53 protein-coding genes, 2 tRNA genes and 1 riboswitch (2 of these 56 cut by a window edge) are annotated in these 57,396 nt (G+C 67.0%); of the genes, 23 read left to right on the forward strand and 32 right to left on the reverse strand.

The window, feature by feature from the left end; genetic code table 11:
- On the reverse strand, positions 1-2,107 hold the 5' portion of the coding sequence (locus tag C5E41_RS11440; RefSeq protein ID WP_104375771.1) for a pyruvate carboxylase. It extends 1,298 nt beyond the left edge of the window; the window shows 2,107 of its 3,405 coding nt (coding positions 1-2,107); it begins with the start codon at positions 2,105-2,107; its stop codon lies off the left edge, out of view.
- 212 nt (positions 2,108-2,319) lie between these two features.
- Positions 2,320-2,536: riboswitch (cobalamin riboswitch) on the forward strand.
- A gap of 133 nt (positions 2,537-2,669) precedes the next feature.
- Between C5E41_RS11440 and metE the strand changes: the two genes are divergently transcribed.
- Both metE and C5E41_RS11450 read left to right on the forward strand, forming a co-directional pair.
- Complete coding sequence (metE, locus tag C5E41_RS11445) at positions 2,670-4,940, forward strand: 5-methyltetrahydropteroyltriglutamate--homocysteine S-methyltransferase (RefSeq protein WP_104375867.1); 2,271 nt, start codon at positions 2,670-2,672, stop codon at positions 4,938-4,940.
- A gap of 358 nt (positions 4,941-5,298) precedes the next feature.
- Positions 5,299-6,720 (forward strand): short-chain fatty acyl-CoA regulator family protein, encoded by a 1,422-nt coding sequence (locus C5E41_RS11450; protein WP_181063203.1) that lies wholly within the window; start codon positions 5,299-5,301, stop codon positions 6,718-6,720.
- Here the strand turns inward: C5E41_RS11450 and recG are convergent, their stop codons facing one another.
- Together recG and C5E41_RS11460 are read right to left on the reverse strand one after the other, a co-directional pair.
- A complete protein-coding gene (recG, locus tag C5E41_RS11455; RefSeq protein ID WP_104375772.1) occupies positions 6,721-9,012 on the reverse strand; it encodes an ATP-dependent DNA helicase RecG in 2,292 nt (763 codons plus the stop codon).
- Positions 9,013-11,013, reverse strand: a complete 2,001-nt coding sequence (locus C5E41_RS11460) for a DAK2 domain-containing protein (RefSeq protein WP_258080903.1) — start codon at positions 11,011-11,013, stop codon at positions 9,013-9,015.
- 261 nt (positions 11,014-11,274) lie between these two features.
- Here C5E41_RS11460 and rpmB point away from each other — a divergent pair, with 261 nt between their 5' ends.
- Together rpmB and C5E41_RS11470 are read left to right on the forward strand one after the other, a co-directional pair.
- Positions 11,275-11,466: a 50S ribosomal protein L28 gene (gene rpmB / locus C5E41_RS11465; protein WP_011210730.1), complete on the forward strand. Its 192-nt coding sequence runs from the start codon at positions 11,275-11,277 to the stop codon at positions 11,464-11,466.
- Between the two features lie 97 nt (positions 11,467-11,563).
- Complete coding sequence (locus C5E41_RS11470; protein ID WP_104375870.1) at positions 11,564-12,121, forward strand: GNAT family N-acetyltransferase; 558 nt, start codon at positions 11,564-11,566, stop codon at positions 12,119-12,121.
- Here C5E41_RS11470 and C5E41_RS11475 read toward each other — a convergent pair.
- The 3 genes from C5E41_RS11475 to C5E41_RS11485 all read right to left on the reverse strand — a co-directional run bounded on the left by C5E41_RS11475 (position 12,105) and on the right by C5E41_RS11485 (position 14,163).
- Positions 12,105-12,383 carry a hypothetical protein gene (locus tag C5E41_RS11475; RefSeq protein ID WP_104375773.1) on the reverse strand — a complete coding sequence of 93 codons (279 nt, stop codon included), beginning with the start codon at positions 12,381-12,383 and terminating at the stop codon, positions 12,105-12,107. The two genes, C5E41_RS11470 and C5E41_RS11475, sit on opposite strands and share 17 nt — an antisense overlap.
- Before the next feature lie 38 nt (positions 12,384-12,421).
- A complete protein-coding gene (locus tag C5E41_RS11480) occupies positions 12,422-13,099 on the reverse strand; it encodes a uracil-DNA glycosylase (RefSeq protein ID WP_104375774.1) in 678 nt (225 codons plus the stop codon).
- Positions 13,100-13,173: 74 nt separating this feature from the next.
- On the reverse strand, positions 13,174-14,163 hold the full coding sequence (locus tag C5E41_RS11485; RefSeq protein WP_258080904.1) for a thiamine-phosphate kinase: 990 nt from the start codon (positions 14,161-14,163) through the stop codon (positions 13,174-13,176).
- Positions 14,164-14,587: 424 nt separating this feature from the next.
- On the opposite strand from C5E41_RS11485, the gene C5E41_RS11490 reads away from it, so the two are divergent.
- On the forward strand, positions 14,588-15,166 hold the full coding sequence (locus C5E41_RS11490) for a DUF3515 domain-containing protein (protein WP_439956537.1): 579 nt from the start codon (positions 14,588-14,590) through the stop codon (positions 15,164-15,166).
- Positions 15,167-15,401: 235 nt separating this feature from the next.
- Here the strand turns inward: C5E41_RS11490 and C5E41_RS11495 are convergent, their stop codons facing one another.
- A complete protein-coding gene (locus C5E41_RS11495) occupies positions 15,402-16,520 on the reverse strand; it encodes a D-alanine--D-alanine ligase family protein (RefSeq protein WP_104375776.1) in 1,119 nt (372 codons plus the stop codon).
- Between the two features lie 34 nt (positions 16,521-16,554).
- Positions 16,555-17,550 carry an NAD(P)H-dependent glycerol-3-phosphate dehydrogenase gene (locus C5E41_RS11500; RefSeq protein WP_104375777.1) on the reverse strand — a complete coding sequence of 332 codons (996 nt, stop codon included), beginning with the start codon at positions 17,548-17,550 and terminating at the stop codon, positions 16,555-16,557.
- Positions 17,551-17,661: 111 nt separating this feature from the next.
- Between C5E41_RS11500 and cofC the strand changes: the two genes are divergently transcribed.
- The 3 genes from cofC (at position 17,662) to C5E41_RS11515 (ending at position 21,793) form a co-directional block, all read left to right on the forward strand.
- Positions 17,662-18,459: a 2-phospho-L-lactate guanylyltransferase gene (cofC, locus tag C5E41_RS11505; protein WP_104375778.1), complete on the forward strand. Its 798-nt coding sequence runs from the start codon at positions 17,662-17,664 to the stop codon at positions 18,457-18,459.
- Positions 18,460-18,530: 71 nt separating this feature from the next.
- Positions 18,531-20,747, forward strand: coding sequence for an RNA degradosome polyphosphate kinase (locus C5E41_RS11510; protein WP_104375779.1), 2,217 nt, complete (start codon positions 18,531-18,533; stop codon positions 20,745-20,747).
- 146 nt (positions 20,748-20,893) lie between these two features.
- A complete protein-coding gene (locus tag C5E41_RS11515; RefSeq protein ID WP_104375872.1) occupies positions 20,894-21,793 on the forward strand; it encodes an NUDIX hydrolase in 900 nt (299 codons plus the stop codon).
- A 114-nt stretch (positions 21,794-21,907) separates the two neighbouring features.
- On the opposite strand, the gene C5E41_RS11520 is transcribed toward C5E41_RS11515, so the two are convergent.
- From C5E41_RS11520 to leuC, 3 genes are all read right to left on the reverse strand, one after another.
- Positions 21,908-22,561, reverse strand: a complete 654-nt coding sequence (locus tag C5E41_RS11520) for an HU family DNA-binding protein (RefSeq protein WP_104375780.1) — start codon at positions 22,559-22,561, stop codon at positions 21,908-21,910.
- Positions 22,562-22,717: 156 nt separating this feature from the next.
- Positions 22,718-23,326 carry a 3-isopropylmalate dehydratase small subunit gene (gene leuD, locus C5E41_RS11525; RefSeq protein ID WP_104375781.1) on the reverse strand — a complete coding sequence of 203 codons (609 nt, stop codon included), beginning with the start codon at positions 23,324-23,326 and terminating at the stop codon, positions 22,718-22,720.
- A 36-nt stretch (positions 23,327-23,362) separates the two neighbouring features.
- The gene (gene leuC / locus C5E41_RS11530; protein ID WP_104375782.1) at positions 23,363-24,787 is read right to left on the reverse strand and encodes a 3-isopropylmalate dehydratase large subunit; all 1,425 of its coding nucleotides are present in this window, start codon (positions 24,785-24,787) and stop codon (positions 23,363-23,365) included.
- 234 nt (positions 24,788-25,021) lie between these two features.
- Between leuC and C5E41_RS11535 the strand changes: the two genes are divergently transcribed.
- Both C5E41_RS11535 and C5E41_RS11540 read left to right on the forward strand, forming a co-directional pair.
- Positions 25,022-25,723, forward strand: coding sequence for an IclR family transcriptional regulator (locus C5E41_RS11535; RefSeq protein ID WP_104375783.1), 702 nt, complete (start codon positions 25,022-25,024; stop codon positions 25,721-25,723).
- A 51-nt stretch (positions 25,724-25,774) separates the two neighbouring features.
- On the forward strand, positions 25,775-26,275 hold the full coding sequence (locus C5E41_RS11540; protein WP_104375784.1) for a pyridoxamine 5'-phosphate oxidase family protein: 501 nt from the start codon (positions 25,775-25,777) through the stop codon (positions 26,273-26,275).
- A 55-nt stretch (positions 26,276-26,330) separates the two neighbouring features.
- Here the strand turns inward: C5E41_RS11540 and C5E41_RS11545 are convergent.
- The 4 genes from C5E41_RS11545 to C5E41_RS11560 form a co-directional block, all read right to left on the reverse strand.
- A tRNA-Glu gene (locus C5E41_RS11545) sits at positions 26,331-26,403 on the reverse strand.
- A gap of 138 nt (positions 26,404-26,541) precedes the next feature.
- A tRNA-Gln gene (locus C5E41_RS11550) sits at positions 26,542-26,613 on the reverse strand.
- 170 nt (positions 26,614-26,783) lie between these two features.
- Entirely contained in the window at positions 26,784-28,241 is a 1,458-nt protein-coding gene (gltX, locus tag C5E41_RS11555) for a glutamate--tRNA ligase (protein ID WP_104375785.1), read from the reverse strand.
- Positions 28,242-28,255: 14 nt separating this feature from the next.
- A complete protein-coding gene (locus C5E41_RS11560; protein WP_104375786.1) occupies positions 28,256-29,029 on the reverse strand; it encodes a fumarylacetoacetate hydrolase family protein in 774 nt (257 codons plus the stop codon).
- A gap of 165 nt (positions 29,030-29,194) precedes the next feature.
- Here C5E41_RS11560 and C5E41_RS11565 point away from each other — a divergent pair, with 165 nt between their 5' ends.
- Complete coding sequence (locus C5E41_RS11565; RefSeq protein ID WP_104375787.1) at positions 29,195-30,370, forward strand: MFS transporter; 1,176 nt, start codon at positions 29,195-29,197, stop codon at positions 30,368-30,370.
- A 228-nt stretch (positions 30,371-30,598) separates the two neighbouring features.
- Here the strand turns inward: C5E41_RS11565 and C5E41_RS11575 are convergent, their stop codons facing one another.
- The 8 genes from C5E41_RS11575 to C5E41_RS11610 form a co-directional block, all read right to left on the reverse strand.
- Positions 30,599-31,201, reverse strand: coding sequence for a Uma2 family endonuclease (locus C5E41_RS11575; RefSeq protein ID WP_104375789.1), 603 nt, complete (start codon positions 31,199-31,201; stop codon positions 30,599-30,601).
- Positions 31,202-31,439: 238 nt separating this feature from the next.
- Positions 31,440-32,447, reverse strand: coding sequence for a 3-isopropylmalate dehydrogenase (locus tag C5E41_RS11580; protein WP_104375790.1), 1,008 nt, complete (start codon positions 32,445-32,447; stop codon positions 31,440-31,442).
- 286 nt (positions 32,448-32,733) lie between these two features.
- Positions 32,734-34,332, reverse strand: coding sequence for a phosphoglycerate dehydrogenase (gene serA, locus C5E41_RS11585; protein ID WP_104375791.1), 1,599 nt, complete (start codon positions 34,330-34,332; stop codon positions 32,734-32,736).
- A 235-nt stretch (positions 34,333-34,567) separates the two neighbouring features.
- On the reverse strand, positions 34,568-34,771 hold the full coding sequence (locus tag C5E41_RS11590) for a cold-shock protein (RefSeq protein WP_063031338.1): 204 nt from the start codon (positions 34,769-34,771) through the stop codon (positions 34,568-34,570).
- Positions 34,772-35,316: 545 nt separating this feature from the next.
- Positions 35,317-35,553: a cold shock domain-containing protein gene (locus C5E41_RS11595; RefSeq protein ID WP_104375792.1), complete on the reverse strand. Its 237-nt coding sequence runs from the start codon at positions 35,551-35,553 to the stop codon at positions 35,317-35,319.
- 88 nt (positions 35,554-35,641) lie between these two features.
- Positions 35,642-36,457 (reverse strand): ATP-binding cassette domain-containing protein, encoded by an 816-nt coding sequence (locus C5E41_RS11600; protein ID WP_104375793.1) that lies wholly within the window; start codon positions 36,455-36,457, stop codon positions 35,642-35,644.
- Complete coding sequence (locus C5E41_RS11605; RefSeq protein ID WP_104375794.1) at positions 36,454-37,503, reverse strand: ABC transporter permease; 1,050 nt, start codon at positions 37,501-37,503, stop codon at positions 36,454-36,456. The genes C5E41_RS11600 and C5E41_RS11605 overlap by 4 nt, the downstream gene beginning before the upstream one ends.
- Before the next feature lie 13 nt (positions 37,504-37,516).
- Positions 37,517-38,542: a sugar ABC transporter substrate-binding protein gene (locus tag C5E41_RS11610; protein WP_104375795.1), complete on the reverse strand. Its 1,026-nt coding sequence runs from the start codon at positions 38,540-38,542 to the stop codon at positions 37,517-37,519.
- A gap of 151 nt (positions 38,543-38,693) precedes the next feature.
- On the opposite strand from C5E41_RS11610, the gene C5E41_RS11615 reads away from it, so the two are divergent.
- From C5E41_RS11615 to C5E41_RS11635, 5 genes are all read left to right on the forward strand, one after another.
- A complete protein-coding gene (locus C5E41_RS11615; protein WP_104375873.1) occupies positions 38,694-39,185 on the forward strand; it encodes a MarR family winged helix-turn-helix transcriptional regulator in 492 nt (163 codons plus the stop codon).
- Positions 39,186-39,280: 95 nt separating this feature from the next.
- Positions 39,281-39,841, forward strand: a complete 561-nt coding sequence (locus C5E41_RS11620) for a carboxymuconolactone decarboxylase family protein (RefSeq protein ID WP_104375796.1) — start codon at positions 39,281-39,283, stop codon at positions 39,839-39,841.
- 82 nt (positions 39,842-39,923) lie between these two features.
- The gene (locus C5E41_RS11625) at positions 39,924-40,340 is read left to right on the forward strand and encodes a PPOX class F420-dependent oxidoreductase (RefSeq protein WP_104375797.1); all 417 of its coding nucleotides are present in this window, start codon (positions 39,924-39,926) and stop codon (positions 40,338-40,340) included.
- A 90-nt stretch (positions 40,341-40,430) separates the two neighbouring features.
- Positions 40,431-40,706 carry a hypothetical protein gene (locus C5E41_RS11630; protein WP_146097519.1) on the forward strand — a complete coding sequence of 92 codons (276 nt, stop codon included), beginning with the start codon at positions 40,431-40,433 and terminating at the stop codon, positions 40,704-40,706.
- 138 nt (positions 40,707-40,844) lie between these two features.
- Entirely contained in the window at positions 40,845-41,162 is a 318-nt protein-coding gene (locus C5E41_RS11635; RefSeq protein WP_146097520.1) for a hypothetical protein, read from the forward strand.
- A 51-nt stretch (positions 41,163-41,213) separates the two neighbouring features.
- Here C5E41_RS11635 and C5E41_RS11640 read toward each other — a convergent pair whose 3' ends face one another.
- Positions 41,214-41,963 carry a TetR/AcrR family transcriptional regulator gene (locus tag C5E41_RS11640; RefSeq protein WP_181063204.1) on the reverse strand — a complete coding sequence of 250 codons (750 nt, stop codon included), beginning with the start codon at positions 41,961-41,963 and terminating at the stop codon, positions 41,214-41,216.
- 103 nt (positions 41,964-42,066) lie between these two features.
- Here C5E41_RS11640 and C5E41_RS11645 point away from each other — a divergent pair, with 103 nt between their 5' ends.
- Positions 42,067-42,753, forward strand: a complete 687-nt coding sequence (locus C5E41_RS11645) for a hypothetical protein (RefSeq protein ID WP_219823138.1) — start codon at positions 42,067-42,069, stop codon at positions 42,751-42,753.
- Between the two features lie 62 nt (positions 42,754-42,815).
- Here the strand turns inward: C5E41_RS11645 and C5E41_RS11650 are convergent, their stop codons facing one another.
- A complete protein-coding gene (locus C5E41_RS11650; protein WP_258080905.1) occupies positions 42,816-43,445 on the reverse strand; it encodes an ArgP/LysG family DNA-binding transcriptional regulator in 630 nt (209 codons plus the stop codon).
- Between the two features lie 49 nt (positions 43,446-43,494).
- Here C5E41_RS11650 and C5E41_RS35720 point away from each other — a divergent pair, with 49 nt between their 5' ends.
- Together C5E41_RS35720 and C5E41_RS11660 are read left to right on the forward strand one after the other, a co-directional pair.
- Entirely contained in the window at positions 43,495-44,550 is a 1,056-nt protein-coding gene (locus C5E41_RS35720) for a LysE/ArgO family amino acid transporter (protein ID WP_104375876.1), read from the forward strand.
- Between the two features lie 181 nt (positions 44,551-44,731).
- The gene (locus tag C5E41_RS11660) at positions 44,732-46,249 is read left to right on the forward strand and encodes an HNH endonuclease signature motif containing protein (protein ID WP_104375800.1); all 1,518 of its coding nucleotides are present in this window, start codon (positions 44,732-44,734) and stop codon (positions 46,247-46,249) included.
- Positions 46,250-46,638: 389 nt separating this feature from the next.
- Here the strand turns inward: C5E41_RS11660 and C5E41_RS11670 are convergent, their stop codons facing one another.
- The gene (locus C5E41_RS11670) at positions 46,639-47,034 is read right to left on the reverse strand and encodes a hypothetical protein (protein ID WP_104375802.1); all 396 of its coding nucleotides are present in this window, start codon (positions 47,032-47,034) and stop codon (positions 46,639-46,641) included.
- Positions 47,035-47,270: 236 nt separating this feature from the next.
- Here C5E41_RS11670 and C5E41_RS11675 point away from each other — a divergent pair, with 236 nt between their 5' ends.
- The 3 genes from C5E41_RS11675 to C5E41_RS11685 all read left to right on the forward strand — a co-directional run bounded on the left by C5E41_RS11675 (position 47,271) and on the right by C5E41_RS11685 (position 50,213).
- A complete protein-coding gene (locus C5E41_RS11675; RefSeq protein ID WP_104375803.1) occupies positions 47,271-48,617 on the forward strand; it encodes a helix-turn-helix domain-containing protein in 1,347 nt (448 codons plus the stop codon).
- Positions 48,614-49,207, forward strand: a complete 594-nt coding sequence (locus tag C5E41_RS11680) for a GNAT family N-acetyltransferase (protein WP_104375804.1) — start codon at positions 48,614-48,616, stop codon at positions 49,205-49,207. The genes C5E41_RS11675 and C5E41_RS11680 overlap by 4 nt, the downstream gene beginning before the upstream one ends.
- Positions 49,208-49,328: 121 nt before the next feature.
- Positions 49,329-50,213, forward strand: coding sequence for an HNH endonuclease (locus C5E41_RS11685; RefSeq protein WP_104375805.1), 885 nt, complete (start codon positions 49,329-49,331; stop codon positions 50,211-50,213).
- Positions 50,214-50,626: 413 nt separating this feature from the next.
- On the opposite strand, the gene C5E41_RS35725 is transcribed toward C5E41_RS11685, so the two are convergent.
- The 6 genes from C5E41_RS35725 to C5E41_RS11725 form a co-directional block, all read right to left on the reverse strand.
- Positions 50,627-51,118: a hypothetical protein gene (locus C5E41_RS35725; RefSeq protein ID WP_308706048.1), complete on the reverse strand. Its 492-nt coding sequence runs from the start codon at positions 51,116-51,118 to the stop codon at positions 50,627-50,629.
- A gap of 38 nt (positions 51,119-51,156) precedes the next feature.
- Positions 51,157-51,960, reverse strand: a complete 804-nt coding sequence (locus C5E41_RS11700) for a DUF1460 domain-containing protein (protein WP_258080907.1) — start codon at positions 51,958-51,960, stop codon at positions 51,157-51,159.
- 109 nt (positions 51,961-52,069) lie between these two features.
- Entirely contained in the window at positions 52,070-53,125 is a 1,056-nt protein-coding gene (locus C5E41_RS11705; RefSeq protein WP_181063205.1) for a tetratricopeptide repeat protein, read from the reverse strand.
- 614 nt (positions 53,126-53,739) lie between these two features.
- Positions 53,740-55,101 carry a DUF2252 domain-containing protein gene (locus C5E41_RS11715; protein WP_104375810.1) on the reverse strand — a complete coding sequence of 454 codons (1,362 nt, stop codon included), beginning with the start codon at positions 55,099-55,101 and terminating at the stop codon, positions 53,740-53,742.
- Positions 55,102-55,230: 129 nt separating this feature from the next.
- Positions 55,231-56,034 (reverse strand): hypothetical protein, encoded by an 804-nt coding sequence (locus tag C5E41_RS11720; RefSeq protein ID WP_104375811.1) that lies wholly within the window; start codon positions 56,032-56,034, stop codon positions 55,231-55,233.
- 17 nt (positions 56,035-56,051) lie between these two features.
- Entirely contained in the window at positions 56,052-56,588 is a 537-nt protein-coding gene (locus C5E41_RS11725) for a lipoprotein LpqH (protein ID WP_104375812.1), read from the reverse strand.
- 155 nt (positions 56,589-56,743) lie between these two features.
- Between C5E41_RS11725 and C5E41_RS11730 the strand changes: the two genes are divergently transcribed.
- Positions 56,744-57,396 carry the start of a hypothetical protein gene (locus C5E41_RS11730; RefSeq protein ID WP_104375813.1) on the forward strand. It continues 751 nt past the right edge of the window, so only the first 653 of its 1,404 coding nucleotides appear in the window; the start codon lies at positions 56,744-56,746; its stop codon lies off the right edge, out of view.

A 57,396-nucleotide genomic window follows, 5' to 3' on the forward strand; every position in this document is an offset into this window, starting at 1 on the left:
TGATGCCGATCACGTGCGCGCCGGCCTCGACGATCTGCTCGGCGAGCTTCAGGTAGTAGTCGAGGGTGTAGAGGTTCTCGTCCGGATTCGACAGATCACCGGTGTAGGACATCGCGACCTCGGCCAGCGCGGTCCCGGTCTCACGTACCGCGTCGATCGCCGGCCGCATCTGATCCACATTGTTCAGCGCGTCGAAGATCCGGAAGATGTCGATACCCGTATCGGTGGCCTCGCGCACGAACGCCCGCGTCACCTGCTCCGGATACGGCGTGTAACCGACGGTGTTGCGCCCACGCAGCAACATCTGCAGACAGATGTTCGGAATCGCCTCCCGCAGCGCCGCCAGCCGCTCCCACGGGTCCTCGTACAGGAAGCGCAGCGCCACATCGTAGGTCGCGCCACCCCAGCATTCGACCGACAGCAGTTCCGGGGTCATCCGCGCCACGTGCCCAGCCACCGTCAGCAGACCGCGCGTGCGCACCCGCGTCGCGAGCAGCGACTGATGGGCATCACGGAACGTGGTGTCGGTGACGCCGACCGCGTCGCGCTCCCGCATCCACCGCGCGAACCCCTCGGGCCCCAGCTCCAGCAACCGCTGCCGGGTGCCGTCCGGCGGCGGCGCACTCAGATCGATCGCCGGCAGCTTGTCGTGCGGATATACCGCCGTCGGCCGCTCACCGTGCGGCTTGTTCACCGTCACATCCGCCAGATAGCGCAGAATGCGGGTTCCGCGGTCGGCCGAACCGCGCTGGGTCAGCAACTCCGGGCGCTCGTCGATGAACGAGGTGGTGATCCGTCCGGCCCGGAAATCCGGATCGTCGAGAACGGCCTGCAGGAACGGGATGTTGGTGGCCACGCCGCGGATGCGGAATTCCGCCACCGCGCGCCGGGCCCGCGCCACCGCCGCGCCGAAGTCGCGACCGCGACAGGTCAGCTTGACCAGCATGGAGTCGAAGTGGGCGCCGACCTCGGCGCCGAGATTCGCACCGCCGTCGAGCCGGATGCCACCGCCGCCGGGCGAGCGGTAGGCGGTGATGCGGCCGGTGTCGGGACGGAATCCGTTGGCCGGATCCTCGGTCGTGATCCGGCACTGCAGCGCGGCACCGTGAATCGACACGCTGTCCTGACTCAGCCCCAGATCCGCCAGCGACTCCCCGGACGCGATGCGCAACTGCGACTGCACCAGATCCACGTCGGTGATCTCCTCGGTCACCGTGTGCTCGACCTGGATCCGCGGGTTCATCTCGATGAACACGTGATGGCCGCGCTCGTCGAGCAGGAACTCCACGGTGCCCGCGCACGAGTACCCGATCTGGCGCGCGAACGCCACCGCGTCCGCGCACATACGTTCGCGCAGTGCGGGATCCAGATTCGGCGCGGGCGCCAGCTCGATCACCTTCTGATGCCGCCGCTGCAGCGAACAGTCGCGCTCGAACAGATGCATGACGTTGCCGTGCTGATCGGCCAGGATCTGTACCTCGATATGCCGCGGGTTGATCACGGCCTGCTCGAGGAAGACCGTCGCGTCCCCGAACGCCGATTCCGCCTCGCGCATCGCGGCCTCGATCGCCTCGCGCAGCTGCACCCGATCCGCCACCCGGCGCATACCGCGACCGCCACCGCCGGCGACCGCCTTCACGAACACCGGGAATTCCATCTCCTCCGATGCCCGCAGCAGCTCCTCGACATCGGCCGAGGGCGCGCTGGAGTTCAGCACCGGAAGCCCGGCCTCCTTCGCCGCCGCGATGGCCCGCGCCTTGTTACCGGTCAGTTCGAGCACCTCGGCCGAGGGGCCGATGAAGGTGATGCCCTCGGCCGCGCACGCCGCGGCGAGGTCCGGATTCTCCGACAGGAAGCCGTAGCCGGGGTAGACCGCATCGGCGCCGGCGGACTTGGCGGCGCTGATGATCTCGGGAATCGAGAGGTAGGCGCGCACCGGATGTCCGGGGACACCGATCTGGTACGACTCGTCGGCCTTGAGGCGATGCACCGAGTTGCGATCTTCGTAGGGGAAAACCGCCACGGTGCCGATGCCGAGTTCGTAAGCGGCACGGAAGGCACGGATGGCGATTTCCCCGCGGTTGGCGACCAGCACTTTGGAGAACATTCGATAAAGGTACCTGCCCGGCGAGCTGGGCCGAACAGTGAATACGGCTTCGCAGCCATCCTCACAAACCGGATCGGCGAGTCTGCGAAGTTGTGTTCTTCCAGCGAAAACATCTGCGGCTGGGCGGCCGGCGTTTCCTTGCCGATCGCGGTCGATTAGGCTCGGTAACGCAGCTGGTTCGCTGCCGTCGACGAGTTGGAGCCCCGAGCGTCGCGCGCAGCGTCGAAACCGGTCCTCGCGGGCCGGCGAGAGGGAACCCGGTGAGAATCCGGGACTGTCCCGCAGCGGTGAACAGGAACGACCGCCGTCATGAGCACTGGATCCCTTCCGGGAAGCGACGGCCAGTAGGCGACATCCGGGGCCCCTCCGGACCGGTCCGCACGACCGATGCCTGTGAGTCCGAAGACCTGCCGGTTGTGCCGGATACGCCGTATCCGGCGGTCACCGCCTCGTGGATCGGGCGGACGGACCCGTGGCACACCGGAAATCCGGTGCGGCAGTGTTTTTCGGGGCTTCGTCCGTCGTGCGGCGGTGATCTGTGGCTTCCAGTTTGGAGAACACCGTGACTGTCACAACGCATACTCGTTTCACCGCAACGGTTCTGGGCCTGCCGCGCATCGGGCCGCGGCGCGAACTCAAACGTGCCGTCGAAAGCTATTGGGCCGGACGGATCGACGCCGCCGAACTCGAACGCGTCGCCCGGCAGCTGCGCGCGCAGGGCTGGTCGGCAGCGCAGGCCGCCGGACTCGACGCGGTACCGGTGGGCACCTTCTCGTTCTACGACCAGATGCTCGATACCGCGGTCATGCTGGGCGCGCTGCCGCCGCGGGTGGCCGGCATCGGCGATCGGCTGGATCGCTATTTCGCGGCCGCGCGCGGCGCCGAGGGCAGCGAACCGCTGGAGATGACCAAATGGTTCGACACCAACTACCACTATCTGGTGCCGGAGATCGGCCCGGACACCCGATTCGCCCTCGACCCGTCGACCCTGTTGGGCGAGTTGCGCGAGGCGCGTGAGCTGGGCATTCCCGCGCGCCCGGTGGTGATCGGCCCGGTGACCTTCCTGGCCCTGTCCAAGGGTGTCGACGGCGTCGCGCCGATGGACCGGCTGGCCGAGCTGATCCCGCTCTACCGCGACCTGCTGGACCGACTTGCCGACGCGGGCGCCGTCTGGGTCCAGATCGACGAGCCGGCCCTGGTGTGCGACCTCTCCGAGGCCGAGCTCGACACCGTGCGCACCGCCTACGCCGAACTGAGCGCCGGGGACCGGCGGCCGAGCATCCTGGTGGCCACGTACTTCGGCTCCCCGGGCCCCGCACTGAGCGCCCTGGCCGCCACGCCGGTCGAGGGCGTGGCGCTGGATTTCCGTTCCGGCACTACCGTTTCCGAGGTCGCGGCGGTCCCCGCCCTGGCGGACAAGCTGGTGGTCGCCGGAGTGGTAGACGGCCGCAATATCTGGCGCACGGACCTGGAAGCGGCGCTGAGTGAGCTGGCGACCCTGCTGGGTTCGGTCGGCGCGCTGGCGGTCTCGACCTCGAGCTCGCTGCTACATGTGCCGTATTCGCTGGCCGCGGAGTCCGGCCTGGATCCGGTGCTGCGATCGTGGCTGGCGTTCGGCGCCGAGAAGATGGACGAGGTGCGGATATTGGCGCACGCGGTCGGTGCGGGCACCGTCGCGGTCGCCGCGGAGCTCGCCGCATCGCGCGCCGCGATCGAGAGCCGCCACCGCGATCCGCGCCTGCAGAACGCGGCTGTGCGGGCCCGGCTCGCCGGCCTCGGCGAGGATCGAGCGCGGCGGGCACCGGCGCGCCGCCGTCGCGAGCTGCAGAGCGCACAGCTGCGCCTGCCGCTGCTGCCCACAACCACGATCGGCTCCTTTCCGCAGACCACCGCGATCCGCACCGCCCGCGCCGAGCTGCGCGCCGGCGCGATCGACGACGCGCAGTATCGCGAGCGGATGCGCGCCGAGATCGCGGATGTGGTTGCGCTCCAGGAGAATCTGGGGCTCGACGTCCTCGTGCACGGTGAACCCGAGCGCAACGACATGGTCCAGTACTTCGCCGAACAACTCGATGGATTCGCCGCCACCGACAACGGCTGGGTGCAGTCCTACGGCACCCGCTGCGTGCGCCCGCCGATCCTCTACGGCGATGTCGTTCGCACCGGGCCGATGACCGTCGAGTGGATCACCTACGCCCAATCGCTGACCGGCAAGCCGGTCAAGGGCATGCTCACCGGCCCGGTCACGATACTGGCGTGGTCGTTCGTGCGCGACGATCAGCCGCTCGCCGAGACCGCGCGGCAGGTGGCGCTGGCCATTCGGGACGAGACGGTGGACTTGGAGGCCGCCGGAATCCGTATCGTCCAGGTCGACGAGCCCGCGCTGCGCGAGCTGCTGCCGCTGCGCCGCGGTGATCAGCAGCGGTACCTGGACTGGGCGGTGGGCGCGTTCCGCCTGGCCACCGCCGGGGTTCGCGACGACACCCAGATCCACACCCATCTGTGCTACTCGGAATTCGGCGAGATCATCGGCGCCATCGCGGCATTGGACGCCGATGTCACATCCGTGGAGGCGGCGCGCTCGCATATGGAGATCCTCGACGATCTCATCGCCGCCGGGTACGCGCTCGGTATCGGGCCCGGTGTCTACGACATCCACTCACCGCGGGTTCCGAGTGTGGCCGAGATCGAGAACTCACTGCGTGAAGCGATGAAAGCCGTTCCGGCGGAGCGGTTGTGGGTGAATCCGGACTGCGGCCTCAAGACCCGCGGCCGCGCCGAGGTGGAGGCGTCGCTGCGCAATATGGTCGAGGCGGCCGCGCTGGTGCGCTGATTCGGCCCGGTCGGCGACTCGCCGCATGCGGGTCGCCGACCGGCGGGACGGGCCGCGATCGCGACCGGTCGTCCGAATGCGAATCCCGTGCCGGGTCCGCGGGCGGCGCCGGCCGGTTGTCGCGGCGAATGCCGAAATCCCGCACTTGGCCCAGCAGCCTTTCCGGCAACCTTTTCCACTCGGTAGTTCACCACCCCCGAGCAGCGCTTCCGCTACCGTGCACCTACCGGATCCGGCCGCAACTTCGCACGCTACGCATCACCGAAGTTGATCAAAACTCCTTGCAACAGCAGATTTTTGTGCGTGCCGAGTAGCGAAATTGCAATGATTGCGAAGGCGGAAAGGTAGCATCTGCGGCGTGCGCAAGATGTATGCGGGTGCCCGGTTACGGCGGTTGCGCGAAGAACGACGGATGACCCAGGCCGCCCTGGCCAAGTCGTTGGAGCTTTCGCCCAGCTATCTCAATCAGCTGGAACGTGACCAGCGGCCTCTGACGATTCCCGTTCTCCTGAAACTCAATTCGACCTTCGATCTGGATGTGCAGTTCTTCGCCGCCGACTCCGACGCGCGGCTGGTCTCGGACCTGCACGAGGTGCTGGTGGAAGCGGCCGGCGGTACCGCCCCGCCGGCTGCGGAGGTCGAGGACCTCGCCACCCGCCTACCGGAGGTCGCCAAGACCATCGTCGCCATGCATCGCCGTCTGCGCGCCACCACCGATCAGCTCGATCTCTTGTCGTCGAAGGTCGCCACCCCCGCCGGTACGCCCGGCGTCCCGATGCCCTACGAGGATGTGCGCGACTTCTTCTACGACCACCACAACCACATTCCCCAGCTGGATCTGGCCGCTGAACGACTGTTCGACGAATGCGGTCTGACCATCGGATCCATCGATCGCCAACTGGCCCGCGTCGCCGAGGAGCGGGCCGGCGTCACTGTTCTGGTCCGCGGCGACGGCGCCGACCCGGCAATCCCGAAACGGCGCTACGACCCCGAGACCCGCACCCTGATCCTCGCGCGCCGGCTGCGCCCCGGTCAGCGGGCATTCCAGATCGCCACCACCCTCGCCTTCCTGCTGCACGGCGATCTGCTCGACGAGGTCCTCGACGCCACACCGTCGCTGGTCGGCGAATCGCGGGCCCTGGCCCGGGTCGGGCTGGCCAACTATTTCGCGGGTGCGGTGGTGCTGCCGTACGGCAAGTTCCTGCGCTCGGCCGAGGAACTGTCCTACGACATCGATCTGCTCTCGCTGCGATTCGAGGTCGGCTTCGAGACGGTCTGCCACCGGCTGAGCACCCTGCAGCGGCAGGGACAGCGCGGGGTGCCGTTCTTCTTCGTCCGCACCGACCGCGCGGGCAACATCTCGAAACGGCAGTCCGCCACCGCATTTCACTTCTCCAGGGTGGGCGGCAGCTGCCCGCTGTGGGTGGTGCACGAGGCGTTCTCACATCCCGGCCGGATCCTCACGCAGGTCGCGGCCATGCCGGACGGCCGGCGCTATCTGTGGATCGCGCGCACGACCTATCCCAGTCCGCATGGATTCGGCACCGCCACCAAGGAGTTCGCGGTCGGGCTGGGCTGCGATATCGAATACGCCGATCGGCTGGTGTACTCGCAAGGCCTGCAACTCGACGAACCCGCCGCCGCGGTGCCGATCGGCGCCGGATGCAAGGTGTGCGAGCGGCCCGCCTGTCCGCAGCGTGCGTTCCCACAGATCGGCCGCCCGCTGGCGGTCACCGAGAACTCCAGCGTCGATCTGCCGTATCCGCCCGCGATTCGGTGATCAGGACTTCGCCAGATATTCCAGCCGCTCGGAGTCGACGGCGGCATGCATCATATTTGCCAAGCCCGGATGGTCGGTCAGCCCCGGATCGGCGTCCACGACCTCCCGCGCCAGCACCTGGGCGGTGGTGATGACGTCGAGATCGTCGAGCAACGAGAGCAGTTTCAGGGAGCGCGCGGTACCCGACTGCGCGGAACCCAGCACATCGCCCTCCCGCCGCTGCCGCAGATCGAGCACCGACAGTTCGAAACCGTCGAGCGTGCCGGCCACCGCCTCCAGCCGCGCCATGGCCGTACCCATCGGCGAGGTTTCGGTGATGAGCAGGCACAGACCCGGATGCTTGCCACGGCCCACCCGGCCGCGCAGCTGATGCAGCTGGCTGACGCCGAACCGATCGGCGTCCACGATGACCATGACGGTCGCGTTGGGCACGTCGACGCCTACCTCGACGACCGTGGTGCAGACCAGCACGTCGATATCGCCGTCGTTGAACGAGCGCATCACGCGGTCTTTGTCGTCGGTCGGGAGCCGGCCGTGCAATAAGCCCAGACGCAGGTCGGCCAGCGGCCCGGTGCGCAGCGTGTCGAAGACGTCGATCGCGGCGTGGGTAGCCGGCGCCTCACCCGTGCCCTCGTCGGCTTGTTTCCGGCTCTTGCCTTTCGACTTGGCGCCCTTCTTCGGTGCGCCGTCGTCCTCCTCGTCGCCGATGCGGGAGCACACCACGTACGCCTGCCGGCCCGCCGCCACCTCCTCGCGGATCCGCTCCCAGGCGCGCTCGACCCACGCCGGTTTCATCCGGGCGGGCACCACCCGGGTGGTGATCGGTGAGCGCCCGCGCGGCAGCTCGGTCAGGGTGGAGGTTTCCAGATCACCGAGGGTGGTCATCGCGATGGTGCGTGGAATCGGCGTCGCGGTCATCACCAGCAGATGCGGGGTGATGCCGTCTTTCGCTTTGGCGCGCAAGGCATCTCGCTGCTCCACGCCGAATCGGTGCTGTTCGTCGACGATCACCATGCCCAGGTCGAAGAATTCGACCGCGTCCTGAATCAGCGCGTGCGTGCCGATCACGATGCCGGCCGTCCCGGTCACCACGTCCAGCAGTGCCGCCTTCTTCGCACTCGCCGACATCGAACCGGTCAGCAGCACCACCTTGGTGGCCCGGTCGGCGGCGCCCAGTTCGCCCGCCGCACCGAGATCGCCGAGCATGGACCGCAGCGACCGATAATGCTGGGCGGCAAGGACTTCCGTCGGCGCCAGTAGCGCACACTGCAGTCCGGCGTCGACCACCTGCAGCATCGCGTGCAGGGCGACGATGGTCTTACCGGAACCGACCTCACCCTGCAGCAGCCGATGCATGGGATGCGGGCGCGACAGGTCGCCGGAGATCTCGGCGATCACCTTGTTCTGGCCGGCCGTCAGCTCGAACGGCAGGCGCTGTTCGAATTCGGCGGCGATGCCGTCGGAGCGCGGCGGGCACGGCCGCGCGGTGCGCCCGGCCGCGTCGTGGCGGCGTTGGGCCAGTACCAGCTGCAGCGCCAGCGCCTCGTCGAAACGCAGCCGCTGCCGGGCCTGGTCGATATCGGATTTGTGTTCGGGCAGGTGGATCAGCCGCAGCGCATCCGAGACGGGCAGCAGTTCGTGGTCCTCGCGAAGATCCGCCGGCAACGGATCGTCGATCGGATCGAGTTGGTCGAGCACCTGCCGCACACACGCCAGGATGTCCCAGCTCTGCACCTTGGCGGTCGCCGGATATACCGGAATGTACTCCCGTTCGAAGAACGAGATATCCACTCCCCCGGCACCTTTCGCACTCTCCGCTAGTCCGCGCAGGGCGCCGCCGCCGCGGACGGAGGTGAGGCTGTCCACCGATTCGGCGGTCTCGGGCAGGATCAGATACGAGGGATGCGACAGATTCCAGCGATCCGGCCGCCACCAGTGCACGGTGCCCGACATCATGGCCCGGACACCCTGTTTGACAAGGTAACTCACCTTGTCACCGTTGAAGAAGGTGATCTCCACCGGTTTCGCGGAGCCGGTGTCCAGTTCCACCTTGAGCAGTTTGCCGCGGCGCTGCCGCATCGGCCGCAGTTCGGTCTTTCTCACCCGGCCCACCACCGTGATGTGGGCGCCCTCCTCGGGGGCCTCCTCGGTGAGCGGCTGCCCCTGGGTGGCGTAGCGCAGCGGATAGTGGCGCAGCAGATCCTCGACGATATGCATATCGAAGGCGTCGGCCAGCGGTTCGGCCGCCTTCACCCCCAGCACGTGATCGAGCCGGTCGCTCAGTGTCGCCATCTACTCCACCCCGATCTGGACCAGGTCCACAGCCTGTCCGCCGTCGTAGGTGACGACCTCGACGCCGGGAAATTCCGTGGTGATATGTGTGGTGAGCTCGTCGGCCAATCCGGCGGGCGCCTGCGCGCCCAGCAGCAGCGTCACCAGTTCCCCGCCTAGCCCGAGCATGCGATCGAGCAGGGTGCGGGCGGCCCGGCGCAGGTCCGGATCGATGACGACCACGTCGTGACCGACCAGGCCGAGACCGTCGCCCCGTTCGCACGTGCCGACCATGGTCAGCGCGCGTTCGGTGGCGACGCGCACCGCGCCCCACCGGGTACTGGCTGCCGATTGCGACATCGTCAGCGCATCGTCGACGGCCAGGCTGCCGCTGTCGTGCAGGGCGAGGGCCGCCAGCCCCTGCACCATGGAGCCGCTGGGCAACATCATCACCTCGCGCCACCCGTCCCGGGCGGCCATACCGATCGCCACCAGCTCCGGCGCGGGCAGCGCCCCGTTAGGCAGCACCAGCACCTCCCGCTGCGGCATCGCGCGAATGGTGGCCAGCAGCCGGTCGGCGGTCACCGCACCGGTGAGCACGACCGCCCCGGAGTCCTCGAACAACCGCACCGCCCCGGCGCCGGTGGCGATCGCGAGAATGCCTCGATCGGACTGTCCTTGCGCGGCAACGGACGTGCCGAACAACCCCTCGATCCGGATGTTGCCGAGGGCGCCGGCGGCGAGGCCCGCCTCCACCGCGGCACCGGCATCGGCGCAATGCACGTGCGCCGACCAGCTGCCCTCGCCGTCGCCTACGACGACCACCGAATCTCCGAGCGCGGCAAGGGCGCGACGCAGCCGGTCGATACGCGCCGGATCGGTCTCGCCGATCCGGTACATGACCTCGTACTGCGGCACGCTCGGCCGATTCCGCCGGCCGGACTCCTCACCGGCGCGCCGGACCGCCTCCGTGCCGGATTCACTCGGCGGCGAGATCACCGGCAGCACAGCATCTTTCGTTTGCGACCGGGTACTCGTGAGGTGCGCGCGATCGAAGCGCGCCGGTACCCCGCGACTCGCGACGGAACCGTCGCCGGCGAGCGCATCCGGCCGGGCGCCCTCGGGACGCTTCGGCGAATCCGCCTGCGCCGCGGTGTCGTTCGCCCGCCCGGTGGGTGAGTCGTCACGGGGAGCATCGCGTCGCATCGGCCCGGCGGCCCGCCGCGCAGGGGCGGAATCGGTCACCCGGTAGACCGGACGGGCGGGCGCGCTCCCGGTGCACACCTCCACCAGGGCGTCCAGCAGTACCAGCAGCCCGCGCGCCCCGGCATCGACCACACCGGCCGCACGCAACACGACCAGTTGCGACGGTGTCTCACCGAGCGCCTTCACCGCGCCGTCGGCGGCGGCGACGGCCACCGCCGCGACCGCCGCCTCCGCACAGTCCTCGGCGCGGTCCGCGGCCGCCTCCAGCACGGTGAGCATGGTGCCCTCGACCGGTTCGCTCAGCGATTCCCGGACCAGTACCGCCGCCCGGCGCAACGCGTTACGCAGCGTGGCCGCGGTGAGACCGTCGCGATCGGCGGATTCGGCCAGCCCCCGCAGGACCTGCGACAGGATGATGCCCGAATTCCCGCACGCCGCGGCGGTCGCGGCCCGGGCCATGGCTCCGAGCAGACCGGCGGCATCGTCAGGCAGATCGGCCGGGTCGGGCGCATCGGCGGCGGGCACATCGGCGGCGGGTACATCAGCGGCGGGCACATCGGCGGCGCCGGGTATCTCCGTCGCGGCGAGCGCGGCGCGCATGGTGATGAGTAGATTGGTTCCGGTGTCGGAATCGGCCACCGGGAAGACGTTCAGCGCGTTGATCTCCTCGCGATGGGCGAGCAGGTGTTCCACACACAGCGCACCCCATTGCCGCAGTGCGGCCGCATCGAGCCTCTCCCGGACCCCGCGCACGTCACCGTCCTTCCCGCCACCGCGATCACACCGTCGAATCCGCCAGCCAGGGTAGTCGTCCACACCGACAGCCTCGACACGCGAAGCCCGGTACGGACGGGGATCCGGCGGCGAAGACGAGGCGGCCGCGGATCGGTGCGCGCGGCGAGCCCCGGGGCGATTGGACATCGAATACGACCGGCCGCTACTCTTGCAGGGTTGCCTCACGCGGCCGCTGCCCGGTCGCGTTGACCGGCGGTAGCGCTGGTAGGCATTGAGGATAAAGTTTCCGGACAGGCTGTCTCCCCGACAGCGGTCCCCCATGACATGAAGGAGCTCGCGACTATGGCTGCCGTCTGCGACGTCTGCGCCAAGGGCCCCGGCTTCGGTAAGTCGGTTTCGCACTCGCACCGGCGCACCAACCGTCGCTGGAACCCGAACATCCAGACCGTTCGTGCGCAGGTTGCCCCCGGCAACACCCGCCGCATGAACGTCTGCACCTCCTGCCTGAAGGCCGGAAAGGTTGTTCGCGGCTGAGCTGCGTAGACATCTTCAACGCCCCGGCGCACCCACAGGGTGACCGGGGCGTTGTCATGTGGTCACTCGGCGTCATATGGTCACCCGGTGCGACGCGATGGTGAACCCGCACCGTCCACGGATCGCGTCGGCGTCCACCGAATACGCCCGTGACCTGGCGATCTGCCATATCGAATCGTGGCGTGAGGCCTACCGCGGCCTGGTGCCCGACCACGTGCTCGCCGCCTTCGACGTCGACCGCCGCACCGCCCGGTGGGCCGCGCTCATCGACTCGATCGACGAGAGCGCGACGACCGATCGAACGGCCCACACCATCGTGCTGGCCGTCGACGACACCCGCGCCCCCGGCGACCGCGTCCTCGGATTCGCACACGCCGGCCCGCCTCGCGACGAACCGCGCGTCGCCGATCGGGAACTGTATGCGCTCTATGTCCGGGCCGACCGATATGGCACCGGAGTCGCACAGGAATTGCTGCGTGCGATTCTCCTCCCCGACACCGACACCGTGCTATGGGTGTTCGAGGAGAATCCACGCGCCCGGAATTTCTATCGAAAGTTCGGATTCGCCGCCGACGAGGCCCGCCGAATCGAACCGTTCTCCCTGGCGAGCGAGATCCGGATGATCGCCCGCCGCCCGGTTACCGGGCGCCGTTGAAGCAGTCGAGTCCGCCCTGTGCGCTGATGCTCTGGAAGATGCACAGACCGCGCGCATTGACGTTGGACGACAGCGACGACGAACCCGTCTGCGGATCCCACAGGGCCAGCACCGGTCCCGCGTGCTGAGTGGTGGTGACCTCTTCCTGCGGGGTGGCCGGCTCCAGCGGCAGGCCGGCGGCCTGCGCTATCGCGGGTGCGCCGAGGACCGCCGCACCGGCGGCGACGGCGACTACGGCACCGCGCACGGATGTGATCTGCATGCATCTGCTCCTGTTTCGCTCGAACTGTTACGCCGCGGTCAGGGCAAGCGCCAATCGACCGGGGCGGCCCCCAATGTACCGAGCAATTCGTTGGTGCGGGAGAAAGGCCTCGAACCGAAGAAACCGCGCGAGGCCGACAGCGGTGAGGGATGGGCGGATTCGATGATCGGGACATCGCCGAGCATCGGCTTCAACGTCGAGGCGTCGCGGCCCCACAGAATCGCCACCAGCGGCTGCTCGCGGGCCACGAGCGCGCGAATTGCCTGCTCGGTCACCGCTTCCCAGCCCTTGCCCCGATGCGATGCGGGCCGGCCGGGCGAGACCGTCAGCACTCGGTTCAGCAGCAGCACACCCTGATCCGACCACGGCGAGAGGTCACCGCACGACGGAGTCGGATGGCCGAGATCGCGCGAATATTCGGAGAAGATGTTGGCCAGGCTGCGCGGTACCGGCGAAACATCCGGCGCCACCGAGAAACTCAAGCCCATCGCATGACCGGGGGTCGGATACGGGTCCTGTCCGACGATCAGCACGCGCACCTTGTCGAAGGGGCGGGTGAAGGCGCGTAAGACGTTCTCTCCCTTGGGGAAGTATCCGCGTCCGGCGGCATTTTCCGCCCGCAGGAACTCGCCCATCTCGGTGATCCGGTCGGTCACCGGTTCCAATGCCTCGGCCCAGCCCGTATCGATGATCTGCGGCAGTGGTTTCGCGCCCATGTCGGGAAAAGATAGTCGCCGCGGCTCGGCGTCGTCACGCCACCCACCCGGCGTCGCGTCATCGGGCCGCACCGTTATTCACCCCCTCCGAACGACTCCCAGCCCAGCGGCCCCGACCACCGCGCTCCGTCGACGAAAACGCCGGAGCCGGTGCACACCCGGCCGATCGTCCGCCAGCCCGGCGGGATCGCGGTGCCGGCCCCGAAGGTGGCGACGAAGGCATGATCCTCACCGCCGGTGAGCACCCAGCCGAGCGGGTCGGCGTGCAGCGCGTCCGCGACCGGCGACAGCGCCGGATCCGCCACGGCCGCCGAGTCGACATCGACCGCCACACCGGAGGATTCGGCGATATGAGACAGATCCGCGAGCAGTCCGTCGGAGACATCGGTCATCGCGGTGATCTCCGTGGCGTCCGGCAGCTCCAGCACGGCCGAATACGGCGGCCGCGGAACCCGGTGGGCGGCAATCACATCGGCGAATCGCTCGGCGCCGGCAGCACCGGCCGACAGGGCCGCCAATCCGGCCGCCGACCAACCGAGCCGGCCGGCGACCGCGACGATATCGCCGTCGCGCGCCCCTGAGCGCAGCACTGCCCGACCTCGCGGATCACCGAACGCGGTCACCGAGATCACCACCTGGGGGCTGCGCACCACATCGCCCCCGGCGATCGATGCCCCGGCCCGCCGCGCCTCCACCCACATACCGTCGACCAACCCGTCGACGAACGTCACCGCCGTCTCGGCGGGACAGCCCAGCGCCACCACGAACGCGCTGGGCGCGGCACCCATCGCGACCACGTCGGCGGCGTTCTGCGCGATCGCCTTGGCCCCGATGTCCTCCGGACGCGACCAGTCCAGCCGGAAATGCCGATCCTGCACGAGCATGTCCGTGCTGACCACGTATCGCCCGGCCGGGGCCGCCACCACCGCCGCATCGTCCCCGGGCCCCAGCTCGACGCCGCCACCGAACGAACGCCCGGCGTTCATCCGTTCGATCAGTGCGAATTCGCCCAGGTCGCGCACGGTGCGCGGGCCGTTCTCGGTGATGTCGCTCTCCTTCTCCACACCCGGTCATGTCACCGGGGACACCACACTCCGACGCTACCCTGTGCCTGGGCAGCGGCACCGGCCCGCATCGGGGCGAGGTTGCCGAGACCGCGACGCAGCGGGTCCGGTTCGTCGGAGGTCGGCATCGGCCGGACGCCGCGGTATCGCGCCGGCGGCCGTTCGATACCCTCGAACACGCATTTGCGGACAATCAGCCAGGCGCGACGCCCTGCCCGGCACGAGTGGAGACGAATCCCGGATGAGTAGCGAGACGGACCGGCCGACGGCGGACACTCCGCAGCCCGACCGACCGGAGTCCGCGCCCGGCCTTCCGGCCGCGGCCGACCGCACGGACGCGGATGCGGCCGAGTCTTCCGAGTCGCAGTCGGCCGAGTCCGAGCCCACCGAGCGCGGCGATTCCGACCGCGACGCCTCGTCGGACATCGAGACCGCCGCCGAGCAGGCCTCCGACGACTCCGGCCCGCAACTGCATCCAGCGCTGATCGCGACCGCCGTCGCACTTCCGGTAGCGCTGATTGTCGTCGTCCTCGTCATCGCGGCCATGTCCCGACAATCCGCCGGTCGCGAGCCGCTGGCGCTGGGTTCGGTACCGGCGCCCGCCGCGTCGAGCCAGGATTGCACCACCCTGCTGGCCGCACTGCCGGCGTCACTCGGCGACGACTACACCACCTCCGAACTCGCCCAACCGGCTCCGCCCGCGACCGCGGCCTGGCAGTTGCCGGGCGGCGGTGATCCGATCGTGCTGCGCTGCGGCCTGGACCGGCCACTGGAATTCAACACGGCGTCCGCCCTGCAGGTGGTCAACGGCGTGAACTGGTTCGAGGTGCGCGATCAGACCAGCGGCGTGACCTCGGGCACCTGGTACGCGGTGGACCGCGGCACCTATATCGCCGTGACCATGCCTGCCAAGGCGGGTCCCTCTCCGCTGCAGGAGATTTCGAATACGATCGTCAAGACCGTGCCGGCGAAGCCACTCGATCCGAACCCTGTTCCGAACTGAAAGCCGTTGCCGCACAGGACGGCCGGGACGCCGCCGGCGGCGCCCCGGATCAGGCGCGAGGCAGGCGGGCCCGGCCGGTGCTCAGATCTATCTCCGCCTCACCGGGAGTCCCGTCCCCTGGACTCTCCCGGTGCATGGGAATTCGGCGAAGGCGACCGCGATGATCAGCAGCGCCAACCCGGGCAGAGTCATCGCGAGCATCACCCCAGCCAGATTACGCGGGCCGCGCCGCCGCTCAGCGCAGTCCGGTGCCCCGGCTCAGTGCCGTCTCGATCAAGGTGGTGATCAGGGTGCGATTGTCGATTCCGGTGGCATCCCACATGCGCGGATACATGGAGATGGAGGTGAATCCGGGCAAGGTGTTGATCTCGTTGATCACCGGTCCGGATTCGGTGACGAAGAAGTCGACCCGAGCCAGACCCTGGCAGTCCAGCGCCCGGAACGCCCGCACCGAGAGCTCCCGGATCTGTTGCGACATATCGTCGTCCAGCTTGGCCGGAATATCGAACTCGCACACATCGTCGAGGTACTTGGTGTCGAAATCGTAGAATTGCGGTGCGCCGGAAGCGGTTTCGCTCTCGGTAACGTCGTCGCCCGGCATGCGGATTTCGGCGATCACGCTGGCCTGCACCCGGCCGTCCGGGAATTCCAGTACCCCGCACTCGACTTCGCGGCCGACGATGGCGGCTTCCACGATCACCTTCGGATCGTGCAGGCGGGCCGCGGCGATCGCCGAATCGAGATCGATCCAGTCCTCCACCTTGGTGATGCCGATCGAGGAACCCCCGCGCGCGGGTTTGACGAACACGGGCAGGCCGAGCCGGTCCCGGTCGGCCTCGCTCACGGTATCGGTACCGGGGCGCAGCACCACCTGCGTGCCGACCGGAAGTCCTTCCGCGGCAAGCAGTTTCTTGGTGAACTCCTTGTCCATGCCGGTGGCGCTGGCCAGCACGCCGGGGCCCACGTAGGGCACACCCGCCAGCTCCAGCAGCCCCTGCAGGGTGCCGTCCTCACCCCACGGCCCGTGCAGTACCGGGAACACCACGTCGACCACGCCGAGCACCGCTTCGGCGCCGTCGAGCGCGACCAGGGCGCCTGAGCGGCTCGGATCGGCGGCCAGGGTCAGCACGGTGCCGGTCGAGTCGACCGTGGGCAGGGCGCGTTCGCGGATGGCGAGTGCGCGCGCATCGGCGCCGCTGAGGACCCAGGCGCCCTCGCGGGTGATGCCGATGGGCACCGCTTCGTAGCGTTCGGGATCCAGGTTGGTCAGCACCATGCCGGCCGAAACGCACGACACCGCGTGCTCGTTGCTGCGGCCACCGAACACCACCGCAACCCTGATCCGGTTTGTCATAGTCCGAACCGTACCCCGGCCGGACCGAAATGATTCATTCCGGTTTGATCCGCCGACCGAGTAATTGCCCGACGGCATCGGAAACCGAGAGCCCCTCATGACAGACCTGGTGCACCGCGGTGGTCAGCGGCATCTCCACATGGTGGGTCTCGGCCAGCGCGCGGATCGAGGTACAGGACTTCACGCCCTCCGCGACCTGCCCGTGCGTCGCGTCCTGCGCGGCCCGCATCGACCCGCCCGCACCCAGCACATGGCCGAAGGACCGGTTACGCGACAGCGGCGAGGTGCAGGTTGCCACCAGATCGCCCACCCCGGCCAGACCCGCGAACGTGACCGGATTCGCACCCAGGGCCACACCCAGTCGAATGATCTCGGCGAGCCCGCGGGTGATGAGACTGGCGACGGAATTGTCGCCCAGTCCCATGCCCGCGGCGATCCCGCAGGCCAGCGCGATCACGTTCTTGCACGCGCCGCCGATCTCGCAGCCGATCACGTCGGTGTTGGTGTAGGGCCGGAAATAGCCGGTGGCGCAGGAATGCTGCACCGCCTCCGCACGGGCGGCATCGGAGCAGGCGACCACGGAGGCGGCCGGCTGTTCGGCGGCGATCTCGCGGGCCAGATTCGGGCCCGACAGCACCGCGATGCGCCCGGGATCCGCACCGGTCACCTCCGCGATGACCTCGCTCATCCGCATCAGGGTTCCGGTTTCGATGCCCTTGGCCAGACTCAGCAGCGTCGCGTCGGAGCGGATGGCCGCGCGCCACTGCGCGAGATTGGGACGCAAGGACTGGGACGGGACCGCCAGCACGACGATGTCCGCGGCGTCGAGGGCCACCCGGAAATCGTCGGTCGCCGCGATCCCGTCGAGCCACACGTCGGGCAGATAGCCAGGGTTACGGTGCTCGGTCGCCACGGCCTTCGCGATCTCGGACCGTCGCGCCCACATCGTGACCTCGGTACCCGCGTCGTTGAGCACTTTCGCGAATGCGGTACCCCAGGATCCCGCACCCATCACTGCCGCCCTCGTCATCGTTTCAATATGCCACTCGCCGCCGCGCGAGTATCCGGTACTCGGGGTTCGCGTGTTCGATGGGTCACTGCTCGCAGCCTGCGGCCACCCGGGACGTGCGACCATGAACGCATGCGTCCGGATGCCGTCCACGCCGTGATCGCGGTCAAGCACCTCGACCGAGCCAAGAGCCGACTCGCCGACCGATTGCCGGCCGGTGAACGCTCGCGGCTGGTGCTGGCCATGCTGTCGGATACGGTCGCCGCTGCCCTGGCCGCCGGACTGGGCTCGGTCACAGTGGTGACACCCGACCAGCGCGTCGCGACGGTCGTGCGCGAGCTCGGTGCGACGGTCCATCCGGACCCGTCCGCGACAGCCCTCGCCGGTACGCCGGCGCCCACCGATCCCGCACGGCCTCTCGCGGACACCGACGGCCTGAACACCGCATTGGCATCCGCCGCCGCGGCCGTGCGCGAGCGCCACGGCGCCGTCGATCTGCTTGCGCTGCAGGCCGATCTGCCGGCCGTGCACCCCGAGGAGCTGCGGTCGATGCTCGCCGCCGCACCGGCCACCGGTCGCTCCGTGATCGTCGACCACACCGGCCGGGGCACCGCGGCCCTGCTCGTCCGCACGGCGGCCCACACCCACGCGCCGGATTCGCTCGCACTGTCCGCGGCGGCCGATTCCGCGCCCCTGATGCCCCGCTTCGGAGCTGATTCCGCGCGCCGGCACCGGGAATCGGGTGCGGTCGACGTGGCCGGCCACTGGCCAGGTCTGCGCCTGGACGTCGACACCGCCGAGGATCTCGACCGCGCGCTGTCGCTCGGCGTCGGCACGGCCACCGCGGCGCTGGTGCGCGACATCGGCTGGCCGGTAGGTGTTCACGAGAACCTCATACGGAGGTGCGCCGCACCGTCACATGTGTGCTAGATGATCGCCAGGCCTCTATGAGAGGGCGCACAACGGTGGTGTCGGGCACGACGCCACCCGAGCCGTAAGGAATGATCGTGAGCGTGAGCGAAACGGAGACCGTCCCGCAACAGCCCCGGCTACCGGCGGCCCCGCCGGCGGCCACGCCACCGCCCACCCCGGCCGCCGCGGCACAGTTGCCCGCCGATCGCTACCTCAACCGAGAACTGAGCTGGCTGGATTTCAACGCCCGCGTGCTGGCCCTGGCCGAGGATCCCTCGGAACCGCTCTTGGAACGCGCGAAATTCCTCGCCATCTTCTCCTCGAATCTCGACGAGTTCTACATGGTGCGGGTGGCCGGCCTCAAACGCCGCGCCGAGGCCGGACTCTCGGTCCGCTCCGCCGACGGCCTGTCCCCCACCGAACAGCTCACCCTCATCGCCGAGCGCACCCAGGAACTGGCCGGGCGGCATGCCCGGGTCTTCCTCGACCATGTGCGCCCGGCGCTGGCCGACGACGGTATCGCCATCATCGGCTGGGCGGATCTGGACGACGACGAACGCCGCCGGCTGTCGGGGTACTTCCTCGACCAGGTGTTCCCGGTGCTGACCCCGCTCGCCGTCGATCCCGCCCATCCCTTCCCCTACATCAGCGGCCTGAGTTTGAATCTGGCTGTCACGGTGAAGGATTCCGAGACCGGCGGTGAGCATTTCGCCCGCGTGAAGGTGCCCGACAACGTCGACCGCTTCGTCCGGGTGCGTCGCACCCGCACCGAAACCTCCGGGGGGCGTCGCGATTCCGATGCCGCCGCACTGACCCAGCTGGCCGCATTCCTGCCGATGGAAGATCTGATCGCCGCCCACCTCGATCAGCTGTTCCCGGGAATGGAAGTGGTGGAACACCATTCGTTCCGCATCACGCGCAACGCCGACTTCGAGGTCGACGAGGACCGCGACGAGGACCTGCTGCAGGCACTCGAGCGGGAACTGGCCCGGCGCCGCTTCGGATCTCCGGTGCGCCTGGAAGTTTCCGACGATATGACCGAGCACATGCTCGAGTTGCTGCTGCGTGAACTCGACGTCGACCCGGGCGATGTGATCCAGGTGCCCGGCCTGCTCGACCTGTCGTGCCTGTGGCAGGTCTACGGCGTCGACCGGCCGCTGCTCAAGGCCGCGCCGTACGTTCCGGCCACCCCGCCCGCATTCGGTGAAAGAGAAACGCCGAGAAACGTTTTCGCCGCGCTGCGCGAGGGCGATGTGCTGGTGCACCACCCCTACGATTCGTTCTCCACCAGTGTGCAGCGCTTCATCGAACAGGCCGCGGCCGATCCGCAGGTGCTGGCCATCAAACAGACGCTCTACCGCACTTCCGGCGACTCACCCATCGTCAACGCGCTGATCGACGCCGCGGAGGCGGGTAAGCAGGTCGTCGCGCTGGTCGAGATCAAGGCCCGATTCGACGAACAGGCCAACATCAAATGGGCGCGCGCACTGGAACAGGCGGGCGTGCACGTGGTCTACGGCCTCATCGGCCTGAAGACGCACTGCAAGACCTGTCTGGTGGTGCGCCGCGAGGGCGCCACCATCCGCCGCTACTGCCATATCGGGACCGGCAACTACAACCCGAAGACCGCGCGGCTCTACGAGGACGTCGGACTCCTCACGGCGGCACCGGAGATCGGCGCCGACCTGACCGACCTGTTCAACTCGCTGACCGGCTATTCGCGAAAGGCCAACTACCGCAACCTGTTGGTCGCGCCGAGCAGCGTGCGCTCGGGCATCGTGGAGCGGATCCGGCGCGAAACGGAACTGGCCGCCCAGGGCGTCCCGGCCCGTATTCGCCTCAAGGCCAACGCCATCGTCGATGAGCAGATCATCGACGCGCTCTATCGCGCGTCACAGGCCGGGGTTCCGGTGCAGATCGTGGTGCGCGGCATCTGCGGGCTACGGCCCGGGGTGCCCGGGATGAGCGACAACATCGAGGTGCGCTCGATTCTCGGCCGGTTCCTGGAACATTCGCGCATCCTGCATTTCCAGGCCCAGGACGAGTACTGGATCGGCAGCGCCGACATGATGCACCGCAATCTCGACCGGCGCGTGGAGGTCATGGCGCAGGTGAAGGATCCGAAGCTGCGCGAGCGGCTGGCGGTGGTGTTCGATTCCGCACTCGATGCCGCGACCCGGTGCTGGGTGCTGCAGGCCGACGGCAGCTGGGCGGCCCAGCCGAGTGCCGACGCCGAGGGCCGCGGCGTGCAGGTGCGCGACCATCAGGAATTCCTCATGCGACTGCGGAGGCCGGACCAGCAGTGAAATCCTCGGCGACACGAGATTTCGATCGATCGCCGGAGGACGGCGACACCGCCCTCGATCGCCTCGGCGACGCCGGTGGTTCGATCAGCGACGACGAGGCGGGTACAGGTGACGGCAGCTCGGGCGACACCATCTCGGATCCGCGGGTGACCGCCAACATCATCGCCGCCGGCGCCGTGGTGTGGCGGCGGCCTCGCAGCGGCGGTCCGGTCGAGGTCGCCCTCGTGCACCGGCCGAAATACGACGATTGGTCGCTGCCCAAAGGAAAGCTCGACCCGGGCGAAACCGCAATGGTCGCGGCCGTACGCGAAGTCACCGAAGAAACCGGCCTGAACTGCCGTCTGGGCCGCTATCTCGGTCGGGTCACATATCCGGTACCCGGACATCGCAAACTCAAGCGTGTCGACTATTGGGCGGCCACACCCGTCGGCGGCGAGTTCGTCACGAATGCTGAAGTCGACCAGCTGCGGTGGCATCGGGTGGACCGGGTGATGGACCAACTCTCCTACCCGATGGATCGCCGAATCATCCGCAATTTCCTGCGTGTGCCGCCCGATACCGCGACCCTGGTGCTGGTGCGGCATGCGAAAGCGGGCCGCCGCGACCGATTCACCGGCCCCGACGACGAACGGCCACTGGAAAAGGCCGGTCGCGCACAGGTCGAGGTGCTGACGCCGAATCTGCTCGCCTTCGGGCCGGGAGCGGTCCATTCGGCGCCTCCGCTGCGCTGTGTGCAGACCGTCGCGCCGGTCGCCGAGGCCCTCGGCCTCGATATCACCCGCGAGCCGCTGCTGTCGGAAAGCGGTTATGCCGCAGCGCCGCAGGCCGGTGTGGCTCGGCTGCGGGAACTGGTCTCCCCCGACGTCGTTCCGCTCGTGTGCAGTCAGGGCAAGGTCATTCCGGATCTGCTGCAATGCTGGGCGGACGACGACGGTCTCACCCTGCCGCCGGCCCGAAACCGCAAGGGCAGCGTATGGGTGCTGTCGATCGCCGACGGACGGCTGGTCGCCGCCGATCATCTCGATCGGTCCCTGCGTACCCACTGAATCCGAGAACACACGGTCGAGCCCGACAACGCATCGAACCCGACAACGCATCGAACTCGAAAACGCAATGACCCCGGACCGAACGGACCGGGGTCATTGTCGTCGCGTCACTTGCTATCGCCGCGTGGTGCGCTTGGTTGCCGTGCGCTTGGCAGCGGTCTTCTTGGCAGGCGCCTTCTTGGCCGCGGTCTTCGCCGCGGTCGTCTTCTTGGCCGCGGTCTTCTTGGCTGTCGCCTTGGTGGCCGTGGTCTTCTTGGCCGGAGCCTTCTTGGCCGCAGCCGTCTTCTTCGCCGTGGTCACCTTCTTCGCAGGCGCCTTCGCGGCCGTCTTCTTGGCGGTCGTCTTCTTGGCCGGGGCCGCCTTCTTCGCCGCGGTCTTCTTGGCGGCGGTCTTCTTGGCCGTGGTCTTCTTGGCGGCGGTCTTCTTCGCCGCACCCGACACCGGCGCTGCCACACCGCGTTTCACGGCCGGGCCGGCCGCCGCGATCTTCTGCTTGCCCGAGATGATCGCTTTGAACTGCGCACCCGGGCGGAACGCGGGCACCGAAGTGGGCTTCACCTTCACCGTCTCGCCGGTTCGGGGATTACGCGCCACCCGGGCCGCCCGCTTGCGCTGTTCGAATACACCGAATCCGGTGATTGTGACGCTCTGACCCTTGTTCACCGCACGCACGATCGTGTCGACAATGTGCTCGACTGCCGCAGTGGCCGTGCGCCTGTCAGTACCCAACTTCTCGGTCAGAACATCGATCAGTTCCGCCTTGTTCATTGAATCCTCCGCAGACTAATGGCCCGTCGTCGGACCGACTAGGTACCACGGTAAACCCTGAATGGGCAAGAGTCTATGTGCCACGCCAAATTTCATGTGGCGTGGCACACGCGCAGCAACCTCGATTGGTTGCTCTCAGCTAACACTCGAGACAGTTCAGTCCCGTGAAATAGCCGCTGGAATGGTGGTCGGTTTCCAAGACGGCCTTGCCTTTTCGAACTGCTCGATGGCCTCTTCCTGCCGAAGTGTCAGTCCGATGTCGTCCAGACCTTCCAGCAGCCGCCACCGGGTGTAGTCGTCAATATCGAAGGGCAACACGGTGGTTCCAGCGGTCACAGTGCGGGCCTCGAGATCGACGATCAATTCCAGGCCGGGATGTTCTTCGATCAACTTCCAGAGCAATTCGACATCATGTTGTGACATCTGCGCGGCCACCAAGCCACCCTTACCGGCGTTGCCCCGGAAGATGTCGGCGAAGCGGGAAGAGATCACCACCCGGAAGCCGTAGTCCATCAATGCCCAAACCGCATGCTCTCGCGACGATCCCGTACCGAAATCCGGTCCGGCGACCAACACACTTCCCCGGTCGAACGGGGTGGTGTTCAAAATGAAGCCCGGATCCGAACGCCAGGCGGCGAACAGACCGTCCTCGAATCCCGTTCGGGTCACCCGTTTCAGATAGACCGCCGGGATGATCTGGTCGGTATCGACATTCGACCGGCGCAACGGCACGCCGATCCCCTTGTGCACCTTGAACGGTTCCATAGTTGCTCCTGTAGTCCTGAGGTGAATTCCGGCCGGTCAGTTCAGATCCGCCGGCGCCGACAACCGGCCCCGCACTGCCGTGGCAGCCGCGACCTGCGGCGAAACCAGATGCGTACGGCTGCCTTTACCCTGGCGTCCCTCGAAGTTGCGGTTCGATGTCGAAGCACAGCGCTGACCGGGAGAAAGCTGATCCGGATTCATTCCCAGGCACATCGAGCAGCCGGCCTGGCGCCATTCCGCGCCCGCCGCGGTGAAAATTTCGCCCAAACCCTCGGATTCAGCCTGGGCGCGCACCCGCATCGAGCCCGGAACGATCAACATCCGCACGCTGTCGGCGACCTTGCGGCCCTTCAAAACGTCCGCCACCGCCCGCAAATCCTCGATCCGGCCGTTGGTGCACGATCCCACGAAAACCGTATCCACGGGCACCTCACGAAGCGGAGTTCCGGGCTCCAAATCCATGTAAGTCAGTGCCTTCTCGGCGGCCGCTCGCTCGTTTTCGTCGGCGAAATCCTCCGGGTTCGGCACCACATCGCCCAGCGGGGCGCCCTGACCGGGGTTGGTGCCCCAGGTGACGAACGGCGTCAAGGTGGAGGCATCCAGGTGCACCTCGGCATCGAAGGTGGCGTCCGGATCGGTCTTCAGCGCCTCCCACGCGGCCACCGCCGCATCCCAGTCCGCGCCGGTGGGGGCATGTTCGCGGCCCTTCAGGAATTCGTAGGTGACCTCGTCGGGGGCCACCATGCCCGCCCGGGCGCCGGCCTCGATGGACATGTTGCACATCGTCATCCGCGCCTCCATGGACATGGCGCGCACGGCCTCGCCGCGATATTCGAGCACATACCCCTGCCCGCCGCCGGTGCCGATCTTGGCGATGACCGCCAGAATCACGTCCTTGCTCGTCACGCCGGGGGGCAACTGGCCATCGATATTGATCGCCATGGTCTTGAACGGCCGCAGCGACAACGTCTGCGTCGCCATCACATGTTCGACCTCACTGGTGCCGATACCCATCGCCAGCGCGCCGAATGCGCCATGGGTCGAGGTGTGCGAATCACCACACACCACGGTCATACCCGGTTGCGTCAAACCCAGCTGCGGGCCGACCACGTGCACGATGCCCTGTTCGATATCCCCCATCGGATACAGCCGGACGCCGAATTCCTCGCAATTACGCCGCAGAGTTTCCACCTGGGTGCGCGAGATCGGATCCGCGATCGGCTTATCGATATCGACCGTCGGCACATTGTGGTCCTCGGTCGCGATGGTCAGATCCGGCCGGCGCACCGGGCGACCCGCCGCCCGCAGCCCGTCGAAGGCCTGTGGGCTCGTGACCTCGTGCACCAGGTGCAGATCGATGTAGATGAGATCGGGTTCGCGCTGCGCCCCCTCTCCCGCACCCCGTACGACGACATGCTGATCCCAGACCTTCTCCGCCAGCGTGCGTGGCCGTTCGGCCATGACAACCACCTCCTGTGCCAGTTGCGACGGCTTCGCCGTCGCGATGTGCGACCCTTCGGGCCTCGATTTTTCCCTCCTCCGCTCAGTCGCCGCGCTCCCTCGCTTCGTCGGTCCAAAATCGAGGCGGCCGCAAACTCGCAGGTGGAAGCTCTGTCGAGGTCCACCAGGAGGTGCGTTTTCACATCGCGCGATCAGACTTGCCAATCTCACTATGCGAGACGCTAATATCGTTCTATGAGACAGCATAGCGGTATCGGGGTGCTCGACAAAGCCATGGCCGTGCTTTACGCCGTGGCCGAACAGCCGTGCGGACTCAACGAGCTGTGCACCCGCACCGGGCTGCCACGGGCCACCGCGCATCGGCTGGCTGTGGGGCTCGAGACCCATCGCATGCTGGCCCGCGACGCCGCCGGTTCCTGGCGGCCCGGCCCGGCGCTGTCAGAGCTGGCCACCACCGCCGAGGATCCGCTGCTCGACGCCGCCGCCATCATCCTGCCCCGGCTGCGCGAGATCACCGGCGAGAGCGTGCAGCTCTACCGCCTCGACGGGCACTCGCGCATCTGTGTGGCCGCGCTCGAGCCCACCTCCGGCCTGCGCGACACCGTCCCGGTCGGCGCCCGCCTCCCACTGACCGCCGGATCGGCCGCGAAGGTCCTGCTGGCCTGGGCCGATCCGGAACTGCAACGAGGCGTCCTGGCCGACGCGGTCTTCGGTGAGCGCGCCCTGGCCGAGGTCCGCCGCCGCGGCTGGGCACAGAGCGCCGCGGAACGGTCCGCGGGTGTGGCCAGCGTCTCCGCGCCGGTACGCGACGGGTCGTCCCAGGTGATCGCCGCGGTCTCGGTATCCGGCCCGATCGATCGCATGGGCCGGCGCCCGGGTGCGCGCTGGGCCGCCGACCTCGTCGCCGCCGCCGATGCCTTGCACAAGCGACTCTGATCCGGTCACGAGCTGTGATCCTGGCCATACGCCGTAAAGTATCGTGACCGCATGGGAGTGAACCAACGCGCACAGATCGTGATGTCCGAGACGGAGATCACCGAATTCCTGGAACGCAGCCGCATCATGACGCTGGCGAGCCTGGGCAAGAACGGAACACCGCATCTCACGGCGATGTGGTACGGCCTGGTCGACGGTGAGATCTGGTTCGAGACGAAGGGCAAGTCGCAGAAGGCGGTGAATCTGCGGCGCGATCCGCGCGTCACCGTGCTGGTCGAGGCAGGCGACACCTACGACCAGTTGCGCGGGGTGTCGATCGAGGGCCGCGCGGAGATCGTGGAGGACCCGGAGGCGCTGTTCAAGGTCGGCGTCAGCGTCTGGGAGCGCTACACCGGCCCCTACACCGAGGAATCGCGCCCGATGGTGGAGGCGATGCTGAACAAGCGCATCGCGATCCGCGTGGTGCCGGAACGGGTGCGCAGCTGGGATCACCGCAAGCTCGGTATGCCCGCGACGCCGCCGGGCGGATCCACCTGGCCGGTGCGGGACTGATCCGCACCCGGAAACGAGAAAAGCCCTCCAGCTCGCGCTGGAGGGCTTTCGAATGTAGCCCCGACGGGATTTGAACCCGCGCTACCGCCTTGAGAGGGCGGCGTCCTAGGCCGCTAGACGACGGGGCCAGAGGACTTCCCCTGAGGGAGACTCCGTGGATCTTTCGATCGAGGAGGCTCGGCAAGCTTAACCGGCCGAGACCCGGCGACCAAATTGCCGGGGATGCTGTTCCGTCTCGACCGAACGAAGCGAATCAACATTCTCCGCTGGGGTACCAGGACTCGAACCTAGAATGGCTGAACCAGAATCAGCTGTGTTGCCAATTACACCATACCCCAATGACCTGGGCTTTCAGCCTCTCCCCTGCCGGTTCGAGGCCCTCGTTCCGGGCCGAGAAGAAGAGTACCAAACCCCTCCCGTATCTATACAAATCGTCTGGTCAGAGCCACTTTTCATGACCTGCACGGCCCCGGGCCCCCCGATTCGGCAGGCACCGGGGCCGGTCCGGCTACGCCAGTGCGGACCGCAGCCGCCGCATGGTCACCTCACGGCCGAGCAGTTCCAGCGATTCGTACAGCGGCGGGCTGATGTGCGATCCGGTGACCGCCACCCGCACCGGACCGAAGGCCTTACGCGGTTTGAGCCCCAGATCGTCCACCAGAGCCTTTTTCAGCGCCTCCTCGAGCACCGGCGACGTCCATTCGGAAACACCCTCGAGCGCGGTGGCGGCGGCCTGCAACACCGGCAGCGCATCGGGTCCCAGATTCTTTTGCGCCGCGGCCTCGTCGACAGCAAACTCCTCGGCCGGCACGAACAGAAACTTCAATAGATCCCACGCATCACCGAGAACGACGATCCGGGTCTGCACCAACTCGGCCGCCGTGGCGAAAACTCGATCGTCCACTTCGGCGCCGATGTGCCCCTGCGCGGTAAGGAACTCCCGCAACCTTCGGGCGAAATCCCCGGCATCCAGCAAACGAATGTGTTCGGCGTTGATCGCATCCGCCTTCTTCTGGTCGAAGCGCGCCGGATTCGAATTTACTTTCGATATCTCGAACGCATCGACCATCTCCGCCATGGAGAAGACATCGCGGTCCTCGGCGAGGCTCCATCCGAGCAAAGCCAGGTAATTCAGCAAACCTTCAGGAATGAATCCACGCTCCCGGTGCGCGAAGAGATTCGACTCCGGATCACGTTTGGACAACTTCTTGTTGCCCTGGCCCATCACGAAGGGCAGATGACCGAACTCCGGGGTGAACTCCGCCACCCCGATCCGCTGCAATGCGGCATACAACGCCAACTGCCGCGGAGTGGAGGAAAGCAGGTCTTCCCCGCGCAACACGTGTGTGATTTTCATCAGTGCGTCGTCGACGGGATTCACCAGCGTATAGAGCGGATCACCGGTGCCGCGGGTCAGCGCGAAATCGGGCACCGTCCCGGCCTTGGCAGTGATCTCCCCGCGAACCAGATCGTTCCACACCAGATCGTGATCGGGCATCCGCAGGCGCACCACCGCCGGGCGGCCCTCGGCCTTGTAGGCGGCGATCTGCTCGGGGGTCAGATCGCGGTCGAAGTTGTCGTAACCGAGCTTCGGATCGCGGCCGGCGGCCCGGTGACGGGCCTCGACTTCGTCTGGGGTGGAGAAAGATTCATAGGCCTCACCGGCCGCCAGCAACCTCTGGACGACATCGAGATGAAGCTCACGCCGCTGCGACTGACGGTAGGGACCGTAGGGCCCGCCGACCTCCGGCCCCTCGTCCCAAGTCAGCCCGAGCCACCGCAACGCGTCCAGAATCGCGTGGTAGGACTCCTCGGAATCGCGTGCGGCATCGGTATCTTCGATCCGGAAGACGAAGGTGCCGCCGTGGTGACGGGCGAACGCCCAGTTGAACAGCGCGGTCCGGATCAGGCCGACATGCGGTGTGCCGGTGGGTGACGGGCAGAATCGGACCCGTACGTCAGTCATATTCCTTCTCTCGATCAACGTTTGGCGGCAACAGGATTGGTGAGGGTGCCGATACCCTGAACCGTCACGGATACGGTTTGCCCGTCCGTCATCGGTCCTACACCTTCCGGCGTTCCGGTGAGGATGACATCGCCGGGCAGCAAAGTCATCACCCCGGTGACCCACTCGATCACCGTCGGAATGTCGTGTAGCAGAAGTGAAGTCCGGCTGCGCTGGCGCACCTCACCATCGAGTTCGGTGGTGATCTCGAGATCGCCCGGATCGAGTTCGGTTTCGATCCACGGTCCCAGCGGGCAGAAGGTGTCGTAGCCCTTGGCGCGCGTCCACTGCCCGTCGTGGCGCTGCTGGTCACGCGCGGTCACATCGTTGGCGACGGTGTAGCCGAGAATGACGTCGGCGGCCCGGGCGGCCGGCACGTCCTTGCACGGGCGGCCGATCACCACGGCCAACTCACCCTCGTAATCGACCTGAGAGGAATTGGGCGGCAACAGGATCGGCAGGTTCGGCCCGACGATGGCGGTGTTCGGTTTCAGGAAGATCACGGGATCCTCCGGCGCCGGTCCGCCCATTTCCGCGGCGTGCGCGGCGTAGTTCTTTCCGACGCACACCACCTTGCTGGCCAGGATGGGGGCCAGCAGTCGCACATCGGCCAGCGGCCAGGTACGGCCGGTGAATGTCGGGGTACCGAACGGATGCTCGGCGATTTCACGAGCGATCTCGTCGGAACCGTCGGTTTCGATACTCACGAACGCGACCCCATCGGGGCTGGCAACACGACCTAGACGCATGGCGAAGAGTCTATCCACCTGCCCGAACGCGGCCGACCACCCGGTCTGCGACGGGCGGATGTGACGAATTTCTACTTGCCCACCCGCCGCATCCTGGGTGTACGGTAAGTGCCAGTTCACAGAGTAAGACTGTTATCCCAAAATATGAGATTTGAGGTGAGGGCGATGACCACCGTGACACACGTGCGGGCGACCCGGCGGTGGACCATGCTCGCGCTCGGAGTCTTCGCCCAGTGCTCGAGCGCGGTCATCGTGCACGGCACCCCGTTCCTGCTGCCGGCGCTGACCGATCGCGGAATGCCCTTGGCCACAGCGGGTCTACTGGTCGCGATGCCGACGGCCGGCCTGGTGTGCACGCTGATCGCCTGGGGATACATCGTGGACCGGGTGGGCGAGCGCACCGTCCTGGTCGCCGGTCCGGTCGTGATGTGCGTGGCAGGTGTGGCTGCTGCGACGGTGACGAACTACGGCATCCTGGGCGTGCTGCTGTTTCTGGCCGGTATGGGCGCTGCCAGTACCAACGGCGCGAGCGGGCGGGTGATCGTCGGCTGGTTCCCGGTTGATCAGCGCGGGCTCGCGATGGGCATCCGGCAGACCGCACAGCCACTGGGTGTCGCGATCGCGGCGATGTCGATACCGGCCGTCGCTGCCGCACACGGGTTTTCCACAGCGATCCTGGTGCCGGCGGCGATGGCGGGTGCCGCGGCGATCGGCTGTCTGATCGGGATCGTCGACCCGCCCCGCCCGGCGAGCAACGGCGCGCATCCGGACAACCCGTATCGGGGTGACTCCACGCTGTGGCGCATCCACGCGGTGTCGGTGCTGCTGGTGGTTCCACAGGCCACCCTGTGGACGTTCGCCTTGCTGTGGCTGCATCGCGATGCCGGGCTGTCGCTGCCGGTGGCCGGGGCGATCGTCACCGCGACCCAGATCCTGGGCGCTGCCGGGCGCATCGGCGCCGGTATCTGGTCCGACCGCGTCGGCAGCCGCCTGCGTCCGTTGCACACCGTGGCGATCGCGGCCGTGGTCTCGATGGCGACCCTGGCCGGTGCCGCCTGGTTGCACTGGTGGTGGGCGGCGATCCCGATCCTGTTCGCCGCGTCGGTGATCACCGTGGCGGACAACGGCCTGGCCTTCACCGCCGTCGCCGAAATCGCCGGCCCGTACTGGAGCGGCCGCGGCCTCGGCATCCAGAACACCGGCCAGAACCTGGCATCCGCCGCTGTCGCACCGATTTTCGGCGCTCTGATCACCGCCGCCGGCTTCCCGGCGACATATCTGGTCGCAGCGGTCATCGCGGCAGCCGCCGTGCCCATGGTGCCGATCGCCCGCAACCGCTGACGCCGGGTTCCCCACGGCCGCACCCCTTTCCGTCACGGTACGGAGCGCGGCCGTGGGGAACTTCACGCCGCCAACGACTTTCGGTTGTAGCTACAACCTGAACGTGATCGGACGCTGCTGACGGGCGACGGCCGGACGGCAACGGCAACGGCAACGGCAACGGCAACGGCAACGGCAACGGCGGACCGTTTCTCGATCGACGTCCGCCCTCCGATGCGGGCCGCCCGATCAGAACTCGATCAGCGCGGCCGGATCGAACTCGACCCGAAAAACCTTGTCCGCCTCGATATCAGCGTGGAAACTGCTTCCCTCGGCGACCGTCGGCTCCCATTGGTAGCCGTCGTCGCCGAGTACGGAGCGATGAATTCGGATATGCGGCTGATGCTCGATGATCCAATACTGCGGGATCCCGAGTGCCGCGTACTCGCGGACCTTACGCACCCGATCGGTGCGCTCACTTCCGCTTCCTGGCGAAACTACTTCGGCGGCGAGCAGCAACTCCGTACCAGGAATCAGCTTCGGCGTTTCATCCATGATCGCCGCACGCGCCACCTCACGCGGAATGACGAACACATCGGGCTTGCGCACGCCGCTGGGGGTGCTGATCTCCCACTCCCCGCCGTCACACACGAAGACATCCGCCTCGCCCAGACTACTGCGCAGAATTCCGGCCAGCCTCCAGCTGATGTAGGCGTGCCGAGCCCCCGCCGCCACCTCGATCAACCATCCGTCCTCGAGTTCCAGCCCTTTGCCGTCTTCCGGTTGTTCGTGCAAGTCGAGCACGGTGTACGGACCGAATCCGACGGCACCGGTGATGCGCTCCGCCGTCATACCGCCTCCAGGTCTTTGCACACACACATCGATGGCCTGCATCAGTTGCGCTCAATGCTAGCCGGTGGCGATCGACGGCAACCAGCGCGGCGATCCGAACCGCCGCGGTGGACCGGGGTCGTGTCCGGCCGCTCCGTCGCTCCCCGATGCCGAGCCGGCCGCGACCCGGCAGAGCCCGCTACGAACAATCCCCCTGTCGCGCAATCCACTTCGCGGCAGGGGGATCGGGGAGCAAAGCTCAGAGGGATGCGGCGATGCGGTCGCCGATTTCGACCGTGGAGGCGGTGCCGGTGCGGGCGGCGAGGTCCTTGGCTACCGCGGCTTCGATGCGGGCGGCTTCCTCGGACCGGCCGAGGTGGTTCAGCAGCAGCGAGACCGAGAGGATGGCGGCGGTCGGGTCCGCCTTGGACTGGCCGGCGATATCGGGGGCGCTGCCGTGGACCGGTTCGAACATGCTCGGGTTGGCGCCGGAGGCGTCGATGTTGCCGGAGGCGGCCAGGCCGATGCCACCGGACACCGCCGCGGCCAGGTCGGTGATGATGTCGCCGAACAGGTTGTCGGTGACGATCACGTCGAAGCGGCCCGGATCGTTGACCATGTGGATCGTCGCGGCGTCGATGTGCTGGTAGGCGACCTCGACCTCGGGGTACTCCGCGCCGACCTCGGTGACGGTGCGCTGCCACAGCGAACCGGCGAAGCTCAGCACATTGGTCTTGTGGACCAGCGTCAGGTGCTTGCGGCGCTGCTGGGCCTTGTCGAAGGCGTAGCGCACCACTCGCTCGATGCCGAAGCGGGTGTTGGTGGAGACCTCGGTGGCCACCTCGTGCGGGGTGTTCACGCGGATCGCGCCGCCGGTACCGGTGTACGGGCCCTCGGTGCCCTCGCGCACGACGACGAAGTCGATCTCCGGGTCACCGGACAGCGGGCTGGTGACGCCCGGGTACAGCTTCGACGGACGCAGGTTCACGTGGTGGTCGAGCGCGAAGCGGGTGTGCAACAGCAGACCGCGCTCGAGCAGGCCGCTGGGGACCGACGGATCACCGATCGCACCCAGCAGGATGGCGTCGTGCTGCTTCAACTCCGGCAGCACCGACTCCGGCAGCACCTCGCCGGTCGCGTGGTAGCGCTTGGCACCCAAGTCGTACTCGGTCTTCTCGACCCCGGGCACGACCACGTCGAGTACCTTGAGCGCCTCGGCGATGACCTCGGGCCCGATACCGTCACCGGCGATGACAGCCAGCTTCATATGACAACGCTCCGTTCGTTCCTGCTCGCGGCTCGCAACGCGTCTGCGGCCGAATCAGCCAAGGGCGGTCGATCGGCGGCGTAGCGCCCGGCCGGATCGCCGACACCGTCACACTATCGGTCCTGCGAATCACCCCGATAACCAGGGCAAGCCGCTCCCAATGAGTGAGATCGGACGGCACATCGGCCGAACGCACAATGCGCGCGAATCCTGCTCCGCACCATGGCGGTTGGATTCGCGCGCACTGTAACGTACTGCGGCCGAGCCGATTCCGGCCCGGAATACCTCAGCTCAGGTCGACCTGAACGACCTTCGCCGCACCCACGGCCTCGGCGATCGAGGACTGCACCTCGCCCGGGACGGATTCCTCGACGCGCAGGATGACCGTCGCGCCTTCCTTGTCGATGTCCTGGCTCAGCTGTGCGGCCTTGATGTCGATGGCCGCCTCGCCGAGCTTGGTGCCGATCTTGCCCAGCGCACCCGGGCGGTCGTCGTAGTTGAGGATCGCCAGGTTGAGGCCCTCGGCGCGCATGTCGTAGTTGCGGCCGTTGATATTGACGATCTTCTCGACCTGAGCGGGCTCGGTCAGGGTGCCGGCGACGTTCAGGGTGCGGCCGTCGCCGAATACGGCACGCAGGTCGACCAGGCTGCGGTGGGTCGGGCTCTCGCTGTGGGTGGTGACGGAGGCCTCGAGGCCCCGCTCCGCGGCCAGCGACGGGGCGTTGACGAAGGTGACCGCGTCCTCGATGTGCGCGGAGAACACGCCACGCAGCGCCGAGAGCTCCAGCACCGCAACATCTTCCGAGGACAGCTCGCCGCGCACCTGGATCTCGAGCGAGACCGGCAGCTCGTCGGCGAGGGCGCCCAGCAGCACACCCTGCTTGCGGACGATGTCCAGCCAGGGGGCGACGATCTCGCTGACCGCGCCACCGGCGACGTTCACCGCTCCGGGCACGAACTCGCCGGCGAGGGCGAGCTGTACCGACTTGGCGACATCGGTTCCGGCGCGGTCCTGAGCCTCGGCGGTGGAGGCGCCCAGGTGCGGGGTGACGACGACCTGCGGCAGCTCGAACAGCGGGCTGTCGGTCGACGGCTCGGTCTCGAACACGTCGATGCCGGCGGCGCGCACGTGGCCGGAGGTGATGGCGTCGGCCAGGGCCTGCTCGTCGATCAGACCACCGCGGGCGGCGTTGACGATGATGACGCCCTTCTTGGTCTTGGCCAGGGTCTCCTTGTTCAGCATGCCCTTGGTCTCAGGGGTCTTGGGCAGGTGGATGGAGATGAAGTCGGCGCGCTCGAGCACCTCGTCCAGGCTCAGCAGCTCGATGCCCAGCTGGGCGGCGCGGGCCGGGGAGGTGTAGGGGTCGTATGCGATGACCTTGGTCTCGAAGGCGGCCAGGCGCTGCGCGAACAGCTGGCCGATGCGGCCCAGGCCGATCACGCCGACGGTCTTGCCGAAGATCTCGACACCGTTGAACTTGCTGCGCTGCCACGTGTGCTCGCGCAGGGTGGCGTCGGCGGCCGGGATCTGGCGGGCGGCGGCCAGCAGCAGGGTGACGGCGTGCTCGGCGGCAGTGTGGATGTTGGAGGTCGGCGCGTTGACGACCATGACACCACGCTCGGTGGCCGCGGGCACGTCGACGTTGTCGAGGCCGACGCCGGCGCGGGCGACGATCTTGAGGTTCTTGCCGGCCTCGAGCACCTCGGCGTCAACGGTGGTGGCCGAACGGACCAGCAGCGCGTCGGCCTCGGGCACGGCGGCCAGCAGCTCGGGTCGATTGGGGCCGTCGACCCAGCGAACCTCGACACCGTCACCGAGCGCATCGACGGTCGACTGGGCGAGCTTGTCGGCGATCAGAACAACAGGACGGCCATTTTGGCTCACTGTGGGGCACTCCTGGGGAAAGAGGTCGGCATTTACCGCGGACCAGCTTAATGGTCGCGCTCCGGCGTCGGCGTACCGCCCGGTAGGCAGGCGCCCTCACACCGTCGCCGAACCAGGGCCGCGCGGTATCCGGCCCCGGACGCGAAGGAGCCCCGCATCTCGAAAGATACGGGGCCCCACTGTAAGTCGCGGACAGTTCACGCTACGTAAAGTGGCGCGCAGTCAGCGGACTCGATCAGAGAACGCTTACGTTCTGAGCCTGCGGACCCTTCTGGCCCTGGCCGATCTCGAACTGCACGCGCTGCCCCTCGTCGAGGGACCGGAATCCGCTACCGCTCACAGCCGAGTAGTGCACGAACACATCGGGACCACCGTCGTCCTGAGCGATGAACCCGAAGCCCTTCTCGCTGTTGAACCACTTCACTACGCCTTGCGCCATTTCATACCTTCTGTAGACGAGCCGAGCCGACCAACTTCACGGTCGGGCCGGTCTCAGTGATCCAGCCTGCCACGGACCGCGTCGTCGCGCCACTACAGTGGTCACCCCCCGGGGGGAAACCGCATCCGAAGCGATAAACCGGCTTTTCGCGTGGAGCGCGCCGTGATCGTCCCGTGATAGCGCGGCGGGCCGCGCCCGAGCCACCGCGACGAGCCGGCGGAAATCGTGCGCGCGACTGTCCGGCCGCAGAAATGGGTCGACCCCGGACACCGCGGTCCGGGGTCGGCCCGAGGTCGCGTCGTGCGACCGAAATCAGTGATCAGCCACCGAAAGAGCCGGTCCACAGGGTGTTGACCAGGCCGTGGAAGGCGGCACCCAGGGTGTCGAACAGGCCGTTCACAGCAGCACTACCGGTGTCGATGATAACGGGGATCATAAATACCTCTTCGTTGTTTCAATTCAGTCGTACAAACTGACGATCAACATATCGAGGGCCCATAAAGGCGCGTTAACCCGTTGTCGGGAAAAGTGATCTGCCCGACAGGTCACAGTTCGTGTGGCTCGGGCCACAGTCGACGCATCGGCTCGATTCGGACACCCTTGGCCTCCGGGCCCGCCTTGGTATGGCGTACGTCGAACTCGACGCGCTGGCCCTGTACCAATCGCCGGAAACCGTCGCCGTGAACCTCGGTGTATTCGACGAAAACTTCGGCTCCGCCGGCATCCGGGATTATGAAACCGAAGCCTTTCTCACTGTCGAACCACTTCACCGTGCCATGCAACTACGCTTCTCACTCACTTCTCGACGTCGGGCCAGGCAGAGGGTAACCGGCCCCCCACCGACAGTCCAGCGCTCGCGTCCGCCGCCGCTCACTCCGGCAGCGGACGACGCAATTCATGTTGCAGCGCTTCCAGTTCCGCGCCGCCGGCCATCTGCCGGGTCAGTTCCGGAAGGTCGATCTGCGACTTGTCGTAGCCGCCGAGTGCGCGGCCGCGCCGCAGCAGCAGGAATCGGTCGCCGACCGGATACGCGTGATGTGGATTGTGCGTGATCAGCACGACTCCGAGGCCGCGATCCCGGGCCTGCGCGACATAGCGCAGCACCACGCCGGACTGTTTGACGCCGAGCGCGGCGGTCGGTTCGTCGAGGATGAGGACCTTCGCGCCGTAATGGACCGCGCGGGCGATCGCCACACACTGCCGCTGCCCGCCCGACAACGTGCCGACCGGCTGTTCCAGATCGCGAACCTCGATTCCCATGTCCGACAACGCCGTCCGGGTGATCTCGCGCGCGGTCGCTCGATCCAGCAGGCGCAAGGGCCCGACGCCCCTGGTCGGCTCCGAGCCGAGGACGAAGTTGCGCCAGACACTCATCAGCGGCACGACCGCCAGGTCCTGGTAGACGGTGGCGATACCGCGGTCCAATGCCTCGCGCGGCGAGGCGAACCGGGTCGGCTCACCGTCGATGCGCAGCTCACCGGCATCGTGGCGATGAACGCCGGCGAGGATTTTGATCAGGGTCGACTTCCCGGCGCCGTTGTCGCCGAGTACGCAGGTGACCTCCCCGGCCCGCACGACCATCGAGATGTCCGCGAGGGCGACGACGCCGCCGTAACTCTTCCCGATATTCACCGTCTCGATCAGTGGCGTGGATGTGGGCTGCGCCGCCGTCTGCTGAGAAGTCATCGGCGCAACCTTTCCGCGCGCTTGGCGAAGGCGTTGTTGACCAGAACCGCGGCGAGCAGCAGCACCCCGAGGAAGAGCATGAACCAGTCGCTGTCCCAGCGCGCGAACACGATCCCCTGCCGGGCCATGCCGAAGATCAGCGCGCCGATGGCCGCGCCCAGCACCGATCCGAATCCGCCGGTGAGCAGGCAACCGCCGACGACCGCGGCGATGATGTACTGAAATTCCAGCCCCACGCCCTGGTTCGCCTGCACACTCGCGAACCGCAGCAGATTGCAGGAGCCGACGAGCCAGCCCGCGAGGGCGGTGCCCATGAACAGCAGGATCTTCGTCCGCGCCGCCGGCACACCGACGGCACGTGCGCTGGGCAGCGAACCGCCGACCGCGTAGATCCAGTTGCCGAAGCGGGTGCGCACCAGCACCACCGTCGCCACCGCGGTGACGGCGATCCACCACAGCACCGAGGCCTGGACGCGGGCGTCACCGAGATTCGTCGTCGCCGCGAAAACCCAACCGGCCGAGGCGTATCCGGGCGCGGAACGGATTCCCGACACCTGCACGGTCCCCGTGACCAGCCGTGTGACGCCGAGGTTGAGACCCTGCAGCGCCAGGAACGTACCCAGGGTGACGATGAAACTGGGCAGGCCGGTGCGCATCACCACCCACCCGTTCAGCGCGCCGACCACGAGCGCGAAGAGCAGCGAAACGCCCAGCGCGAACCACACGTTCCATCCCGCGTGTACCGCGAGCATGGCCGTCACCAAGGCTGTCGACGCGGTCATCACCCCGGCGGACAGATCGAATTCGCCCCCGATCATCAGCAGCGCCACCGCGACGGCCATGATGCCGAGCGTCGAGGCGTCGTCGAGCCAGGTGGCTACCCCGAGGGGGCTGAGGAACCGGTCGGTGATCACGGCGAAGAAGACGAATACCACCAGCGCGCCCAGACCGGCGCCGATTTCGGGCCGCACGATCAGCCGGTTCAGCAGCGGCGGCCGGATCGCGGCGGGAGCGGTGGTTTCGGAAAACGTTGCGGTGTCGGTCATTACAGCTCCCTGCTCAGCGCGTGCCCTGCGCCACGAGGGCGGCGATGGCGTCGACGTTGCTCTTGTCCACGAAGGCGGGTCCGGTCTGCACCGGCATCCCGCCCCCGACCGTGTTGAGATTGCGCCGATACAGCTGCAGCATCACGACCGGCAGATATCCTTGTTCGTACTGCTGCTGGTCGACCGCGAACAGCAGGGTTCCGGCCCGGATCGCGCTCACCACATCGGAATTCAGGTCGAATGTGGCGACGCTGGCCCGGGAGTGGGATTCACGCACTCCGTCGACCGCGCGGGCGGCGATCTGTGAATTGAGGGTCAGCACCGCGTCGATCGAGTGGTCGGCCTCCAGCGCTCCCTTGATCCGCGACTGCGCATCGGCCGGGTTGTTGATGTCGACCTGCAAGGTGGTGGCAGTGCCGCCGAATCCGTCGATCGCGCCGGCGCAGCGGTCGTTGGCGCCGATATTGCCGGCCTCGTGGATGACGCAGAGCATCCTGGCCCGGCCGGCCTCACGCAGGCGTTTGCCGGCGGCTGTCCCCGCCTGTCGCTCACTCTGCCCGACATGTCCGATCGCACCGGCGGCCGCGCTGTCGGCTTCGCCGGAGTTGATCGTGACGACCGGAATTCCCGCCGCGACGGCATGCTCGACGGACGGGCGCAACGCCGGCGGATTGGCCATCGACACCACCAAACCGTCCACATGCTGCGCCACCGCGTTGTCCACCAGCTTGGCCTGCTCCCCCGGATCCCCCGAGGAGTTGTATTCGACCCGGATGCCCAGATCCTTACCGGCCGCCTCGGCGCCGTTCTTCACCACGTTCCAGAACGCGTCGCCGGGGCTGCCGTGCGTGACCACGGCGACAGAGCTCAGCGGAGCCGTCGAAACCGTTGCGGGAGTGTGTGATTCGGAGACATCGGCGCCGGGCCCACTGCACGCCGCGAGGATCGCGGTGAGAGCCAGCCATGGCCCGAGCCGCCGTACGAAGCCGCGCCGCCGCGCGGGAGGACGGACGGGAATCCGGTGTGGCCGTATGGTCATCGCGCCTCCGGGCATTCGACAGAACAAGGCGGGCACTCGTTCCGGAGCACTCCAGGTGTATTGAACACCACCGGACCGGCCGCGACCGGTGACACGCGTCCATGGGTGGCGCCTCGCGTGGGCCTTGATCGCGGCGACTACCCTCGTCAACATGGTTGTCGGAAAACGCGGGAGAGCCCCGATCGACAGCCCCGGATTCGAGCTGCCGCTGCTGCTGTTCGCCGGGTTCCGCTCGCTCATCGACGAGTTGCACGCCGAGCTGGCGGAGCGGGGGCATCCCGACATGCGCCCGGCCCACGGATTCGCGATGCAGGCGATCGGAGTGCACGGGGCGACGGCCAGCGAAATCGGCCGCAAGCTGGGCGTATCCAAGCAGGCGGCGGGCAAGACGGTCGAGAAGCTGACAGCGCTGGGCTACGCCGAACGTGGCGAGGATCCCGACGACGCCCGGCGCAAGATCGTCTGCCTGACCCCGCGCGGGATCGACGCGCTGCGGCAGTCGGCCGAGATTTTCGAGCGATTGCGACGCCGCTGGGTGCACGAACTGGGCGCCCAGCGCGTGCGCGATATGGAGTCCGCGCTGCGCACGATGGTCCCACCGGAAGCGTTCCGCCTCGACGTCGCGGGGTGGCTCGGGAGCTGACCGGCTCCGCCCAGGCGACCGTCGAGGCTTGCCCAATTGGACAACCTGGTTTACCGTTTAGACAACCTGGTTGTCTAACTCGAACGGATCGACTCATGCATTTCCCCACCCACACCCTCGACTCCGCACCCGCCGAGGCCCGTCGCACGATGACCGCGACCGCCGCGCACGTCGGCTACCTCCCCGCCGCGGTGGCGAAAATGGCGACCTCACCACGACTGCTCGACGGCTTCATGAAACTCAACGCCCTGTTCGAAGGCAGCACCCTCGACGAACTGTCGCGCGAGGTGCTGGTGATGACCATGGCCACGCGCAACGAATGCCACCTGTGCGTAGCCATGCACACCGCGAAACTGACCGAGATCGGCGCCGACCCGGAACTGATCACCGCGCTACGCGAACAGCGCCCCCTCCCCGATCCCCGCCTGGCCGCACTCCAGGAGTTCACCCTCACCGTCGTCGAAACCGCGGGCAACGTCCCCGACGAGCGAGCGAGCGAATTCCTGTCCCACGGCTACACCACCGAACAGGCCCTCGAGGTGGTGCTGGGAATCGGCACCTACACACTGTCCACGCTGGGCAATCGGCTCACCGCGGCGGCACTGGACCCCACCCTGACCGCATTCGCCTGGTCGGCGGGCCCGCACACAGCCTGACAACTGATTGCATGAAGTGGCCGACCAACCGACCCCGCACACCACTTGACCTCAACCGCACTCGAGCTCTTAGCGTAGCGACATGACTTTCACCGCGGCCGAACACACCTATCTGACCTCCCAGTCGCTGGGCCGGCTGGCCACTGTGACGGCGGACGGGCGGCCACAGTTGGCGCCGGTGGGATTTCGGGTGAACGAGGACGGCACGATCGATATCGGCGGGCCGAGTCCGAGCGCGCAGCGCTACCGCAATGTGCGGGGGAATCCGAATGTGAGCCTGGTCGTCGACGATATGACGCCGGACGATCCGGCCGAGGTGAAGCCCGGCTGGGGTCGCGGAGTGGAGATCCGCGGCGTCGGCGAGATCCTCGATGTCGACACGCCGCCGGTGGCACCGACATGGTTCGCGCACACCATCATTCGCATTCATCCGCGGCGGATCCGGAGCTGGCATATCGATCCCGCGAATCCGGACGGCGAGGCGCGGGATGTGAGCTGAGCTCTTCTCAGCCCTGGGCGTATCGCGGCCGTGACGTTCCCACCGAAATCGGCGAAGGTTGCGGGACAAGCGAGTTGAAAGGGGCTGGTCGTGTTCGCGACTGCCACGTCCATCCGGATACGCCGAATCCTGGCCAGGACGGCGATAGCGGGCTTGATTCTGATCGGCATGGTCACCGCGACCACCGGGCAGGGGTCGGCGCAGGCGCCGGCGAGCGAGCCGAGTTCGGTCGGCTGGTACTACCCGGAAGTGACGCCGTTCGATCCGATACCGCTGGACTACCTGTACGGCCGGAATTCGTGGTATCGGCCGTATTACTCCTGGTATAGGCCCGTTTACCCACCGGGCTGGTTCGGCAGCAGCTGAATCGCAGGACTGGGGGTCAACCCCGAGTCCCCGTCATCCTCGCGACCGATTCGGCCCTGAACCTCGTGCCACCACCCGTGACGCGGTGTCCGATTTGCGAGAGACTGCGTGCGGTGTAACTGATTGGAAGGATTCACCGTGATTGCCAGAACCGAACATCGCACCAAGCGCACGGCGGCGCGAATCGCCGTTGCCGGCGCCATCGTGGCGGCGCCGCTTGTCGCGCTTGCCATTCCGGCCCAGGCCGACGTCGTGGGCGCCCCGGCGGCCACCGAGATCGCACATCCGGGTCACGGGCACGGCCCGTGGGACGGCCGCGACCGGGGCGACTGGGACCGCCGCGGCGATTGGGACCGCCACCACCGCGGCAACGACTGCGACCCGTGGGACCGGCACGGCAACGGCTGGAACGGTTTCCGTCGGGTCGTTCCGCCGGGGTGGTTCGGCAGCAGCTGATCGGCAGCTGATTCGCGGCCCGGCGCCTCCACGGCGCCGGGCCGTTTGTTGTTATCGGCTGTTCGCGGCTATGGTCGCCGCCACGCCGTCGAGGACCAGATCGAGACCGAAAGTGAAGTCGGAGGCGGGGTCGGCCTCGGCGGGCTGGATGGCGTCGAACAGGCCGGAGTCCAGCAGTGCGGCCATATCGGGCAGCCGCTCTCGATCCACCAGTGCGCGCAGATTTCGGCTGTAATCGTGCAGGGCGCCAGCGGGGTCGAGATCGGCTGCCGCGATGGCGCGTTCGAGTTGGCGGGCGGTGACGAACGCCTCCCGGACGTATCCGCTGACCACCATGATGGCTCCGACCTTCGCCGGCCAGTCCAGCGCGGTGTCGCGCAGTGCGCGCAGCCCGGCGTCCATCCAGGCCACGGTGTTCGGTCCGCTCGGAGGTCCGGTGATCGGCAGCTCGGTGAGCCAGGGACGGGCGCGGTGCCTCTCCAGTTGCGCGAACGCCCAGGCGCGCAGCATCGAACGCCATGAGCTGCTGGGCAATTCGGGTGGCGCCCCCATTCCGGCATCGGACATCAATCCCAGCAGTTCGTCCTTCGATCCGATGTGGCGGTAGAGCGACATCGGCGTAACACTCAGAGCCGCAGCGATTTTCGGCAGCGTCGCGGCGGCGAGACCGTCCCGGTCGGCCAGTTGGACCGCCGTCGCCACCACCCGATCCACATCGAGTGCGGCCGGACGGCCGAGTTTGGTGTCCACCGGCAGCCGCCACAGCCGGGCCAGATGGTCGGGCACCTCCCGAGCGGTCATCAGCGCGCATCCCGTCGTCGAATAGTCATCCTTCCCGAGTTTAGTATGGTCGATATAGTATAAGTCATATACTTACTGTTGCCGCCGATCGGAAGGACGATCCGTGCACACCGAAACCCTCCGCCGCACGGCGGGTATCGCCGCTGTCTGCGGCGCCGCTCTCATGCTTGTCGAACTGCCGCTCTACTTCGTCTACGACGGCCCGCCCCCGGACTGGAACATCCTGAGTCGCGGCCTGATCGGACTCGTCGGACTGCTCGGCGTGGTGGTGTTCATGTCGACTTTCGGCCACCTGGTGAAGGCCGCCGATCGACGCTACGAATGGCTCGGTTCACTGGCCTCGATCGCCGGTTTGATGTGGGCCACAGTCGCTTTCGTCTCCATGGGCCTCGAGATCGGCGCCACGATCCAGGCGCCCGAGCCGATCGATCCCACTGTCACCGTGTCCGGCACCTATGTGCTGTACGGAACGGTCAGCCGGCTCCTGACCGCCCTGTTCATGACCACAGCCGCTGTCACGATTCTGCGCACGCGGATTCTGCCCGCGTGGGCGGGGCGGTCGGCCGCGGTCCTGGCAGTGGTGAACGTGGCGTTCGCACCGTCGATGTTCTTCGGGAACACTCCGGCGAACTTCTACGCGGCGAACGGATGGGGCACTACCGCAACGGTGTCCGGGTTCACGATCATCTGGTTGCTCGCGGCCGGGGTCGCGTTGCTCACCTCAGCATCGCCGAAAGCCGTTCCCGCCGGCGACGGCTCGCGGACGGCGGCACCGCAGTTGATCGACTGACGAAGCCGCCTAGACATCGGGGCTCGACTTTCGGCACGGAAAGCCGTGCGGGTGGCATCTTTTCACTGTCGAAGATAGTCGGCCGCCGCCATGCCGATCGTCTGCGCGACGAGCGCGAGGGCCGGTACGTCCAACTTCCACTGCTGCCAGTAGAGCGGCACATCGACCCACTGCTCCGGTGCGAAATTCCGCAACGCACCCGAACGCAGCAGTGGGTCGGCGTGCGTTTCGGGGACCAGTCCCCACCCGAGCCCCGCGACGATGGTGTCGCGAAAGCCTTCCGAGGTGGGTACGTAATGCCGGAACCGGCTCGCACCCGCCCTGCCGGAGGTGACGGTGCGGACGTAGCGATCCTGCAGCTCGTCCCGGCGATCGAAAACGATGACCGGCGCCTCGGGAAGCCGCTGTTCCAGAGACCCTGCTGCGAAATGACGCTCGACGAATTCCGGGCTCGCGACCGGCAGGTACCGCGCCAGACCCAATAGCCGTGCCGTACATCCGGTCACCGGTTCGGCCAGCGATGTCACCGCCGCCATCACCGTGTCCTCCCGTAGCAGTGCGGCGATGTGGGATTCGTCCTCGCGATGCAGATCGAAGCAGACCGGCGGATCCTGCGGCACCTGCGACAGGGCGGGCAGGAACCAGGTCGCCAGCGGCGTTGACCGCGATGGACAGCGTGGTGGACTCGGCATCTCCGGCGATCCCCAACTCTCGTTGCGCCGCCTCCTGCAATGCGGCCAGTTGCCGCGCGAAACGCACGACCGCCTGGCCGGATTCGGTGCCGGCTTATCCCTGATCGTGGCCATCGGCGCGCAGAACGCGTTCGTCCTGCGCCAGGGCGTACGCGGACAAGCCGTCGCGGCCGTGGTCGTCATCTGCATCGCCTCCGACGCCATTTTGATCATGTGCGGTGTCGGCGGTCTCGGCGCGCTGGTCAGCGCGTATCCGGCAGCACTGACCGTCGCCGGACTCGCCGGCGGATGCTTTCTGATCGCCTGCGGCGCCGTCGCGGCCCGCCGCGCCACCGCCGCACTCGCGACCACCGGCGATTCCACCGCGTCCCTCCGCACCGCGATCCTGGTCTGCCTGGCGATGACCCGGCTCAACCCGCACGTCTATCTGGACACCGTGCTGCTACTCGGCTCGGTCGCCGCCGGGCCCGGATCGTTACGGTGGGCCTTCGGCGTCGGCGCGATGGTTGCGAGCGGAGTGTGGTTCGCCGGGCTGGGCTATGGAGCTCGGCTGCTCACGCCGGTGCTGTCGCTGCCCGCGGCGTGGCGAGTGCTCGATGTCTTCGTGGCGGGAACGATGGATGTTCACGCTCGGGGTGGTGCTGTTGACGCAGCTCACGTGAGGGCCCGCCCCGCTTCACCGAGCGGCTCGCGGCCCGTTTCCGCACGTGCCCCGCAGTACGCTCGACATATGAATCCCGAGGTGAAAACGGATGAGCTCGCGCGGGTGATCGCCGACTACGACCTCGCCCACCTCATCACCGTCGGCGACAATTCCCTTCCTCGCGTGGTGCCGGTGCATCCGGTTCCACACTCCGGCCGACTGCACGTGCCCGCGCCCGGCAGCCATACCCGGGACAACGTCGCGGCCCGCCCGGCGGTCAGCCTGGTGTGGGCGCCGCGAGAACCGACAGGTTACTCGTTGATCGTCGATGGTCTCGGCACACTGGAAGACGACCGGCTCGTCATCGCGCCCACGCGGGCGATCCTGCACCGCGTCGCCGCACCCGGGCAGGCATCCGCCGAGGACGGTTGCGGCAACGACTGCCGGCCTATTCCGCTGTAAGCACCGTTCGACCGCTGGGATTCACTGAGCGTTGTCGACACAGGGACCTCGAGTTCCACTGTTCAGTGCGAGCGAATCCCCCTGCGACACAATCTCTTTCGGTCACTTGTTCAGAATGAGTTCCGAAATCCACACAGGCCGAAGAGGTGCACACCCCACCCCTTCTTGATAGAATTCGAACATGCATTCGAACGCCGGGGAGGACGCCGAGCAGGTCACGAGACCGCTGCTCGCTGCTGTTTCCCAGCTGTTCGAACGTTCACTGATACCGCTGTCGGATGAACAACTGATACAGGCGATGCGGGATGTGGAACGTTGCGCGCGCCGACTGACAGCGATGCAGCATCGACTGCTGATCGAAGCCGAGGAACGATCCCTGCCGTCCCGGACCGGCGCGAAGACGGTGAAGCGGTTCCTGATGGAGACGCTGCGGATATCCAGCGCCGATGCGGGCAGCCGCGTCAACTCGGCGCGCTGGGTAGGCACCTTCCACGATCTCGACGGCGAGGTGCGAGACCCGCAATTGCCCTGTACCGCAGAAGCTTTGGCGCACGGTGAGATTTCCGCCGATCACGTGCGGGGGATCGCGCAGGTCATGAACCGGGTGCCCCGAGGCGTATCCGACGCAGACCGCGAAGCCGCGGAACAACTGCTGGCGGAGTTCGCTGGATCCGGCTCGCCGGATGATATCGGGAAGGTCGGCGACCGAATCCTGGCCTATCTCGATCCCGACGGCCGCCTCACCACCGACCAGGATCGGGCCCGAATGCGAGGCATCGTCGTGGGCCGGCAACGCCCGGACGGCATGTCCCCCGTGCGTGGCGAAATCGACCCGGTGCTGCGCGCCCTACTGGACCCACTCCTGGCCAAGTACGCACGCCCCGGCGTCTGCAACCCGGAGGACCCGAATAGCCCCGCCGTCGATATCGACACCGCCGACCCGGCGATGCTTGCCGAGGCAGCGCGATCCGATCACCGCAGCGCCGCCCAACGCAACCACGATGCCCTCACCGCGATCCTGCGCTCCGGCGTGATCGCCGAAGACCTCGGCCGCCACCGCGGCATGCCGGTAACCACCGTCCTGACAATGAAACTCGAAGACCTGGAAAAGGATTCGGGCGCCGCGACCACAGCAACCGGCGGCGTCGTCCCCATCCGCGAGGCACTGCGACTGGCCGAACGATCCCGCCCCTACCTGGCGATCTTCGACCACGCCGGACTCCCCCTGCACCTCGGCCGCATGAAACGACTCGCCTCCCCAACCCAACGCCTGGCCTTGATCGCCGCCCTGCGCGGCTGCTCCCGCCCCGGCTGCGATGCTCCCGCCAGCCTCTGCGCAGCCCACCACATCCGCGACTACGCCAAAGGCGGCCCCACCGACATCACCAACCTCGTCCTAGCCTGCGACGCCTGCCACGCCCTGATCCACGACGGACCCGGCGGCTGGAAAACCGTTGCACAGACCGAGCTTTCCCCGTTCCCGGGCCGCACCGCCTGGATCGCACCCGAACACATCGACCCCAGTCGGACACCCCGCATCAACCACCGCCATCACCCCGACGAACTTCTGGCCGCGATACTCACGCGCATCCACCTGCGCGATGAACAGGAACGACTGCAACGCCGACAACGCGAACGCGAACAGCACGAGCGTTGGTTGCAGTCACGTACGCGTCCACCCGACACCAGCGCGGCCTGACACCCGACCACCGGCCGGGCGCACGGCCGTGCGCGAAGCAGGCCGCCCATTCTCACAGCCGCCGGGATCGGTCCGGCCTCACCCGCCCGGCGGCCACGAGAGTCCTCATCGCTACCGCCTTCGCGGCGCACAAACCGGGATCACATTCCAAATGCAGCTGCATATCCTCGTGCGCCTCCAACACCGTCGGCACCGATGACCGGGCGGAATGCGTCAAGGAGACCCACAGGATATCCGGCCGCACAACAGCTTTCACAGCAGGACGTGCAGCTTCGCCGAACCCCTGATCGCCCCCGACATCCGGCCAAGCACAGGAGACACCTGCCACCGCCAACGCCGCCACACCGACAACCGTCGCCACCGATACGACCAACCCCCAGCCAGATATCTCAATCACCCAACTCGACCCTCGAATTACGCGGAGCCGGCTCCGAAGGAATAGTGGGGCGCGCCCGCGCATAGGTAACCTCCGGCTCAACCGCCTCCACATCACATGCGGCGCAGACAATTCGGAGCCGCTCCCCGAGATGCTCCACGCTCGGAACCACAACCGCCGCCACGTTGTACCCACCGATCCGATCGAGCAACCGCATGATCGGATCATCGATATCCCCAGCCGTCCGAAACACCACCCGCACCAACGCGTACCCCAACTTCACCGCATGCGCGAGCACCAACTGCTCATTCGCCGGCCACCCCGGCAAGGTCCGGTCGATATAGCCGAGAGCGCGAGGCGGTCCCTTCGGCAGTTCACCCGACGCCACATAAGCGGTAGGAAGCGTCATACCGACCTCCCCAAGAACACAATGAGATACATTCGGCTCCTTCGCTTTTCGTTGGCAAGCACCCGCCGCCGAGGAACACCGCCGGTCGTAGATGGCGTCGCAGATATCCGGACATCGACCCGGCGGCGGGGCCGATTCGAGCTTCACGGAGAAACGACGCAAACCGAAGGCATGGAACCGCACCGAAGTAATACGCTTCCGCTACTGGCCGTTGAGGGTGTCGATCGGGGGCAAGGATGATCGTCAGCACATGGACCGGCGCGGAGGTACGTGCTCTTCGCACGGTCGCACTTCGACTTACACAGGAACAGTTCGCGGAACGGCTGGGGTTTCAACCGCCGACCATCCGCAAGTGGGAGAGGGCAACTCATCAGCGCCCGGTGCGCGGCGATTCGGCCGCGGCGTTGGATGTGGAGCTGTCCCGACTCACCGATGAGCAACGCGATCGCTTCACCGTCGCCATTGCACCTGACGAGCTACCGCACCGTCCTGTTCGCGACACCGAGATTCCGACCCGCACAACAGATAACCTGGGTGAGCACGATGAGCTGAGCACCTACGGAATCGAGGACGAGGTGAAGCGGCGTGAATTCGGAGTGTTCATGGGTGTCGCTGCCCTGACGGTAGCCACCGACTCTCGCTTTTCCCACACCGTCGGGGTAAGCGACGCCCGGCGGTTGGCCGAACGCGTAACTGAACTCGCCCAGCGCGAGCAGGCTGTCGGCGGCACCCCTCTTGTGATGACCGGCCTCCGAGACCTCGCGATCGCCAAGCGGCTGCTCGAAACCGCCGCCTTCTCCGATCGGGCTGGATGCCTGTTCATGAGCGCCGCCGGCGAACTGGCAACTATCACCGGATGGATGGCCTATGACGCCGACCTTCACCCACTCGCCCGCCAGTGCTACGCCGACGCGTTCGCGCTGGCCAATCAGGCTGGTGACAACGATCTGACAGTCCACGTTTGCCTGAATGCCGCACATCAATCGATTGCACTCAGTCGAACCGGAGATGGCAGCCCGCACCGTGCACTCACCCATCTGGAGCGCGCACGCCAACTCACTCATGGCCGACCGCCCGGCCGAATTCACGCCCTGATCGCGATCCGCGAAGCACTAGCTCACGCAATCCTGCGCGACAAGGAGGCATTCGATCGTGCAGCTGCGACCGCGTGGCGCGAACTGGACGCCGCCATCGCTCACGAACCGCTTTCCGAATGCCCGCGATGGCTGCGATTCGTGAACGCGAGCGAGATTCGGTCACAAGAGGCCCGGGGGTTGGGCGACCTCGGCGAGCCCGAGAAGGCACTGGCCCTGCTGGTCGCCGACGAAGACACAGTGGAGGCCGGAATCCGTAATCGTGCCAATTACCGCGCGGGTTTGGCCGCAGCACTCGGCCAGACGGGCGACGTCAACAATGCCGTGGGGAAAGGCCTTTCCGTCCTGACCGAACTGGAGAGCACCGTATCCTCCACACGCACCCTTCGGTTGCTGGCCCCTGTCCGCGCGATCGCCGACAGCATCCCGGATGACGAATTCGCCCGACGCTACGACAACCTTCAGCGCCAAGCGATCGGTGCCTCATGAGTGTCGACCAACCCTCGATCGACGGCCTGGCTTTCCAGCACTACACGGCCACCGAAGCACGAGCGGTCCGAGACCAAGTCGAGCAGATCTTCCGAGATTCCTACGCCGACGCCATCGAATCCGGCGAAGAATTCGAAGCGCCCGAAGCATTCATGCACCGCTTCGCCACTTATACCGACCCGAGCCGAGGCCAGGGCTTCGAGTTGGTCATCGCGCGACTCGGCAACGAGCCGGTGGGACAAGCATGGGGCTGGCCGCTCGGCCCGGACACTCGATGGTGGTCAGGACTAGAGCTCGACGCGGGCGACTTGGCGACTTTCACGGCAGAGAGCGGCAACCGCACCTTCGCGCTCAGCGAGATCATGGTGCGCAAGAAGTTCACGGGTCGAGGAATCGCACGCGTACTACACGACGAATTGCTCAGCGGCAGGCCCGAACAACGTGCGACCCTGCTGGTCCGACCCGATAACACGCGCGCTTACCGCACATATACGAGGTGGGGCTGGGCCCGTGTCGGCACTCTCCGCCCAACATGGCCCGATGCCCCCAAGTTCGATGTGCTGATCTACGAGCCCATGCAACACGGATAGGAGCACACCGACGACCCAATGCCGACTTGCCAGCCGAGATCAGATGCGCCCGAACAGTTCTGCGACGAACCTGTGACACGGAAGATCAACAACGCCGAACCGAACATGGCACACTTCACTAGTGGATACCACCTTCGAACAGGCCCTTCGCGAGGCGATGTTCCGTCACCTCGATGAGTTGGTACGTGAGACGGGTGTCGTCACCCGAGACCAACTGTGGGACTTCATCGTCGATGGCAAGGTCCATCGTTTGATCGATCGGAACCGCGGAATCCGAAATCCGGCGGAAATGAACGCAACGCTGTCAATCCTGTCGGACCCCAAGAGCAGCTACTCGGACGAAGAAGTGGGCGAATCACTGTTCGCCTACGCATACCGCGAGGGCAGCATCAACGGCGACAATCGCAAACTGAGGCGCGCCTACGAGCTCGACTTACCCCTGATCCTGCTACGGAAGATTGAGGATGGCCTGTTTGTTCCCGTCTACCCCGTCTATGTGGTGGCAGACGACCAGGAAAAACGTCAGTTTCTGATCGCCCTGGACGAAAGCCTCCGTAGGCTCCCCGATCCGACACACCCAGACGAGATCGAACGGCGCTACATCGAACGAGTCACAAAACAACGCCTTCACCAGCCCGAGTTTCGAGCGCGGGTACTTAATGCGTACAAGTACCAGTGCACGATCTGCAACCTCAAGCTTGGTGAATTGCTAGATGCGGCACACATCATCGCCGACGGCAAACCGGACGGCACGCCGACAATCGACAACGGCTTGAGCATGTGCAAAATCCACCACGCCGCTTACGATTCCAACTTCCTGGGCATCTCACCCGACTACGAGGTACGAATCAATCAGAAGCTCATGGACGACGAGGACGGCCCCATGTTGCGGCACGGACTACAGGAGATGAACGGCCGCAAGCTTCTTGTGCCGTCACGACGACAGCACCAACCGTCTCGGGACCGACTTGCCGTGCGGTACGACGAATTCAAAGCCGCTAGCTGACCAGAGGCGGTGAAGGCAGTTATACGGACTGTCCAAGAACCGTTCACAAAATGAGGTCGCGCGTGAGCCCGATCATCAAGAACGCCGCAGTGGCGGGCGCCGATAAGGGCGTCTGCCTGCCTCCGACGTTAAGATGTTGATGCCCGACCAATCGCTGTGTCGAGCTTCTCCAGAATCGGGAGAAGCTCCTCAACGACCTTCCATTCCTCGATAGGTTCAGTAAGGGTGCGAGCGCATCTAATCCGCATATGCGCAGCAAGGTTGCGTTTGTCCGCAATCGTATCGAACCGGCTGAATATCTCTACATCAAGCTCGGCATCGCGAAGCCTCATCGACAATATCCATCTTCTCGTATCTGTCTCTAGCGTTTTCGATCACTCCTGGTATCGAGAAGTCGGCCCATTCCAATGGAATTACCCCACTCCCACGAGTGACCGCGTGCCAAATAATGAGACACTTCGCGGCACGATTCGAGTGGCCTCTGAGATGCTCCTCGACAGCAGCGGCTGTAGCATCAAGGCAGCGCTTCTCGACGTACTCCTCCAAGTGAACGCTTGCCAGAACCCGAAATCCCAATGCTCGATCGTAGTCCGCAGAATTATAATACCTATAAAGAAGTCCGGGGTCAGAAAATCGGATTTTCCACTGGCAGAGAGGAATACGTTGGTCTCCGATTCGACGCGCCAGCACGTATCCGGCTGGTTCGACATGTCTTTTCGGGCACAAGGTTCGAAAGCGTTCGTCACGCGCCGGGTGAAGCTGGTGCTCGGCAGGTCCGCGCCGCACCCACACCACTCGTCCAGCCACAGCTCGATCTGATCGGCGATCCCCTCAGGCAGTTGCTCCAATTCCTCCCAGGTCATGTATTCCGGGAGGTCCGGGCGTTCGATCCGCGGCAGGGACATAGGGCCCATGGTAGGCCGTCGCCAGGTCGGGCCGAGTTCTACGCTGGCTGCGGTCGTAGTACCACAATGCCAGGAACAGTCTGCAAATACTCCCCCAGCGGCGTGTCCACCACTCTGTTGTTGGCGGCAAGTGACGACGCGTTTCGGAAGACCGGGCCGCTCGGCGTCTTGATGAGGATTCCGACGTGGGTGACGTCGAGGCCGGGTTGGTCGGCGTAGGCGCCGATGTAGTCGCCGGTTCGCAGGCCGCTGGTGACATCCTCGTCGACCGCCGCACTGGGGATGTAGGTGATGTCGCGGTCGACCACGGGGATGCCCGGGAGATAGACACCTCCGTCGCCCTTTGCGTTGAGGTGTTTGGGCACAGTAATTGCGGCGGGTGTCAAACTTGCGGTGATGTCGGTGGCGGCGACGTCGGCAACTTGCGCCCAGTCGGTGAAGAAGTGTTTGCGGTGGGTGTAGTCGACTTGGGCGGCGGCGTAGCGGGTGTCGATCAGGTTGGCTTCGAAGCGGTTTCGGTCGGTGGTTCGGCTCAGGGCTTCTACGTAGTCGAGGAAGGTGAAGCAGTCCACTTGGCGGAAGTCGGCGACGAACTGTTCGGGCTGGGTTGCCGAGCCGATGAGGGTGTTCGCGGCGTAGGGGGTGCCCAGGAATTGTCGGGACAGCAGGTCGAGGAGATCGCCTTTGCTCGCTCCGGTCGCGCCGGCGCGCAATGCGACCAGTTCGTCGATGCGGTGGGAGGTGGTGTCGTCGATGGCGGCGTCGGCGCTTGCGCGCGCAGGCAGCAGGAGTGCCGCGGCGACCAGGACGAGCAGAACCGGCAGTATGCGGGTGGAGCGCAAGACACCTCCCGGGTGACGAGTGGAATGGCCGGTATCCACCGTAGACCAGGCGGCGGCCGCTCCGGACTGTACTGTTCTGATCAGGGGCTGCCGATCGGAACGGGACTTGTCACCGCACGGGAGTAGGGCCGGGCTCGCCCACGGCGGCGGCTCTGCGCCTCCAGGTTTCGGCCGCATCGACACGGCCTGCCATCGCGAGTAGGTAGGCCAGACCGGACATCGCGCCGGGGTGGCCGACGTCGGCGGCTCTGCGCCACCACGTTTCGCCCTCATCGGTTCGTCCTCGATACTCGAGGAGGAACATCACTCGAGGATGACCGGACTCGGCGGCGCGGCGTAACCACGTTTCGGCGTCCGTCATGCGGCCAGCCTTCTCCAACGCTATGGCCAAGCCGCACATAGCGACGGGGCGTCCCGCCTCGGCGGCTTTGCGGTACCACCACTCGCCCTCCTCGGACCGGTCCGATTCCATCAGCAGTGCAGCCAGGTTGAACATCGCGGCCGGATGTCCGGCTTCGCCGGCCCGCCGATACCAGGTTTCGGCGTCCTCCGACATGCCCGCCTCCTGCAACGTGATTGCCAGGTTGAACATCGCCTTGGGGTGACCGGCGTCGGCGGCTCGGCGATACCAGGCCTCACCTTCCTCGATCTGTCCCTGCTTCTCCAGCAGAACTCCCAGCGTGGTCATCGCGCCGGTGTGACCGGCGTCGGCGGCCTTGCGGAACCACTCAACGGCACATTCCGCACGTTCCGTCGCCTCGAGGAGTAGGGCAAGGTTGTTCATCGCCGTCACGTAGCGGAGGTCGGCGGCGCGTCGGTACAGGGCTTCAGCCTCCTGCACACGCCCCGCGTCTTCAGCCGCGACGGCCCGGTCGAACAGAGCGGCGGCGGCGGATCCTGTCGACTCCTCCGCTCCGGCAAGCGCTGTGCCCGGATGTTCCAAGGGCGCCGCCTCCACCCCGTGCACCGCGCGCAGAACGCGCAGGGCCGCTGCTCCCAACGCCCGATCACCCGCCGCACCGGCATCGTCGAGATCCTCGGCCAGCGACGCCTTCTTGGCTTCGGAATGCGGCTTCCGCTCCAGCGCCGAAACGTCGACCTCCGGATATCTATCGACGATCAGCCGCTTCACATCGCCACAGGAATCCGTGACCTGTTGTGCCACACCATTTTTAGAGCTTCCCGACGCTATCGCAGAGACCACGAGCGTAATCACGAAGTTCATGTCGAGTCCTCCCGCCTCACCCCACGATCAGTATTGCCGAGCCCACCGACAACTTCGCGGGAGCGAGTCGCCCGACGTCGGTCTGCCGAAGGCGCTCGGAACCTCGGACGGGCGAAAGGGCGAGGACCTGCGCGGCGCGGAGAACTCGCGGACTCGTTCGGCGCGTTCCGCGACGGTGCCGAATTTCGTTGGCGGCCATCATGACCCAGCGGGCACGCTCTTCTGGCCGGTGCTGCGGGCGAGCTACCGCGTCGACGCGCCGGGCCTCAGCACGGGTTCGGCGTGATCCGGAAATGGTTCGGTTCGGCGTCGTCCGGCACAGCGTCGGCCGGGGACCGTTGTCCCAGAGCACACTAGAGTCCGCCCGGCATGCGGGCGAGTAGCCGACTGCCCGGGGAGATACAGGCTCCTGGGCCCTCGCCGCGCACACCGATACCGACCGGCCACCGATTGCAGATCCAGCCGCGAGCCGCCAGGTGGGCCCGATGTCGAAACCGGTCCCTCGTAACAAAGCCACAGTAGGGGTGGTCGCGCAGGAACGCTCGTCGGCGACCTCAGTACGCGTTCGCCGCCGCCTCCACCCGACCGGAAGCAATAGCGCGCACCAGTTCTCGATGATCGGCCGCCGTCTGATCTGCATATGTGAGCGCGAAGTGCGTCATCGCCTTGTCGAAGGCCTGTCCCCCGCCGAGATAGTCGGCGATCGCGATACGGTCACCGGACCGGGCGTGCGCACGGGCGAGGGTAGCGCCGCACAGGGCGGCATATTCGCCCAGGCCCGAACGGGTCATGTTCTCGATGTCGGCGCTGCCTTTCATGTCACGCAGTTGCCGCGCATAGAAGTGGCGACCTCCCGGGCCGGTGGTCCAGCCGAGGAAGATGTCGCTCGCGGTTTGCAGCAAGCGCTGTCCGTGGACCACCCGGTGACCTTCCTGATGGAACACACTCGGCGCCAGATGTGCGGCCAGCACCGAGGGCTCGGCCTCCTTCACCTGAAGGAACAGCGGACCACCGGTTTCACGATCGACCAGCAACACGACATAACACCGGGTGCCGACGCTACCGACGCCGACCACTTTGCGGGCGAAATCGACAATGCGGTAGCGGTTGACCAGGACGCGCCGCTCCTCGGGCAGCGTCCGGCAATAGTCGGCGAAGACCTGGTCCACGGCGGCGCGCTCGGCCGGCTCCCCGGGGACCAACAGCGGGGGCTGGAACCGCATGCGCGGCTCGCCGCCGGGCCCGGGTTCGGTCAGTTTGCGCAATGCCTGCAGGCTGGTGCGTTTGCGGGCGGCGTCGATCCTCATCGCAACCTGCTTGCGTTGCTTGGGATTTCGCACCAAATCGGTCAACGTGTCGGCGTCGACCTGCTCGTACCAGACGTCGAGCGAATCGAGTCCGGCCAGGCGGCGCATGCACTCCCGGTAAGCTGCTGCGGCGGTACGCGCGAGCTCGCGGGCGTCGGCGTCGTCGTACCCGTTGGCCCGAGCGGCGACCGCGACACTGGCCACCAGTCGCTTCACATCCCATTCGAAGGGACCTGGCAACGTTTCGTCGAAATCGTTGAGACCGAAGACGAGCGACCGTTCGGGTGACGCGAATACTCCGAAATTCGACAGATGCGCGTCCCCGCACAGCTGGACGGTCAACCCGGTGCGCGGGATCGTCGCGAGGTCGGCGGCCATGATCGCGGGGGCGCCGCGCAGGAACGAGAACTGCCCAGCCGCCATCCGGGCGTAGCGAATCGGTACCAGCTCGGGCAGCCGGGTCCTCGCCTGCCGCTCCAGGATCGCGATCGGATCGCGATCGGGGGCGGGACGGAATTCGCCCAGCGACGAGCGGGGAACGGTGGCGCGCACCGCACGTCCCGTGGAGCGGGGTGCGTCGGAAACGGGGTCGGCCACGGTCTTCGTCATCCCACAAGTTTTGCCCCGGAACGCGTTTGCGGCAACCATTCGGCGAACACCGTGATCCGCTTGCCGCCGACACGACTGTGCCGCCCTCCGCAGCACTGGTTCCGCGAAGGGCGGCACACACCCTGGGGCTCATGCGTTGAGCGGAATCGCGATGACCACCTCCTGCTCGTTCTCCGGGAGGTAATGCACCTGCACAATCCGCCCCACCTGCACATTCGAGACGCTCGTCGGCGGGAGGAACTTCTCCGCGTGGGTGCTGAAGGTGCTGCCGTCGGGCCGGGTGATGGCGAGCCCGAGGTCGATTTTCGCGTAGCCGTTGCGGATTTCGCCGGGCACCGACAGCGACTGTACGACCGCCTGCGCGGCGACGCCGCGACCGGCGATATCGAGTTTGGCCCGCGTGGTCACTCCCTTGCGGATCAGCGATTCGTTCATCGCCTGCTGCGCCGAAGCGCTGTCGCCGGATCGGTCGACTTCCACCTTGTCGGTCCGGCCGGGCAGATAGCGCACCGGAAGCACGACACCGGGGCGCAGCAGGGCCAGTTCCGCGAGGGGCACGACCATCTTGGTGGTCGAGTCGAAGATCTCGCCCTGGACGCCCTCGACGCTGAACTCGATGCGCAGCTGTGGCTGATCGTTCACGCTCACCCCCGTCTCGCGAACCGACTTGACGGTCCCCAGGCCGAGCAGGCCATCGCGGAACTCCGCGCTGTTGCGGCCGGTGAGCGCCGACAGCACGCCCTCGCCGGTGAACACAAAGACCATCACCACCGTGGTGAACGCGATGATCGGCAGTGCCAGAAAACCGTTGAGCCAAGCGGCGAAACCCGGTTCCCACGGACTGTCGGCTCGATAGGTGAGCCCGTGCCAGAGGTAGACGCCGACCGCGAAGACCTCGAATGCGACGGCCCCGGCCCGTGCTGTGGTGCGCATGACGGTTCCTCCTCTGCTCAGCCGTTGACGATAGTGGGGCAGGCGAAGGTGAGCTCGAACTTCGCGGTGGCGGGGCCGGCCATCGGGTTGGCCATGTCCGGGGCGGCGACGCCCTCACCGGTGATCTTGTAGGTCTTGCCATCCTTGCTCACGGTGGCCGAGCCGCCGGGCTGGCCGTTGCCGAAGCCGACGGCATACGGCATACCGGAGGCGCCGCCCTTGCTGCCGCCGATGGCGACGGCCTGCACGGTGTCGCCGCCCGCGGTGAGGGTGGCACTGACGGTCAGCCGGCCGTAGGTGGAGTTGGCGGCATCGGTCAGTGCCAGTGCGAGGGTTCCAGCGTGCTGGGCGCAGGTGGTGTCGAAGTTCGCGCTCAGAGCCTTGCCGTCGACGAGGGCCGCCGACTTGCCGCCCGACGGGGCCTGGGTCGCGGGCGCCGCGGTGGTCGAGGCCGGGGCGGCGGTGCCGGAGTCGTCGCCGCAGGCGCCGAGGGCCAGGGTGAGACCGGCAGCGGCGAGGGTGGCGGCGGCGATCCGGATCTGCTTGGTACGCATGAGGTTCGTTCCTTCGTTCTCGGTGAGTCCGGCCTTGTGATCGGGCCGTTGTTCACAAGGTAGGAACGGTCCGCCGCCTACCGATCCCAGGTTTCGGACGCCGGGCAGCGGCAGCGGCAGTCGGTTAATCTGACCGAATGCGACGACCGCGCGCCATGGTGCTCGACGAGGTGTGGCGCGGTATCGACGGCGTCGAGGCGCTCAGCGGCGCCCAAGGCGGACCGTTGCGCCGCACCGTGAAACTGATCCTCGATCCGCTGGTGATCCGGCCGGTCCAGCACCCCGCCTGCGCCGGGCCGATGCTCACCGCGGACGGCGCGACCCTGCTCGCGGCCCGCGTCCATGCCGCCGCCGATGTCTTGCGCGCGACCGCGGCCTGGTTCACCCTCCTCAAACAGGTCCGACGGGCACTGCGCATCACCGACGGCAATCCGCAGGATCTGTATTTCCAGCGCTGTTTCGAACTCGCGACGGTGTCGGGAGCACCGGATCCGGTACGCGACCGGCCCACCGCCACAGCCACCTTGCACGACATCCATCACCTCGCGGCCGGGCGGACCACGCAGGCGTTGAAGGACCATCTCACCGATCGGTCCACGAGTTCCGAACTCGCGGCGCTGATCGATACCGCGTGGCGCCGGCGACCGCGATACGCGCCGGCGACCGACGATCACACCACCGCCCTCGCCGCACTACTCGATTCGTGCGCCACCGCCCGAGCCGATGACGCCGCCCGGGAGCTGCGCACCCTGATGATGCATCGGGTCGGGACGCATTCGGGAATCACACTGTGGCGCAATGCTTCCGG

The sequence above is a fragment of the Nocardia nova genome (genome assembly GCF_002933465.1).
GTDB lineage: Bacteria > Actinomycetota > Actinomycetes > Mycobacteriales > Mycobacteriaceae > Nocardia > Nocardia nova_B.

Coding starts and splice junctions, on each gene's coding strand:
- C5E41_RS11620 (WP_104375796.1), top strand. CDS start 39,281: ATGCATTTCCCCACCCACACCCTCGACTCCGCACCCGCCGAGGCCCGT.
- C5E41_RS11600 (WP_104375793.1), bottom strand. CDS start 36,457: ATGACTTCTCAGCAGACGGCGGCGCAGCCCACATCCACGCCACTGATC.
- C5E41_RS11590 (WP_063031338.1), bottom strand. CDS start 34,771: ATGGCGCAAGGCGTAGTGAAGTGGTTCAACAGCGAGAAGGGCTTCGGG.
- C5E41_RS35725 (WP_308706048.1), bottom strand. CDS start 51,118: ATGTCCCTGCCGCGGATCGAACGCCCGGACCTCCCGGAATACATGACC.
- C5E41_RS11670 (WP_104375802.1), bottom strand. CDS start 47,034: ATGACGCTTCCTACCGCTTATGTGGCGTCGGGTGAACTGCCGAAGGGA.
- C5E41_RS11725 (WP_104375812.1), bottom strand. CDS start 56,588: ATGCGTACCAAGCAGATCCGGATCGCCGCCGCCACCCTCGCCGCTGCC.
- C5E41_RS11520 (WP_104375780.1), bottom strand. CDS start 22,561: ATGAACAAGGCGGAACTGATCGATGTTCTGACCGAGAAGTTGGGTACT.
- cofC (WP_104375778.1), top strand. CDS start 17,662: ATGCGTCCGGATGCCGTCCACGCCGTGATCGCGGTCAAGCACCTCGAC.
- C5E41_RS11565 (WP_104375787.1), top strand. CDS start 29,195: ATGACCACCGTGACACACGTGCGGGCGACCCGGCGGTGGACCATGCTC.
- leuD (WP_104375781.1), bottom strand. CDS start 23,326: ATGGAACCGTTCAAGGTGCACAAGGGGATCGGCGTGCCGTTGCGCCGG.
- gltX (WP_104375785.1), bottom strand. CDS start 28,241: ATGACTGACGTACGGGTCCGATTCTGCCCGTCACCCACCGGCACACCG.
- C5E41_RS11660 (WP_104375800.1), top strand. CDS start 44,732: ATGCATTCGAACGCCGGGGAGGACGCCGAGCAGGTCACGAGACCGCTG.
- C5E41_RS11605 (WP_104375794.1), bottom strand. CDS start 37,503: ATGACCGACACCGCAACGTTTTCCGAAACCACCGCTCCCGCCGCGATC.
- C5E41_RS11510 (WP_104375779.1), top strand. CDS start 18,531: ATGATCGTGAGCGTGAGCGAAACGGAGACCGTCCCGCAACAGCCCCGG.
- rpmB (WP_011210730.1), top strand. CDS start 11,275: ATGGCTGCCGTCTGCGACGTCTGCGCCAAGGGCCCCGGCTTCGGTAAG.
- C5E41_RS11575 (WP_104375789.1), bottom strand. CDS start 31,201: ATGACGGCGGAGCGCATCACCGGTGCCGTCGGATTCGGTCCGTACACC.
- C5E41_RS11650 (WP_258080905.1), bottom strand. CDS start 43,445: ATGCCGAGTCCACCACGCTGTCCATCGCGGTCAACGCCGCTGGCGACC.
- C5E41_RS11470 (WP_104375870.1), top strand. CDS start 11,564: ATGGTGAACCCGCACCGTCCACGGATCGCGTCGGCGTCCACCGAATAC.
- C5E41_RS11500 (WP_104375777.1), bottom strand. CDS start 17,550: ATGACGAGGGCGGCAGTGATGGGTGCGGGATCCTGGGGTACCGCATTC.
- C5E41_RS11715 (WP_104375810.1), bottom strand. CDS start 55,101: ATGACGAAGACCGTGGCCGACCCCGTTTCCGACGCACCCCGCTCCACG.
- C5E41_RS11580 (WP_104375790.1), bottom strand. CDS start 32,447: ATGAAGCTGGCTGTCATCGCCGGTGACGGTATCGGGCCCGAGGTCATC.
- C5E41_RS11495 (WP_104375776.1), bottom strand. CDS start 16,520: ATGACAAACCGGATCAGGGTTGCGGTGGTGTTCGGTGGCCGCAGCAAC.
- C5E41_RS11625 (WP_104375797.1), top strand. CDS start 39,924: ATGACTTTCACCGCGGCCGAACACACCTATCTGACCTCCCAGTCGCTG.
- C5E41_RS11560 (WP_104375786.1), bottom strand. CDS start 29,029: ATGCGTCTAGGTCGTGTTGCCAGCCCCGATGGGGTCGCGTTCGTGAGT.
- C5E41_RS11615 (WP_104375873.1), top strand. CDS start 38,694: ATGGTTGTCGGAAAACGCGGGAGAGCCCCGATCGACAGCCCCGGATTC.
- C5E41_RS11475 (WP_104375773.1), bottom strand. CDS start 12,383: ATGCAGATCACATCCGTGCGCGGTGCCGTAGTCGCCGTCGCCGCCGGT.
- C5E41_RS11540 (WP_104375784.1), top strand. CDS start 25,775: ATGGGAGTGAACCAACGCGCACAGATCGTGATGTCCGAGACGGAGATC.
- C5E41_RS11610 (WP_104375795.1), bottom strand. CDS start 38,542: ATGACCATACGGCCACACCGGATTCCCGTCCGTCCTCCCGCGCGGCGG.
- C5E41_RS11680 (WP_104375804.1), top strand. CDS start 48,614: ATGAGTGTCGACCAACCCTCGATCGACGGCCTGGCTTTCCAGCACTAC.
- recG (WP_104375772.1), bottom strand. CDS start 9,012: ATGGCGACACTGAGCGACCGGCTCGATCACGTGCTGGGGGTGAAGGCG.
- C5E41_RS11720 (WP_104375811.1), bottom strand. CDS start 56,034: ATGCGCACCACAGCACGGGCCGGGGCCGTCGCATTCGAGGTCTTCGCG.
- C5E41_RS11480 (WP_104375774.1), bottom strand. CDS start 13,099: ATGGGCGCGAAACCACTGCCGCAGATCATCGATACGGGCTGGGCCGAG.
- leuC (WP_104375782.1), bottom strand. CDS start 24,787: ATGGCCGAACGGCCACGCACGCTGGCGGAGAAGGTCTGGGATCAGCAT.
- C5E41_RS11640 (WP_181063204.1), bottom strand. CDS start 41,963: ATGACCGCTCGGGAGGTGCCCGACCATCTGGCCCGGCTGTGGCGGCTG.
- C5E41_RS11675 (WP_104375803.1), top strand. CDS start 47,271: ATGATCGTCAGCACATGGACCGGCGCGGAGGTACGTGCTCTTCGCACG.
- C5E41_RS11535 (WP_104375783.1), top strand. CDS start 25,022: ATGAGACAGCATAGCGGTATCGGGGTGCTCGACAAAGCCATGGCCGTG.